Consider the following 54,737-nt stretch of genomic DNA (forward strand, 5'->3'; position numbering starts at 1 on the left):
TACAACTCTTTGCCGCAAATCCAAAGAATGAGTCGGCATTCCTTTCTCTCCTTCCTCTTGAATACCTGTACCCTATTTTAAATTAAAAGGCTGTACCTAATTTATGGTGAAAAACCCGACGGGTGGAAACCCTCTGGAAAGCGTGTCAAGCGGGGCCTGTACCAAACGGCAAAGGGGTGGTTGGTTAACGCTGAGGCAAATGCTGTCGCCAACCTGCTTAAGAAAGTCAGCAGAACCTTGGAGCTTTGCGTGAAGGAACTTTCTAGAGGCGCTTTGACAACGCCGTTACGGGTTCTTTTGTGGACTGCGTAAGAATCCCCCGCCTTCAGGCGGTGGGAGTGTTAAATCCAGCTACAATTGCTGTGTAAAGCCCCGCTTTAGGATCAACGCCGCTGGCAATGGCAAAGGCAAGCGCTAGCGGCAAAGCCACCACTGCTGTGGTCAAGCCGCCCATAAGGTCGCCGTGCCAGCGCGCCAAAAGCTTTTTCCACCCTTGGCCTGCGTCATCCGTAGCCACAGTTGGCTGACTCACCACAGCTACTCGAACACTCCTCAGTTGCCGATAAGTCCTTTCAAAGGGTAACATAGTGTTTACAAATGTGTATACGGACTCAATGGCACCGGGGAAGGTGTAGCGTCGCTGAGTGCCTCAGCGGCAGTTGACGGATAAAGCCAGAGTGTGAGCAGCCGATCGTAGGCCCAACGATGGTTTAGAATATTTTTAGAATCTGGTCTGAGGTTGCGGGGATCCTAAAGACGCCCAGCTCGGCGGTTTTATTCCGTCGTTTCTTCTCCCCTTTCCCTTCAGCTCCCTCTGTAACTTAGGAGATTGCTATGGCCGTTCCTAGTGGTCTTTCCAGCCCGCTGCCGGAGCAAGAAACCTCTACGGGACAAGGAAACGGTCTGAACTTGGCTCCTCGGCCTGCCGACCCGATCCTGCCGGCTGCTCTAGGGTCAGGAGAGAGGTCCGGCCCGCCGGTGTTTCCTAGCCCTGTCAAGTTCAGCAAGATCGAGATCGACAACCGCCCGGTGGGAGCTTCCACCCTGAAGGTAGTGGATTACTTTGCCGATGGCCGTCCGGTTGCTGCTGCCACTCTGAAAGTTGTGGATACCTGGGGCGAGGGGCGCCCAACGGTGGCTTCCGGCGTCAAATTTGTCCATGACCCAACCCTCAACCGGCCGGTGATGGCGGACGGCCTGAAAATTGCCAAAACTTTCCTGGGAAATCGCCCTATTGAGGCTAGTCCCCTTAAGGTGTTGCGTTAGCCGGCATCCCTGACGAGGGCCAGGGATCCCCCTGCTAACCTGAGTGGGGGAGACGTGACAGCGGCAAATATGGAGATCCTGGCGGCTTTGGTGGGGTTGCTGGCGGGCTTGGGAGGAGGGGCAGGCTACCTGGCAGATCAGGCGGCTCGGCAGCTTTTGCTCGCTCAGCTCGATGGGGTAGAGGTTTTGGAGGTGCGCATCCAAAGCCGCCCTAACTATCGTTTTTTGAGCGGCCAGGCGGATCGGTTGTTGGTTGCCGGGCGGGGGCTGTACAGGGCTCCGTTTCCGCGCATAGAGCTGCTGGAGCTGGAAACAGATCCGGTGGCCATTGACCCCTCTTTTTTCCGCGGGGCTCCTCTGCGGCTGGAGCGTCCTCTGCAGGCGGCGGTGCGGGTGGTGGTGCGGGAAGAAGACTTGAATGCTGCCCTCAACTCGCCAGAGGTGCTGAGACAGTTTCAGGATATCCGAGCAGATCTGCCCTTTGGCGGGCTTAGGGACGAACCCCGCCGCTTCGATCTGCGCAAACCCCGGGTCGAGTTTTTGGCTCCTGACCGCCTTCGACTTTCTGCCCTCTTGGTGGAGCAGGAAGGCGGCAGCGAGCAAAAAGACTCCGTCCCGCTGACGCGAGCAGTTGATGTAGTGTTCAACGCCGGGATCCAGGTGGAGGAGGGGCGCCGCTTGCAGCTTCAGGATCCGGAGTTTGTCATCGGCTCTGTGCGGGTTCCCGATGAGATCTCGGCAGCGTTTTTGGGCGGCCTTAACGAGGTGTTTGATCTGCAAGAGCTAGAAGATCTGGGGCTCCTGGTGCGGGTGCTCAGCCTGGAGATAGGGTCTGATCAGGTGCAGGTGATCGGCTTTGTGCGGGTCGAGAGCTTGGAGACCCTGATGGGATCCCGGCGAGCCGCCCTTCCCTAGCAGGGATCCCCGCCCATTGGGGCTAAATCTTCTCGTCGATAGGGTCGTCTTCTGCCAGGAGCTTCTCGATGCGGGCCTCGTCCAGGCGGGAGAGCAGCCGCGCCGCCTCTTGGTTGTCGCGAATGGCTGTGGCCAGCGTGAAGCCAGTTCAAGCTGGCTTGCGCCTGTGCCGGTTTGGGGATCCCCGGCAGGGTGGGCCTTTCTTCGCTACCCTAGAGCTAAGCAAGACAGGGGAATGGCAGCGATGGATCACTACGGAGGGCGTACCGCACAGCTTGGCTCTGGCAAATTGGGGGGGCGACGTTCCCGCCCACGGCGCGACCAGGCCCTGCCCCTGGGGATCCTGGGCTTTTTGCTGGGGGTGGGGGTGATGGGGGGAGCCTGGTGGTACAGCATTGGGCCGCGGCAAACCCTTTCTTTGTACTGGCTGACCACGGCTAACAACTCGATCTACTACGTGCAGCAGGAGCGCTCCGTGCGCGCCTTCGACGCCCAAGAGGCCATCCGTGTGGCTTTGGAAGAGCTGATCGCCGGGCCCCGGGATCCCCACCTCACCACCGCCATCCCTCCCCAGACACGGCTGCTGGATGTGCGGGTGGAAGGCAACGATATTTTCCTCAATTTCTCTTCTGAATTCACGCAAGGGGGGGGATCCACGGCGATGATGAGCCGGATCGCGCAGGTGCTCTACACGGCCACCAGCCAGAACCCCGGCGCGCGGGTGTGGATCTCCGTCGAGGGGCGTGCCCTCGAGGTATTGGGGGGGGAAGGGCTGATGATCGACCAACCCTTGACGCGGGCCTCGTTTGTCCCCAGCTTCCAGCTTCCGGCAGAACCTGAGGCGGAGCCGTCAGCCGTATCGGCCTCTTGAGAGATCATGAACTGGTTCCAACGGGTGGGCAGCAGTTTTCTCCTGGCCGGGCAGGTGACCTTGCACCTGCTGCGGGGCCGCATTCACCGTCGCAACACGCTGGAGCAACTGGCAGCGGTGGGGCTGGAGTCGCTGCTGATTGTTTTGATCACAGCGGTGGTGATCAGCGGCGTTTTCACGATTCAGTTGGCGCGCGAGTTCATCAACTTTGGAGCTTCTTCCCTCATCGGCGGGGTTTTGGCCATTGCCCTGGCCCGCGAGCTGACGCCGGTGGTGACGGCGGTGATCCTGGCTGGACGGGTGGGATCCGCCTTTGCCGCCGAGCTGGGCACCATGAAAGTCACGGAGCAGATCGACGCCCTTTACCTGTTGCGCACCGATCCGGTGGACTATCTGGTGATCCCACGGGTAGTGGCCGCGGGGCTGATGCTGCCGGTGCTCACCATCCTCTCCCTGTTGACGGGGTTGGTGGGGGGGATGATCATCTGCGCGTCGGTTTACAACATTCCTTCCACGGTGTTTCTCACCTCGGCTCAGAATCTCCTGGCCCCTTGGGACTTGATCGTCTGTTGTTTGAAGGCGATGGTGTTTGGGTCTCTGATCGCCATTGTCGGCTCCAACTGGGGCCTTTCCACCAGCGGGGGCGCCAAGGGAGTGGGGCGCTCCACCACCGATGCTGTGGTGACGGCGTTGCTGGGGGTGTTTGTTACCAACTTTCTGATCTCTTGGCTGGCGTTTCAGGGCCCGGGAACTGCCCTCAGCCGCGCCTTCTAGCCACTCAAAAGGGCAAAGGTAGGAGATAGTGATGCAAAATCCCTACGCCCCATTCCTGAGATTTTCTTGGCCTGAGATCAGCCGGGCGCTCAGGATCTGATCCCCCAGCTTGATCTTGCGCAGCACCTCGGTGCCCTCGGTAACATAGCCGAACACGGCGTAGCGGCCATCCATGAGGTTGAGGCCGGCGGGAGTGAGATCCGGCTCGGCCATAAAGATAAAGAACTGAGAAGAGGCGCTGTTGGGATCCTCGGGATAGCGGGCCATGGCCACCGTCCCTTCGGCAGCAAAGGGCAGGGCCGGCTCCACATCCCACAGGCCCAGTTGATCGAAGGTTTGGCCGTAGCGGGGCATTACCTCACCCTTGACCCGGATCTCCATGGGGATGGTGCGGACTCTGCCGGTGGCCGGATCCACATAGCCGTCGGCAGGGCCAGGGGGATCTCCAGCTTGCACTAGGAAGAATTTCTCCACTCGGTCAAAGGTCAGGCCATCGTAGAAGCCCCGCTGCACCAAGTCAGCGAAGTTGCCAGCAGTTATTGGAGCACTATAGCCATCCAGGGTGATCACCATGCGCCCGGCGGTGGTGTTCAGCTCCACTTCTGCCCGGCCCAGGAGCTGCGGCTTGTCGGCGTACTCATCAGGTACCTCGTAGGGGAAGGCCCCCACCCAGTTGTTCTCCAGGGATCCCAAGTCGTCTATGAGGCGGTCGTAGGCGGCGCGGGCTTCCTCCTTGCCCTTGGATTTGCGCTCCGTGGCCTGGCTGATGAGCTGCAACTCCTGGCGTAGGGCGGCTATTGCTTCAGAGGCGGCGGCAGCCTGCTCGGGGGGCAACTCCGCCAGCAGGGGATCCGCATAGCGATCCAGGAGCCGCTCCACCTGGCGCACATCCCCCCGCACCGCCGACCAGCGGTTGTACTTCAGGTCGGCCTCGATTTTGGTGATGGCCTCGTCAATTTCCCAGATCCGACTGTCTTGGATGGGCAGCGCCCGCCGCAAGAGGGTTCGCGGATCCGTAATGGCATCCCCTTGCGGCAGCGCCAGGGCCGGGATCCCCCAGAGCGCCACCACGCAGAATAGAGCAGCTACGTAGAGGCCAATCCGGCAAAGGGATCCCCATTGCCAAAATCCTTGGGCACGCTGCGTCATGGTTCCTACCGACTGCAAAACCACTCCTGTCTCAGCCTGACATCCCACCGTCACAGGCGGCAAGCGCTGTCAAACCTCGATTGAGATTTCAACGACTGGCGTGCTCCACCTGGGGGAAAGCCGTTATCGCTACGCAACGCTTTTGCAACCGCGATAGCAAAGACGGAGTTCTCCAAGGGCATGGCTACACGGCTCTCCTACCTAGGAACGGCGACCTCGAAACGGACGACACCGGCTGATCCAGAACTGCCTCCCCCCACATTCACCACCACCACACCGTTGGGGTTGCTGATGCCCCCACAAGCAGGCGGCACGGCCCCACCCGGCGGAATGAAGGCTCCCCCTCCCCCTGTGCTCACCGACAGGCTGCCCGGCACATACTGCAAGCCAGGCGCCAGGGGATCGCACACCACAAAGGTGGAAGCGGGCGAGTCCAGCAGGAAGTAGATGGCAAACTGCACCCGCGCTCCTGGGCGCACCGGCAGGTTGATGGCCCCCTGCAGGAAGGTGCTGGCTCCGCCTGGCCAAGGGATCCCTGGGTTGTCGTTGGGGTCGGTGGGCTCGTCGAAGAATTCGGGGATAGGAGTTCCGTTGAGAGCGGTAATCCGCTTGACCAGTCGGATCCCTTCTTCTCGGGGTGCTGGTGTTGGGGTTGGCATTGGTGTCGGCGTTGGCGTCGGTGTTGGCGTGGGTGTCGGCGTGGGTGTCGGTGTCGGCGTTGGCGTTGAGGTTGGCGTTGGCGTCGGTGTCGGGGTTGATGCTGGAGTAACTGTGACGGTAATGGTGGCTTCGTTGGAAATTAGATTGTTTGCGTCTTTTACGGTGTACTTAATCGGGGTAGTGGTACCTATGAAGCTAGGCTCCGGCGTAAAAGTGACTTCCCCAGTAGCTAGGTTGACGACATATGTGCCTTCTCCGGAAACTGTCAGAGTAGTTTCCGGATCAGGAGTGGTCGGATCTAGGTCAATGGTACTCGGATCCAAGCTAGAGACATACCCTACATCATTAGACAGAATCGTGATGGTGACCGGTGTATTTTGGGAAGTGGTTGCAGTGTCGTCATTGGCAAGAGGGTTGTAAGCCACAATTCCCCCTCCTGCCGTCATGTCCCAGCCGCCGTTGGTTTGATTCGTATTCTTTGGGAAGGTGTTGAAGTTTTGAATTGAGCCGGTTACATCATTGCCAACCACCGAGTATCCGTAGAATGTTTGATTAGGCGATATACCTAGATCTTGGAAGCTTACAAAAACGCCCGATAGCTTTTGATTGAATACTTTGGACGTAATATTCGTATCTAGGGGCTCGCTTTCACACAGATCGTTATGCACATTTGTTCGAACAAGCTTCGTTCCCTGTGACCAAGTACCTGCTCCAACCGCAACAACTGATCCGTAAGTATAATTTACAGGGTTAGGGTCAAGACTAGTGATAGCGGCTATCTTAAAAGAGTCATTGCCGCCTCTATCCAAAAGGAGAAACCCGATTTTATTTAGATTGGCACTGGGAGCAGTTATGCCGCTTGGAGTAATAAAGTCAACTCTTTCTATGTTATTGTATGTTATTGATATTACGAGTGCCAGAGTCGAGGTTTGTAAAAATATTATCTGTCCCTGCCTTGATAACCGGATTTATAGGATCGATTAAGAGAGCCTGCTCCATAGCTGTAATTCCAAGACTGCCAGGAGTGTCAGGATGAACGACCCAGACAATGTTGCAAGTTCCTGATGCCTGTGGGTTGTTGACTCTTCTTAAAACAACTTGCTCGGTTACACCAATGAGAGAAAGCTTGTTAGTGCCTACTTGGATGTTTGTTAAAACAAAGTTAGCATCCAGGGTGGGCGTGGCGCCAACCTGTAAGGTATGGCGGTAACGATGCTCTACTGATCCTTCGACAAAAATTGTGGGAGTGGCAACAGAGCCGGTCGTAGCCTCTAGAATCCAATCTGCGTTGTATCCAGCATAACCTGTAAGGTTGGTAGAAGCGGCAATGTCAGCTCCTGTTAGATGGGCTAGCTCCTTGATGAAAAGACGACCCTCTGAACCGGATGCCACTTCGCAACCGTAGATCAAGATCTCTGCATCGTCGGTCAGGCTAGATTTCCACTGCGAGAGCAAGCTTGCATATTCTGATAGGTTTTCTAGGTTGAGAATGCTTTTGCCCAACTGTATTGAGCCGGATTGGCCATGAGATAGGATGTGTAAGGCTCTAACCCCTTTTCGACCTCGCAGCACCTCGGCGATCTGCTGGATCCCGTCTTTGTTAGGATCCAAAAGAATAACTTCTGTTCCAGGTCGGATCCCTGCTAGCAAGATCGATAGATCGGGCAAAGCTGGGTCGATAAAGACCAGCTCATCTTGAACAGTATGTTGCAGAGGTATATTGCCCGATGTGGCAGGATTGGCACTCTCCGCCCTCAAAAGAAGAACGAGCAAAGCTGTGGAAACGGATCCCAGAGTGCGGCTGAGAATTCGGAATAGCCCAGCAGATTGCTTAAAGTTGGGCGTAGAAAGTCTTGAGGCCAACATCTAACACTCCTCGCTTTTTCAAGAAATGTCCTCAGAAAAGAAAAAACAGAACTCGATTCCAAACGAGACAGCTACAAATTGTCCACTCTCACCGTGACTGGATTGCTAAATACTAAAGTTCCAGACGACAGACGAACTAAAGCCCTATTGGTGATGACGATGGGAAGGGCAGGAGCCTCGGGAGAAGGTGTTGCTGCTGGCGAAGGAGTTATGGGAACCAGAGGAGAAGCCGGTGGCCGAGTTGCCGGCGGCTCAGGGGGCAGTGGCGGCAGGGTCGGTATCGGGATCCGCAGCCGACAGGGTTGATCGGATTGGTTGCCTTCCGGGGCATAGCAAACTCGAATCAGATCCTCGACAAACCGCAGTTCACTAAAGCTCAGCCGATCCGCTTGCTGGATGATATCGGCAATAATTTCCTCTAGGTTGCGGGCTGTCCTGGAAAGAGGTACGCTGACAAACAAAATGTTCTCCAAATCCCTAAGCTCAGAGGGGGCTAAGTTCGAAAAAGGCACTCGCTCCCGTTGCCGTAACAAGATGCGATAGAGAGCCTCGCTCCAAGGAGAAACATCGACGGCTGCGCTGAAAACAAATCCCCGCAGCGGTGTCGATTGGCCGACCTGCTGTCCCTGCCTGACGAGGTTCGATTGCACCGAAACCAATTTCCCCGGCGGCTGCGTAATTAAGCCGGAAAAGGGGATCGTAAACCGCAAGTTGCTATCCAGGGTGGCAGTGGCTAAGGGGGGAGACAGAATATCTCCGCGGGAGCTTAAGCCGACTAGCTGAACGGGGTTGCCCACTGAAAAGATCGGCCCGCCTGCACAAAGGGCAGCCGTGGATCCCGGGCCACAAAGCTGAGCAAAGGGATCAACGACCAACCCCAGGATGGCAGCCGCAGAGCCTGCAGCGGGATCCCTTGTCGGCAGCCCCGCCCCAGAAGGATTGCTGGGGCCGCTACTACCACAACCTTTCAGAAAAACAGTTAAGTAGCCTGTAAGCGCGGCAGCCAGGCCAAGGGCAGCCGGTCGCCAAAATCTTCTGGATATGCCCAGTCGTCGCAACATATGCTTATGCCTCGCTCTTGATTGCGAATGTTGTCGGCCTGCAGAATGGCCCTAGGGGGATCCCACGGCGAGAACGGCGTCGTTGAAGGGTGTTACCAAGCGGATCCCGTCTCGCTCAACCCTCAGCTCGCCGCTGAGAAGATAAAAACCAACCGGCAGAGGAAGATTGCCCTGTGCCCGCACCTGTAGGCGGTGCTCCCCAATCGCAGCAGGGAATAAATTGGCAAAGGGAGCTTCCAAAGCTTCGGCAAACCGCGCCAACACAAAAGTGCCTTCTGTGGCCGCCGCCAGCCGCTGGAGCTCCAAGAGGTTTAAGTCAACGCCCAGCCCGACCACATACACAGTTAGCTTCTGCCCCCGCTCTCGGGCCAGCGTTGTGAGCTCCCGAGTGGTTTGCTCAATGGAGCGGGTGCTCTCGTTATCGATGCCGTCGGTGAACACCACCAGGCGCCGGTTGAAGGGCTCATTGGGGCGAAAGTCGCTTAAGAAACGCGCGGCTTCCACCGTGGCATCATAAAGGGCGGTGTTCCCACCAGGATTTGCCCGCAGTACCCCCCGCCTCAGCAGTTGCTTGTCGCTGGTGAAGTCTTGCAGCAGTTGGGCCGTGCGCAAGGGCTGGCCGAGAGCGGTAGCGCCAAAACCAGCTCCTCGATTATCGAAGCGGAGCACCGCCCCCAGATCCAGGGGTGTGGCGCGAAATTGATCCAAAAGCCCAAAAACAGCCAAAAAGCGCCGGGACTGGGGATCCAAAACCAGCAGGCTGCCGGAGCCGTCCATGAGAATGGCCATCAGCAAAGGCTGACGGGCCAGCTCCGCTCGAGGATTCTCGATGCGAGTGGGGCTCAGGGTTACTGTGGCTGACTGCGGGATGCCCTGCAGATCGGTTACCCGGTTAACCTGTAGGCTGACCTAGGCAGGGGAAAGCTGGGTGACCGGCTGAGGCGGATCCCCGCTTTGCAAAAGGGCAATGTTGAACTCCATCTCCCCCTGGGTGCCGCTGAAATTGCGCGTCAGAGCCCCATTGAACGTCAGGCGAGTTGGGGATCCCAAAGAAGCAGGGTCGATCCCCGTGCTACTGGAAGAGCCACAGCCGGCTATAGAGATCCCTAGCAGGATCAGGGCAATCACCCAGCTAGTTTCTCGGTTTTCTGGTCTGTTAAGTCGCATTGTCAAGACCTGGCGGGAATTGACTGGAAGCACAGACAAGGTCGAGAGAAAAGGCAAAATCGCGATGTAACGCTACCATAGGGAGAGCCGAAAGAGTATCGTAGAAAGAAACACTTGCAAGTAAAAAAAAGATACTAAAAACTTGTCGATCCTCAGGCGATGGCTTTCAGAGGTGACAGTTTTTTTAAAATAAGCGTCCTTGTTTAACTTTGGCTTTAGAAGCATGGCCCGTGGGGTTGGGGAGCTTCAAGAGGCTTGCCGGCCAGCCTAGAAAAAGCTTGGCAGTCCAGTTTTGCCCCCATCTCCTCTCCCGAAGGCGGGCAGACGCCGCCTGAGGTGCATGGGAACCCGTCCACAGGTGTAAGCTCTAATAGGGATCCCTCTGGGTAGGGATCCCTCTGGGTGAGGAGGACGGTCAAACATGGCGGCCAAGCAACTGAAGTTCTACTGGAGCCCTCAGTACCAGATCTTTAGCTGTGACGGGGCCAAGCTGGAGGGGCACGGCTCCATCCAAACCAATCCCTCGCATGACCTGGTTCACTTGTTCATTGCCGCCAACGGCAAGATGCCTTGGCAGCCGGTAGAAAGCCGCGAGCAAACCTGCTTTGCCGAGTACAACGCTGTGCTGCTGGAGCACCTTTTGGTCAACTGCTTCAACGCGGCAGCGCTGGGATCCATGGCCCCAGAGCAGATCGTTCCGGAGGCGCGAAAGTTTTTGCAGTGGTTTGTTTCCGAGCATTATGCGCCTTTTCCGGTTTCCGAAGAAGAAGCCTTTCGGCGCTTTGCCGAACACTTGGATATCGAGCGCATGGTGCGGCTATTCCCCTACTTCTACAGCCTGCGCGCCTGGGAGTGCTTCAGCCCCACTTACCGCAACGAGGTTTACGATTTGGAATTCACTTCCGAAGACGATCCGGTCAAAGAAGCCCCGGAATGGGCGGCGGATCCCAATATTTTGGAGACCCAAGAGCTGGTGCGGCAAAAGCTCGCCGAAGCTGTGGCGGAGGCAAGATCGATCCGGCCCCGGCCAGAGCCCGTGTTAGCTTCGCCGCTGTTTAACCCCTCAGCCAAGACCAAGCAGAAGAAAGCCGGGCTCGGCTTTAAGCCCATCCCCACCTGTTGAATAGTTGTGGAACCATCGAGCTCCCCTCGTAGAGGGGTTGGGGGTGAGGGGAGAAAACCAAAGCTGACTAGTTTGTGCCGACCACCAAGCGGCAGAAGGCCTTCTTGCCCACCTGCAAAACCCGCCCGTCCAGCTCAGAGGCTTGGGCAAACTCCAGGTCGGGATCCTCCACCTTTTGCCCGTCCAGCCGCACGGCGCCCCCTTGGATTTGCCGACGGGCCTCGGCAGCGCTCTTGCAGAGGCCGGATTCGCGCAGGATGTAGCTCAGTTTTACCGGGTAAGACAAGCACTGGATGGCAAAAGTGGGGATGGATCCCGTTTCAACGAGATTGCCTTGTAACACCAGCGCTTGGGCGGTGCGCTGCGCCTCTTCTGCGGCTTCAGAAGAGTGAAATTGGGCCACGAGGGTCTTGGCCAAGAGGATCTGGCGCTGGCGGGGATCCGCCGGCAGCTCCGAAAGAGGCACTGAGGTGAGCAACTCGAAGTAGCGCTCCACCAGCTGATCCGGCACCTTCTCTAGCTTGGAGTACATGGTGAGGGGATCCTCGGTCAGGCCCACGTAGTTGTTTTTGGACTTGGACATTTTCTGGTAGCCATCTAAGCCCTCCAACAGGGGCACCGTCAGGCAAAATTGAGGGGTTTGGCCCTTCCACAGTTGCAGCTCCCGGCCAACCAGGAGGTTAAAGCGCTGGTCAGTCCCCCCTAGTTCCACGTCGGCTGCCAGGGCCACCGAATCATAGCCCTGCAGGAGGGGGTAGAGAAATTCGTGGAGATAAATTGGCGTCCCCGAGCGGTAGCGCTGGGCAAAGTCCTCTTTGGCCAACATCTGCCCCACCGTCATCTGAGCCTGCAGCTCGATTAGCTCGCTCAAGGTAAGGCGGGCCAGCCACTCGCTGTTGCGGCGCACCTCCAGCCGGCCAGGGGTGGCAAAGTCCAAAATCTTGGCAGCCTGATCCAGATAGGTGCGGGCATTTTCCTCCACTTCTGCCGGCGTCAGACGGGGACGCGCCTCCGATTGGCCAGTGGGATCCCCGACCAGGGCTGTAAAATCCCCGATGAGGAGGATGGCCACATGGCCAGCATCCTGGAATTGGCGCAACTTGCGCAAGACCACTGCATGGCCCAGGTGCAGATCTGGCCGCGTGGGATCGATGCCCAGCTTCACCCGCAAGGGGCGATCGGTGGTGGCCAGGCGCTCCGCCAAGGCTGCCGCTCCCCCTGGGAAGACCTCGGCCACTCCCCGCTGCGTGATCTCGGCGATGCGGGGATCTCCCTGGGCTGACGAGACAGCAGTTGGAAATGTTCTCGAAGTTGGCTCCATCCACTTGGCTCGATGAGCACCATGGGCTATTTTAAGCCCATCAAAACCTTCGGGGTACTCTGGCGACGGGGGATAGAGACTGAGGAGGGCAGCTCCCCTTGGGTCTCACAACTAGCGGGGGAATTCCCAAGGCCATTGGGGAACTACTGGGCCCCCCTTTCATCCCCCCGTGTACGAGGGGACAGAGGGGGGTTCGGGAACGCTTGGGGAGATCTGGCGTAGTGACAAGTAGGTGAAGAAGTTAGTGGCCCGTCACTAATTACTAACCACTAGCCACTAGTTAGTAAGTGCTGTCGTGGAACCAAGAACAAGAATCCCCGCCCTTTAGGGATGGGGGGTATGTCGACGCAGGCTTCATAAAAGCTGCAGAGAAGCAGAAAGCTTTCTCCCCTGCAGACCCTGCCAGGATCAGCCGTAGTATCCCTGGTTGATCCGGTTTTCCAGTTGGTTGGCTCCCTCTTGGTACTCCCCAAACACGAAGTTCTCCGCGTTCGCCTTGATCAAGGCCTTCTGTTGCTCCGTCAATTCTGGGATCTGCAGCATGTCCTCCAGGCTGTTGTAGGGAGCATTTTTTACTAGGATGCGGGCCAGGGTGGGATAGAAGCCGGGCAACTGGCGGTAGTTGCGCAGGATGGTGTTGTTCACGTCGATGGGAGTGTCAAGATGTTTCACCGGCGGCAGCTCCGCCGCCACCGCCGGGATCCCCAAGGGGACCAAGCACAGACAGAGCAGCAACAGGATAGACACCAAGGCGGACAGGAGCCGACGCATAGCACCACCTCTCCAGACAGAGTTGAAAGCAGTCATGACAACGCTCAGGGGATAGGTCGCTAACATTCTCCGACCATTTAGTGTCTCATCCCCGCTCCCCCGAATCGAGACCCAGATTCAAATTTGGATCCCGACAGAAACAATTTTTAACAACTATGATCGGGGAATAGCCTTTTGGCGGCTGACCGACTTTCCATCGCTTTTGTTTTGCCCCATGTCCGACTCCACCATCCTCCATCCCCTCAGCCCCTCTGGACGGGAGACGCCTCAACCCCTCTCTGCCGTCGATGCCGAGCTGGAGCTGCTAGAGCAGCGAGAACTCTTCCTCTGGCGGCACATCGGGCCGGACGCCCAGCAAATCCGTCAGATGTTGCACGCCTTAGGGCTGAGCTCTCTACGGGAATTAGTGGATAAGGCGGTACCGGCGGCCATCCGCAGCAGCCGACCCCTGGGCCTGGGATCCCCCTGCAGCGAGCAACAAGTATTGGCGGAGCTGAGGGCGATGGCGGCCCAGAACCAGGTGTGGCGCTCCTTTTTGGGTATGGGCTATTCCAACTGCCTGACGCCGCCGGTGATTCAGCGCAACATTCTGGAGAACCCCGGCTGGTACACCCAGTACACCCCCTACCAGGCGGAGATCGCCCAGGGGCGGCTAGAGGCCCTGCTCAATTTCCAGACGATGGTGATCGATCTAACAGGCATGGAGATCGCCAATGCCTCCCTGCTGGACGAAGCCACTGCCGCCGCCGAAGCGATGAGCCTGGCCTACACCTTAGCGGGCAAGCAATCCCCAGTTTTTTGGGTGGATCGCGGCTGCCATCCCCAGACCATTGCCGTCGTGCAGACGCGGGCAGAGCCCTTGGGGATCCAGGTGCGTGTGGCCGATCCTTCGCAGTTGGAGCTGGAGAACGGCTTTGGATTGCTCTTGCAGTATCCCAACACCTATGGAGAGATCCGGGATTACCGCGAGCTGGTGGAGCGGGCCCACCAAAGGGGGATGGTGGTGGCCGTAGCTGCCGACTTGCTCAGCCTGACTCTCCTGCAGCCGCCGGGAGAATGGGGGGCGGACATCGTGGTGGGATCCACCCAGCGCTTTGGGGTGCCCCTGGGCTACGGCGGCCCCCATGCCGCCTACTTTGCCACTCGCGAGGCCCACAAACGGCTGCTGCCGGGGCGCCTGGTGGGGATCTCTCAGGATGCTCAGGGCAGGCCGGCCCTGCGCCTGGCTCTGCAAACCCGGGAGCAGCACATCCGCCGCGACAAGGCCACCAGCAACATCTGCACCGCCCAGGTGCTCTTGGCCGTGGTGGCCTCCATGTATGCCGTCTATCACGGCCCCCGAGGCCTGCGGCAAATCGCCGAACGCATCCACCGCCAGGCCCATCACCTAGCGGCCGCGATTCGCCAGCTGGGCTACAGGGTGGGGCCAGAGTATTTCTTCGACACCTTCTGGGTAAGGGCAGCCTCCCCAGAGCAGGTGCAGCAGCTCCAAGAGCGGGCCGCCCAGCGGCGCATCAACCTGCGCCGGATCGACGAGATGACCCTGGGGATTAGCTTGGACGAGGCCACCACCGCTCAGGATCTGCGCGATCTCTGGCAGATCTTTGCCGGCTCTGAAGAGCCAGCCTGGGATGTCGAGGGCCTGGGTTTGGATGCCAACCAAAGCCTGCCCCCCCAGCTCTTGCGCACCACTCCCTACCTCACCCATCCGGTGTTCAACCGCCACCACTCGGAAACGGAGCTGCTGCGCTACATCCACCGCCTGCAGAGCCGGGATCTCTCCCTTGTCCACTCCATGATCCCCTTGGGCTCCTGCACCATGAAGCTGAACGCCACAGCCGAGATGCTGCCGATGACCTGGCCGGAGTTTGCCCAGCTCCATCCTTTTGTGCCCCTGGAACAAGCTCGCGGCTATCAAACCCTCTTTGCCCAGTTGGAGCAGATGCTGGCGGAGATCACGGGCTTTGCCGGCGTCTCCCTGCAGCCCAACGCCGGATCTCAGGGGGAATACGCCGGCTTGCTGGCCATTCGCCGCTACCACCAGGCGCGAGGGGAAAGCCAGCGGCAGGTGTGCCTGATCCCCACCTCTGCCCATGGCACCAACCCCGCCAGCGCCGTCATGGCTGGGATGCAGGTGGTGAGCGTGGCCTGCGACAGGGCCGGCAACATCGACCTCGAAGACCTGCGGGCCAAGGTGGAGCAGCATCGGGAACGCCTGGCTGCCCTGATGATTACCTACCCCTCCACCCATGGGGTGTTTGAGGAAGGGATCCGCCAGATTTGCCAGATGATCCACGAGGCCGGGGGGCAGGTGTACATGGATGGGGCCAACCTCAACGCCCAGGTGGGCCTCTGCCGCCCTGCGGAGCTGGGGGCCGATGTCTGCCACCTCAACCTGCACAAGACCTTCTGCATCCCCCACGGCGGCGGCGGGCCGGGGGTGGGGCCCATTGCCGTTGCCCGTCATCTGCTGCCGCATTTGCCCGGCCACCCCTTTTTGCCCGGCTGCAACGGCCCGGTCAGCGCCGCCCCCTGGGGCAGTGCCAGCATCCTGCCCATTGCCTGGGCCTACATCCGCCTCATGGGATCCGCCGGCCTTACCCTAGCTACCCAAGTGGCCCTCCTCAATGCCAATTACATCGCCAAGCGGCTGGATCCCTACTACCCGGTGCTCTACAAAGGGCCGGGGGGATGGGTGGCCCACGAGTGCATCCTGGACCTGCGCCCCCTCAAGAAAAGCGCCGGCATTGAGGTGGAGGATGTAGCCAAGCGGCTAATGGACTACGGCTTCCACGCCCCCACCATCTCCTGGCCGGTGCCGGGGACAATGATGGTGGAGCCCACCGAGAGCGAATCCCTAGAAGAGCTGGATCGCTTCTGTGAGGCAATGATCGCCATTCGCCAGGAGATTGCTGCCATCGAGCGGGGCGAGATGGATCCCGTGCGCAATCCCCTTAAACTTGCCCCCCACACCGCCGAGGTAGTGGCCGCCGACCACTGGGATCGCCCCTACCCTCGCTCCCTAGCCGCCTATCCCCTCCCGTGGGTCAAGGAGCGCAAGTTCTGGCCCAGCGTCAGCCGCATTGACAACGCCTACGGGGATCGTCACCTGGTGTGCAGTTGTCAGCCCTGGCTGGAAGGCTAACCCTCAGATCAAGCCGCTTGTGGTTTCACTTGGACCAGCTCTGAGCAAGAGGAGAGGAGTTGCTCGGCCTCTTGCATAAGGCGCTCAGTCTCTGGCAGCGAGGCCAGCACCAGGGGCAGCACCTCCTCATCGGCCTTGACGGCATTCTCGGTTTCTTGCAGGAGATTGATCGAGTCCTCGGTAAGCAGGTCAGCCACCTGCGACAGTTGCGCCTTCAGCGAGGCGTTCTCTCGCTCCAATTGCGCCAGCCGCGCTTGCAGGCTATCCACTTGCCGATCTCGCTCTCCCAGGGCTGCTTCCAGCTCACGGTTGCGGGCCTCCAACGCTTGGCGGGCTGCCTCTGCTTGGTTCAGCCGTTCTGTCAAGCTGGCCAATTCCTCCTCCAAACTGGTGAGGCGACTCAACTGTTGCAAAAGTTGGGCATTCTCTGCTTCCAGTTTTTCAATCAACGCCTGACCGCTCAACAGATCTGCTTTGGTGGACTCCAGCTCGTGACAGACTTGGTCATAGTTGGCAATCAGCTCGCCCAGCCGAGCTTCTCTCTCCCGAAGTTCTTCTCGCAGGGAACGGACCAAGCGATCCCTTTGTTCGACGCCCTGTTGTAACTGTTCGACGTCCTGCCGCAGGATAGGCAGTTCATCCAAAGCTTTCCGGGCCGTGACCAGAAGCCTCCTGAAGCTCTTCTGCAGGCGGCTGTGGGAGTGATCTAATTTGGCGAAGGCTTCGTTGAGCGAGAGATAAGCCTCGCACAGTTTCGTGTAGCGCTGGGCCAGAAAAGTAGGGTGATCCATAATGCAGAGTCCAGGTGGGGGTGCCATGTCCATTTTATGCCGCTCATTCTATCGACCCAAGCCGGAAAAGAGGTTATTCGCTACAACAACCGTGGGATTAATTTTACTTTAAGATTTTCCTCTCTCTGGGCAAACAGCTCACGTCCTGCCCCGACAAGATTCAAACTCTCTGGCAAAAACAAAGGGGCAAAAGCGGCCCTCAAGAGTGGCACATTTTTACCCCTATCGAGGAGATTATAAATTTAGCGTCTGGAGCAAAGGATTCAAAATTAAAACACTAGATATGGTTCAAACGCGCCTAGAGGGAGCATCTCCTGGCTCAGGCAGGCCGCGCATCCGGGATCCCCAGCGCTTCCAGATGGGCGGCGGCCCGCAACAGGTTGGCCTCTTGGTAGGGGGCAGCCACCAGTTGTACGCCAAAGGGCAGGGATGTTGGCAGGCCGACAAAGGAGAGGGGCTGGGTTAGAGGCTCATCTTCTCAACCGTCGGCAGCAACGGAAACTCCAGCAGCTGTTGAGCAAGGGGCAAGAAGCGGGCGAAGTTTTCGATCACCTCCGCTCGATGGTCGGGATGCAGGAGTTGGGCCCTCTGATCGATGTAGGTTTCGGGATCCCAAGGTTGCATCGATGCAAGGGGTCGGCTGGGGAAAAAGTACCACAAGCCAGCTTGCCAAAACCAGCAGAAAGTTACCCAAGGCAAAATCCAAAGACAAGACCGTCCTTGGCTAAGGGGTGGCCATCGACGCCGTGCTACCTTGCGGAGGCCAAAGGCGTTCGTGGGGAAAGACAGGGCGAGTCACTGCCTGCCGCTCCCATTCCTCCAAGCTGGGGCGACGACCGGCAGCAGAACTGGAGGCGCTGGCCTGCAGGCGCTTGCGGAACAGGCGCAACTGCTGCTGCTCTGCAGCGGGGGAAACATGCTGGGCAAAGAGGGGATGCAAGAGCTTCTCTTCCTGCTCGAACTGGGCCCGCAACTGCCGATAGAAGTGAAGAGCAGAAGTGGGATCCAACTGCTGCGGGTCGCGCTCCGCCTGGTGCAAAAAGCGCGTCAGCTCCGGGATCTGATCCCGCAACTGCTGCTCCAGCCGGTCAATTTGGGCGCTGCGGTGGGGATCCGCCGCCAGAGCCGTCCTGAGCAGCGGGTAAAGGACATGGCGCTCCAGTTGAATGTGGCGGGAGAGGCGCTGCCGCAACCTTTGCACACAGAGACGCCGCTGCTCCAGATCTAACTCCGGAGCTCGAGAGAGGCGAGCCAAGAACTGCAGGGTAACACGGTGCTGTTCAGCACAAAGGACAACCAGTGTACCGGCAGAGGCCGAAGGAGACATAGCAGCTCACCGGAGAGAGGGCTTCACTTTAGCTTAACTTTGTCAAGACACGGCAGCTTGCGTAAGGGTACGGGACTGGTGCAGGTGTCTTGGATACACTCAGACAGCAATTCCGGCAAAAGCTGCCCAGATCTGCACTCCGGTCGCTAGGCTTGCACAGGCCAGCGGCGTTTCCAGGCGGAAGTGGGCTCAAGGGGTGAAGTTTGCTGTTCTCGCTGGCGTTGCAGCCGAATCTGGGCTCTATCCCCTTGCAAGGTAGGATCCCGGTAGGGCACCGCGGCGCGGGTTCGCAGGTGCTCCCACTCCATGGGCGAGAGGGGCGGCAGGTGATGCGGTTGGGGCGAGGCCACCGTGCCCGGCCAGGGGCGGCCCACCGGCGGCGTCGAGCCAATGAATAGCCCCGCCTCCAGCAAGGCCGCCCGCACCGCCGCCGCACAGGAATAGGTGGCCAGGATCCCGCTGGGGCGCATTCGCTCGGCCACTGCCCGCAAGAAGTCCACCGTCCACAGCTCCGGGCAAACCGAAGGGGAGAAGGGATCCAAAAACACCGCATCCGCCCATCCCGGCGGCACCTGGAGCAGGGTTTGCCGGGCATCTCCCCACAGCAGGGTTCCCCGCCAGCGCGGCGATTGCCAGGATCCCTGCTCGATCAAGTGTTGCCACTCCTGGCCAAAGCTCCAGGTGGATCCCACCCCCACCTGCCAGGCCTGGCGGGGCACCTCTGGGGATCGCTCCAGGCCAATGACTTCCACAGGGCAATCGGGCCGCACCTGCCAAATCGTCTCCAAGGCCAGGCCGGAGTTGTAGCCGAGGCCAAAGCAAATATCCAAGAGGCGAATGGGATCGTCCGGATCCCGCTCCAACGGCAGGCGATCCAGCCGGCAAGGGCGGACAAACTTCTCCAGCGCTTCCTGGGCAGCGCCGCTGGTGTTATGGAAAGCCTGCCCGAACTCTTGGGAGAAAAAGGTCAGGGATCCATCCCCTGTGGTCAACACCTGCCACTGGGTTTCTGCGGTCATGGGCTATTGCAAGTCTCTATTTCCAGCTTGGCGATTCTTTGATAGCTTGAGAACGTTAAGATGAGTTTCGCAGCTCACCGGCAGGGCTTACAGATTCAGCTCTGGCCATCCCTAGCTAGGGGGGTACCTCAGCGGCTATGTCTTTACTGGATTGGTTTGCCGAGCGGCGCAAGCAGACTTCCCTTAACTTGACCGGCAGCAGCCCCTTCGACAAAGAGCGGCAAGTGCGGGAGATCGCCGACGGCCTGTGGCAGAAGTGTCCGGCTTGCGACGCCCTCACCTACACCAAGGATCTGCAGCAGAACTGGCAGGTTTGCCCGAGCTGCGGCTATCACCATCGCATCACGGCCCCGCAGCGGCTGCAGCAGCTTTTGGATCCCGGCTCCTGGCAGCCCCTTGACGAGCACCTGGCCCCCACCGATCCGCTGCACTTTTTCGACCAAAAGCCCTACGCCGAGCGACTGGCCTCTTATCAGGAGCGCACCCAACTTAAAGATGCCGTCTTGACCGGGCTGGGCAGCTTGGAAGGGATCCCAGTGGCGATGGGCGTGATGGACTTCCGCTTTATGGGCGGCAGCATGGGCTCGGTGGTGGGCGAGAAGATCACCCGTCTTACCGAACGAGCTACCCGCGATCACCTGCCCCTAGTCATCTTCTCCGCCTCGGGGGGAGCCCGCATGCAGGAAGGGATCCTCAGCTTGATGCAAATGGCCAAAACGGCAGCCGCTCTGCAAAGGCACCGCGAGGCCGGGCAATTGTTCATCTCTGTGCTCACCCATCCCACCTATGGGGGGGTGACTGCCAGCTTTGCCATGTTGGGGGATTTGATCCTGGCCGAACCCGGCGCCCAGGTGGGGTTTGCCGGGCCCAATGTTATTGAGCAAACCATCGGCAAGGGCAAGCTGCCGGAGGGCTTCCAGACGGCCGAATATCTGCTGGCCCACGGGCTCATCGACGCAATTGTGCCGCGAACCGAGCTGCGCAGGCGCCTGGCCCAGTTGCTGGCCATGCACCGTCCTCGCCTGCGTATGTCCCTTCCCGCCCTCGAGCCGACTTATGCGCTCGATCCGGCCACGATCTGAGATGGGGAGCCAGGGTTGGATCCCTCTGCCTGCAGGCGGAGCGGCTAGCTCCCCTCTCCCAAAGGGAGAGGGGTAGGGGGTGAGGGATTGCTCCCCGTCTGAAGAGGAAGTGAGGGTAGCTGCCTCAACGCTGGGCCCCGCAGACAATCTCAACCAGTTGGAAATTGCCATGGCAAAGAGGGATACCCTCTCTTTCTGCATAAGAGGGATTTCCTGCCGAGGGGGTAATAGCAGCAACCGATGGTGCTAAGGTGGGGCATGAGGTCTTGACTGGAAACGATGGATTTTAAGCTGCGCATCCGTACTGCCGAAACCCCCCAGGGGCAAAAGCTGGCAATCGTGCCCTTAGAGGGTCGCTTTGACGCCAAAGCCGCTTCTGAAGTCCGGCAGTTGCTGCAGCAGGTTTTGGATTTTGGCTACCACAACCTGTTGATCGACATGTCGGCGGTTACCTTTATGGATAGCTCCGGCCTGGGAGTGCTGATCTCGGCCTTGCGCAAGTGCCGGGCTGCCGGCGGCAACCTCAGCCTCTGTTGCGTTCCCGAAAGTGTCTCCCTTGTCCTCAGCCTCACCTCCATGGAAAAGGTCTTGACCTGTTTTGACGACCTAGAGACGGGCATCGCCAACTTCTCCACCGCTTCTTCCGCTCGCTAGGCCGACATTCCTTTTTGATTTGCTTCGATGCCCTTCCTGCGCTGCTGACCTGGTTCCCAGGATTCGTTGAGAATGCTCAGCCATGCCCCAAACCGGCCTCGATACCTTTCAGCTTCTTTACCAGCACCACCGTGGCCCCAGCTTTTGCGAGCGCATGCTGGCCACGGCTCCTGGGCGCTTCAACGAGGCCTTTTGGCGGTTTTGGCAGCAGCACGTTGAGCCTTGCTTGCCTGCTGCGCCCTGCCTGCTGGATCTGGGAACGGGGCCGGGGTATGTCCTCCGGCAGTGGGCCCAGCGCTACCCCGGCGGACAGTTGATCGGCGTAGATCTGATGCCCTACATGTTGGAGCGGGCTAAAGCCGACCTCAAAGACATCCCCGGCATCCAACTGCTGCAAGCGGACCTCCACGATCCCCATTTGCCCCTGCCCGATAGCAGCGTTGACGCGGCCCAGGCGGTGGTGGTGATCCACGAGATGGTGCAGCCGGTGCGCCTGTTGCAAGCGGTGCGGCGTCTACTCAAGCCAGGGGGACGATTTTTGCTAGTGGACTGGGTGCGCGCCCCCCTCAGCCTCTACTTCGATGCCGCCACCGAGGCCCAACTGTTTCAGCCGGACACCCCCCTAGATACCTTGGTGGATCAATTTACCCACTTCTACGAGCACAACCGCTTCAGCGCCGAGGACTTGGCCTGGATGTTGGAGAAGGTTGGTTTAAGAGTCGTGGCCCAGGAGCTCTACGGGCAAAATCGCTTTGTGCGTCTTGTGGCCGAAAAGCCCTAGAGGACTTCAAGGATCCGCCGCTCGCCGGACTGCACCTGGGCAAACACCTGCACCTCGGTGCTCATTTTGCGCAGTTGGCGGGCCAACTTAATCGCCTTGTCGCGGGGGAGAGGGGGGCTCACCACCGCCGGCAGACAGCGCAACAGCGGCTTCAGGGCCGTCTTGGGCAGCCGCGCATAAAACGCCAAGGTGGAGAGGATCTCGTCTTCAAAGTAGGGGTTGCGACATTCCAAAAGGCGCACTTGATACAGCTCCGGCGGCAGAGGGCGTCCCTGGGCCAGGCGAATCAGGGATCCCACCGTCCCCATCACATACAGGCGATCCCCCCGCTTCAACACCGTCTCGCCCTCTTTCTGCCAGATCTTGGGGAAAACACAGGGCCGGCCCGGTCGGGAGTGATGCAGCAAAATTGCCAGGTCGTAATCCTGGGCCAGTTGCCGCAGGGACAGCCCCAGGTAAGGGCTGGAAGGCGAGACCTCCAGCAGCGTCACCAGCAGCGTTTCCCCCTCCCAAGTTAAGGTGCCGTAAACGGATCCCACCAGCGCTGCCGTGGCAAAAGCGCGCGCCCCCAGGGCGGTGGTGCTGTAGCTGGTTCCCAGCGTCTGCAGATGCCGCTGCATCCGCGCCGCCACCTGGGGATCGGTAACCCGCAAGATGGTGCGGATCCCCGGTTGCAGGCTGTGGGCGGTCAGGGCGGTCTCGAGGTTGGTGAGATCGTCAGGCGTCGTGCAGATCAGGCAGCGGCTGCTTTGGATGCGAGCCTGTTGCAGCGTGCTGGCCAGAGCGTAGTTGCCCCGAATCACCACCGCCCCCTCCCGTTCCGCCGCTTCCACCAGAGGGTTGTCGCTGTCGGGCTCCACCACCACCACCTCATAGCCCATCTGCCGCAACAACTGCAGCACCAAGTAGCTTAGCCGCCCCAAACCGGCAATCACCACATGATCCGCTTTGGGCATACGGGCGGCTCGGCCCAAGCCAAAGCGGCTGCTCACCAACTTGTCGGTCACCAACCCGTAGATCAACCCCACCAGGGCAGCTCCCACCAAGGTCATGACCACCGCCACCACCTTCACCCCCAGCGGCGTCTCCGCCTGCTGAAAAGCCTCGATGTCGCCATACCCCCCTGTCAACACCACGATGGTCAGCAGCAGCCCGTCAACCACAGATTTGCCGATAATTCTGAAATTAATGACCCCCAGCACCAACATCGCCCCCAAGGTGAAGGTGAGGGTATGCACGATGGGCTTGACCTGCAGCAGTCCCTGCAGGCTTCTGCGCAGCCAAGATAGGAGGCCCCGCCCGAACGACTTGCCTCGCCGTTGTTGTCGCCTGTCTTGCGCCTGTCCGCTGGCCCAGCGTTGGGCCCGCGAAGAGCCGCGCCGCCCGTTGCGCTCCAACAGTTGCAGATAGGATCTGGGGTCGCAGATCACCAAAATGCGATCCCCCTCCAGCAGCTCTGCCTCGTGGTCGAAATCGTCGAAAACCCGAGACTCGGAAAAGTCGGACAGCCCGTCCACCGGGTAGTGGAACAGCACCCGCGCCCCAAAGGTTTCCTCCAGTTCCGCGAGGGGCATGTGCAGCAGACGGGAGTTGTAGCCGATGGTCAGCTCCACCACGTTCCAGAGGGTGGTCTCTTGGGGGGCGCCCAAATAAAGCGGATCGGCCAGCTCCGGCGGCAGCGTGGCCGGCTGAGCCTCCAACTGGGGCAGCTCGAAGTAGCCGACAAATTCGTCCGAGACAGCCTTGAGGGCAAAGGCCGGAGCCGCTAAGCCGGCAACCGATAGGGAAAAATGCTGCGGCAAAATCGAGTCCAGGTAGCGGGCAAGGCCGGTGTTAAACAGACGAGAGACAATGCGCGCCTGCGGGTTGAGATCTCGAATCAAGAGGGCCAGCTCGAAGTTGGCCTGGTCGTTGTCCTCCAGCAGCAGCGCCACCTTGATCCGCTCGATCCCAGCCCGGCGCAGCACCTCCGGCTGATGGGGATCCCCCTCTACGTATTGCCACGGTTCCTTTAACAAAGAAGGCCGCGGGCCAGGAGCCACCACCACCGCGCGCTGTCCAAAGTCTTCCAGAATCTGCAGCGTCAACGCTGCCAAGTCGTTGTAGCCACAGACTAGGAGGAAAGCACCTGGATCCCGGCCATTGTCTTGCAGTTGCTCATCCGGCCCTTGAGAAGGGGAGCCCACCATACTCCACCATCCACCCTGCTCCCTTTATACCCAAGGCAGCTCTAAAACCCCAACCTACCCAAAATATTCCAGTAAGGGATCCCCTTGCCCGGCCAGCCGCATGAGGAGCGACCTTGGCTCTTGTTTCCAGCGAGAGTTGGCGGATCTGAGGCCAAACGGTTCAAAGATGAGAACAACTCCCAACAGCTTGACTCGGTACTTAGGATCCTCTATCATTGCCCCAGAGCAAAGTTCTTGAATAAAAATCTCAATAAGCTTGGCCTAGACAAAGATCAAAAGGCCGGCATTTGGGAAAACTCCCCTGCTTTCAGGGGAGGGACTTTCAAGTGCTTTCTCGGGTAAAGGCATTGCTGACTGGGTCAATGCAGCAGCCTTTCTTGAAATGTTTTTGAGTTTAGGAGTTGGGTATGCGCTTATCGCGACGGCAATTTGTCAGCTGGGCCGCTCTGGGCTCTGTAGCCTTGGCGGCAGGCTCGTTGGGGCGTCCGGCCCGCGGCGCCAACCGGGAGGTGAACCTCTACACCTCGCGGCACTACGGCACAGACGAGAAATTGTACGAACTTTTCCAGCAGAAAACGGGCATTACCGTGAATTGGGTGCAGGGCAACGCCGATGAGATCGTCCAGCGCATCCGCAGCGAGGGATCCAACAGCCCCGCCGACATCTTCATGACGGTGGATGTTGCCCGGTTGTGGCGCGCTCAGAACGAGGGCTTGTTTCAACCCATCCAGTCGGAGACGCTCTCCAAAAATATTCCCGAGTTTCTGCGGGATCCAGAGGGGTACTGGTTTGGCCTCACCAAGCGGGCGCGGGTGATCATGTACAACAAAGACAAGGTGGATCCCAAGGAGTTGTCCACCTATGAGGACTTGGCAAACCCCAAATGGCGGGGCAAGGTGCTCACCCGCTCCTCCAGCAATGTGTACAGCCAATCTCTGACGGCCTCGATCATCTTGGCGCATGGGATCCCGGAAACCGAAAAGTGGGCCCGCGGCCTAGTGGCCAACTTTGCCCGCCCGCCGGAAGGGGGAGACATCGATCAGATCAAAGCCGTAGCTGCTGGCGTGGGGGATGTAGCCTTAGCCAACACCTACTACCTGGCGCGCTTGATCAAATCCGACAATCCTGAAGATCGGGCCGTAGCGGAAAAGGTGGGCGTCTTCTTCCCCAACCAAGAAGATCGCGGCACGCACGTCAACATCAGCGGCGCCGGCATTCTGAAAACAGCTCCCAACAAAGACGCGGCCATCCAATTTTTGGAGTTTCTCTCCGGGCCAGAGGCGCAGGCCATTTTTGCCCAGAGCAACAATGAGTACCCGGTACTGCCCGGGGCTGAGATCGACTCGGTGGTGGCCAGCTTTGGCACCTTTAAGGAAGATACGATCAACGCCGCCAGCATTGGCCGCGTCACCCCTGATGCCCTAAAGGTAATGGATCGGGCCGGTTGGAAGTAGATCAGGCCTCCAGGACAGGCCCTGAGTGCAGCCTTTCATTGCTTGACGCCGTGAACGTTAAGCAGCTTGACGGTTCTTGGCCAAGCGTCGATACTCTAGGACGGCGTTGCTTCCGTTCGAGGCCGCTCAGGCGTCCTGTCTTTCTTTTTCAAAAGCTTCTGGAGGTTTGCCAAATGAAACAACTGCGAACAGCAGGCTTGTTCTTGCTCCTCCCTTTTTTAACTTCTTCCTACAGCAGTAGCCCGGCAGAGGCCATTGAAAGCCTCCCCGAAAAGGCTCCCGTTCCCAAGCGGGATCTGCTTTTAACCACGGAAAACGGCGTCAAAATCTATAATGGCGAGTTTGGCTCTGGCCTTGCCTTTGATGGCCAGTACTTCTATGCTCTCACCGATCGCGGCCCCAATATCGACGGAGCTGAATCCAACGACAAGATCTTTCCTAAGCCCGACTTTACCCCTCAAGTTGCCAGATTATCCCTGGAGGGCGAGGGCTTCAAGTTAGACAAAGTCATCCTGCTGCAAGACGAAACCGGCAAAAATCTCACGGGGATCCCCAATCCATCTGATTTGGGGGGAACAGGAGAAAAAGCTTACGATCTCAGTGGCAAACAGATAGCGCCGGATCTCAAGGGCATCGATCCAGAAGGCATTGCGGTGGCCAAAGATGGCAGTTTTTGGGTTGCCGACGAATATGGACCTCACTTGATCCACTTCGACGCCAACGGCAAGGCCATCGAGTGGCTAAATCCTTTTGGGAGCGGAGTCGGTGGCAAAAAGCTGCCAGAAGTCTACAAACATCGGCGCCCCAATCGCGGCATGGAGGGGCTGACGCTGACGCCCAATCAGAACTATCTGGTTGGCATCATGCAGTCGCCGCTTTTGAACCCAAACAAAGACGTTCAAAAGACTGCGACCGTTTGCAGAATACTCTTCTATGACCTGACCACGGGCAAGTTTAGGGAATACCTCTACCCTCTGGAGGGAACAGGCACGGCCGTTAGCGAAATTGCCGCCATCACAGACACGACTTTCCTAGTCCTCGAGCGGGACGGCAAAACTCCGGGAGCCGACAAAGACGTAACCAAGAAAATCTACAAAATTGACATCTCTGGCGCTACCGATGTCTTTGATCCTGGCCCAAACGGCAGGTTGGTCGACGGCAAAACGCTGGAGCAGTTGACCCAAGAGGAAAAGGCCGCAGCAGGGATCAAGCCTGTTGCCAAAGAAGAAGTCTTTGACATCACGTCGATCCCCAATTATCTCCACGATAAGCCAGAGGGATTGGTCATTCTCGACGCAAATACTCTGGCGATAGTGAACGATGACGACTTCGGCATTGTCTCGGAAAAAGGCGTGGTTCAGGAGAAAAAGATGCCCTACCTAGACAACAAGCTAGACGAGAACATTGTCTATTTTGTTAAGTTGCCAAAGGGTTTGTTTTGAAAGAGAACCTAGCTGTCAAAAGGGGGAAATTCCCTACGGATTTCCCTTTTTTCTCAGAGCTTGCCGGAGCAGGTGTCCCTGAAAAATTGAGATGCACACAGGAACTGGGCTAAAGTTGTTGAGCAAATCTCTGCAAAAAGTTGGCTTCCCCCCTCTCAGCGGATGGGCACTCCTGACTTTAACCCTCAGCGGCCTCATCCTCCTTCCCGTCCTGACGGTGCTGCTCAGCCTCTTTGCCGATGAGCGGCAGGTTTGGCAGCACCTGGCCGACACGGTCTTGGGGCTATATGTGCGCAATACCCTGGTGATGATGGTGGGTGTGGCAGTGGGCGTTATCCTGGTCGGCAGCGGCACCGCCTGGCTGGTGACGATGTGCGAGTTTTGGGGGCGGGCCTGGCTGGAGTGGATGCTGGTGTTGCCCCTGGCAGCTCCTACTTATGTGTTGGCCTACGCCTACACGGACTTTTTGCAAGTAACCGGCGGCTTCCAGATCTGGCTGCGGCGGGTCACCGGCTGGGGCATCGGCGACTACTGGTTCCCTAACATTCGCTCCTTGTGGGGGGCGATCCTGCTGCTCGTCCTCACTCTTTACCCCTATGTGTATCTCTCGGCGCGGCTGGCCTTCCAGGAACAGTCGGTGGCCTGTTTGGAGGTGAGCCGCTCCTTGGGCTATGGGCCGTGGGCCAGCTTTTTCCGAGTGGCCTTGCCGCTGGCGCGGCCGGGGATCGTGGCCGGCTGTCTGCTGGCTTTGATGGAGACCTTGAACGACTTTGGGACGGTCAGCTACTTTGGGGTCGATACCTTTACCACCGGCATCTACCGCACTTGGACGGCCTTGGGCAATCCGGTGGCTGCCGCCCAGCTCTCGGCGCTGCTGCTGCTGTTGGTACTGCTGCTGATGGCCCTGGAGCAATTTTCCCGCCGGCGGGCGCGCTACTATCGCCAAGGGTTCAAGCCGTCCCTCACCCGCTACCGTCTGCAGGGGATGCGGGCGGTGGGGGCGTGGCTGGCCTGTGGGATCCCGATTGGGCTGGGCTTTGTCGTGCCGGCCCTGATCCTGCTCAACATGACTCTGCGCCAGGGAGAGTTGGGCCGCCGCTTTTGGAGCTACGCCCAGAACAGTTTTCTCCTCTCGACGATCACGGCGGTGATTGCCGTCTTGGTGGCGGTGGTGGTGCTGTACGGTTTGCGGCTGCAAGGGTTCGAGCAGGCGAGATCTGTCCGGGGCCTGCGGCTGGCGGTGCGGCTGTCTTCTCTGGGCTACGCGCTGCCCGGGGTGGTGATCGCGGTGGGGGTTCTGATTCCCCTAGGGCGGCTGGATCAACTGCTGAGCGACTTGCGGCAGGTGGTACTGCAACAGCCGCCCGGCTTGGTGATCAGCGGCACCATTGTGGCGTTGGTGTTTGGCTACCTGGTGCGCTTTTTGGCCGTTGCCCTGGCCACGGTCGAGGCGACGCTAGCGCGCATTCCTCCCAGCCTGGATGAAGCAGCCCGCAGCTTGGGGCAGGGATCCCTGGGCACCTTGCTACGGGTGCACCTGCCCCTGATGGGAGGCGGGATCCTGGCGGCGATGCTGCTGGTGTTTGTGGATGTAATGAAGGAGCTGCCGGCAACGATGGTGCTACGCCCCTTCAACTTCGATACCTTGGCCGTCCACACCTACCGCATGGCTGCCGACGAACGGCTGGCCGAGGCCGGCGCTCCTGCCTTGGCGATTGTCCTGGTGGGGATTTTGCCGGTGATCCTGCTCAACGCCCAGATAGCCCAGCGACGCAATCTAGGCTCCTCAAATGAAATGAAACGTCTCCCTACTCCCCTCTCCTAGAGGGAGAGGGGTTGGGGGTGAGGGTCGCGGCGCGAGGCGCTTGGCTTTTCTGGGCTAGAGAAGGCTGCCCTCTATGCGTCAGCTTGAGTGCAGGAGTGGGTCACTGGAGGGAAGTTTACAGGGCCTCAGCCCCGGCAACTACCTCCAGGATCTCCTGAGTGATGGACGCCTGCCGAGCTTTGTTGTAGGCAAGGCCCAGTGTGCGGATAAGCTCGGTGGCGTTGTCGCTGGCGTTGCTCATGGCCGTCATGCGGGCCGCCAACTCGCTGGCCGCTGCTTCCTGCAAAGCCCGCAACAACTGGTTATTCAAGTACAGCGGCAGCAGCGCGTCCAAAATCTGCACCGGATCCTGCTCGAAGATCATGTCCGGCGGCGGAGCGGAAACAGCAGCCACGATCTTGCTGCGCTCGACGGTGAACTCTCCCCCGCGCACCAGAAGGTTAAAAATCTCGTCGTCGCGGGCAGCCAGGCGCGTGGGATCCAGAGGAAGCAGCGACTGCACCACTGGCCGCGAGCTAATCAGCGAGACAAAGCGAGTGTAGATGAGCTCCACCTTATCCACCTTCTCGGAGAGGAAAGCGGAGAGCAGCTCATCCCCAATTTGAGCAGCTTCAGCGGCAGTGGGGATCTGGGACAGATTCACGTAGGTCTTGGCGATGGGGGCAGAGCGGCGCTGAAAATACTGCACCGCCTTGCGGCCCACCAGGTAAAGCCGCACCTGCTGCCCCGTCTCCTGCAGCTCGCGCACCCGCTCCTCGGTGCGCTTGATAACGTTGGCATTGTAAGCGCCGCACAGGCCCCGATCCCCGGCCACCACCAATAGGCCCACGGTCTCAATAGGCCGCTGCTTCAGCAGGGGCAGGTCGACATCCTCCAGCCGCAACCGCGTCTGCAGGCGGTAGAAAACCTGGGCCAGGCGATCGGCAAAGGGACGGGTGGCCATCACCTGCTCCTGAGCCCGTCGCACCCGCGCCGCGGCCACCAGGCGCATGGCCTCTGTAATCTTGCGGGTGTTCTTCACCGCCTTGATGCGGTCGCGAATCCGCTTTAGGTTTGCCATAACCGATCCTCTCTGCTGTGGTCACTGGATGGGGATCCCCGGCAACTAGGCCGCCTTGGCCAGGAAGCTTTGCTTGAACTCCGCGATGGCGGTTTTCAAGATCTCTTCCGCCTCGTCGGTAAGCTGCTTGGTGGAGAGGACGATCTCGCCATACTTGGGATGGGCGGTGCCCAAGTAGGACAGCAGGCCCTGCTTAAAGCTGGAGACTTTCTCCACCGGAATGTCGTCCAAATACCCCCGCGTCCCGGCGTAGATGATGGCCACCTGCTGATCCAAAGACAGGGGCGAGTACTGCGGCTGCTTGAGGATCTCCTGCAGCCGTTGGCCGCGGGCCAGTTGCTTCTGGGTAGCTTCGTCCAGGTCGGAGGCAAATTGGGCAAAGGCTTCCAGGTCGCGATATTGCGCCAGTTCCACCTTGATCGAGCCGGCCACTTTCTTCATCGCCTTGGTCTGGGCTGCCGAGCCGACGCGGCTGACAGAGATGCCGACGTTGATGGCCGGGCGAATGCCGGCGTTGAACAGATCCGACTCCAGGAAGATCTGCCCATCGGTAATGGAGATAACGTTGGTGGGAATATAGGCCGACACGTCGTTGGCCTGGGTTTCCACAATCGGCAGCGCCGTCATGGATCCCTCGCCCAGCCGGCTGTTCAGCTTGGCGGCCCGCTCCAGCAGGCGCGAGTGCAGATAGAACACATCTCCTGGGTAGGCTTCCCGTCCAGGTGGGCGCCGCAACAGCAGCGACATCTGCCGGTAGGCCACCGCCTGCTTGGACAGATCGTCATAGACCACCAGGGTATGCTTGCCCTGGTACATGAAGTACTCGGCGATGGTGGCGCCGCAATAGGGGGCCAGCCACTGCAGCGGGGCCGGGCTGTCGGCGCCGGCAGCCACCACAATGCTGTAGTCCATCGCCCCTCGCTCGCTCAGGATGTTCACCACCTGGGCGATATTGCTCTGCTTCTGGCCGATGGCCACATAGATGCAAATGACATCCTGTCCTTTTTGGTTGAGGATGGTGTCGACAGCAAGGGTGGTCTTGCCGGTTTGGCGGTCGCCGATGATCAGCTCCCGCTGGCCCCGCCCGATGGGGATCAGGGCATCGATGGCGGTGATGCCAGTCTGCAGGGGCTCGTAGACGGAGCGGCGATCGACGATGCCAGGGGCCGGCGACTCAATGAGGCGCGTCTCGGTGCAGTGAATCGGCCCTTTGCCATCGATGGGATTGCAGAGGGGATCCACCACGCGGCCCAGCAGGGCTTCTCCCACCGGGATGCTGGCAATTCTGCCCGTGGCTTTGACGATAGATCCTTCTTGGATGTTGCGCCCGGAGCCGATCAGCACCGCGCCGACGTTGTCTTCCTCCAGGTTGAGGGCAATGCCCACCGTGCCATCCTCGAACTCCAGTAGCTCGCTGGCCATCACCTTCTCCAAGCCGTAGATGCGGGCAATGCCGTCCCCCACCTGCAGGACGGTGCCGACATTGGAGATCTGCATCTCCTGGCTGTACTGTTCGATCTGTTGCTTGATGATGGTGCTGATCTCGTCTGGGCGAATTGTAGGCATGGCAGTCCTCTCGAGGGAATGGGAAGGGATCCAAAATTAAGGAAAAACGCTCGGCCAATCTAGGCTAACTGCAGCGCCAGCCGGCGCAACTGGCCGCGCAGGCTAAGGTCGATCACCTGGGATCCAATCTTAATGATCACTCCACCCAGCAACGTGGGATCTTGGCTGGTCTGGAGCTCCACGCCGCTGGCTTGTGTGAAGTCCCTCACCCGCTCGCGGATCGACTGCTGTTGCGCCTCGGTCAAAGGTACCGCTGTGGTCACCTCGGCCAGGACGATATTTTTGAGCTTCCGCTGCAGCTCCAAGAACCGCTGGCAGACGGCCCCGAGGAACATAATACGGCGACGGTCGCTCAACAGCTTGAGCGCGTTCAGCAGCAGCGGGTGGATCTGGTCGGCAAACACCTGCTGCAACAGGTTTTTCTTGGCTTCCGCCTTGACCAGGGGACTGGCGAGGAATTGGCCCAGCTCCGGCGTGGCCTGCACAACCGCGGCAATGAAACGGATGTCGGCCTCAAAGGTATCCAATAATCCCTGCGCAGAGGCCAGCGAAACAAGGGCTTCGGCGTAGGGATTCACCACTCTGGCGGCCATGGTGCTGCTGATCATAACTTCCCCTTTCCTCCTAGCGGGCAATCATCTGGATCCCCCGTTCAATCAGGCGCTGGTGCACCTGCTCGTTGAGGTGTTGCGGCAGCTCCTGCTCCACCTTGCTCAGGGCTTGGCGCACGATCTGGCGGCGCAGCTCCTGGAGAATTTGCTCTTGTTCGGCAGAGAGATCCCTTTCGGCGTTGGCGCGCAGCCGCTCGATCTCCCGCTCCGCCTGCTGCAACAGCTCCTGCCGGCGGGCTTCCGCATTGGCCTCCGCCTGTTTGCGAATGCGCTCCGCCTCCTGCTGAGCCTGCGCCAGCTTTTGCTGCTCCTCCGCCAGCCTCTCGATCGCCTCCTGCTTGCGCTGCTCCGCCTGGCGCAGCTCCTCGAGGATGCCTTCTCGCCGTTTGGCCAGAGCTTCCCCCACCACCCGGCGGCCCAAAATGTACAGCAGGCTGAGGATGATGGCGATGTTGATTAAGTTGCTTTCCAGAATCGCATCCAGGATCCCCTTTTCTGCAGAACCCTCAGTGGCTTCCGTCACCGGCTGGGCAACGGCCAAAAGCCAAGCGGGCACAAGGCTCCACACCAGCATCACGCGCTACTCCAAAGGAATGTTCAACTGGCCACTTAACGGGCGCTGCCCAACAGCTTCTCGGTGATCTGGGCGGCAATGGCATCCACTTGCTGCTGCAGTTGTTCGAGCGCCGTCTGCTTTTCCTGCTCGATTTGCCGCCGCGCCGCCTCCAGCTTAGCTTGGATCTCCGCCTGGGCCGCCGCCAGCTTCTCCGAACGGATACGGGCCGCAGCCGCTTCCGCCTCGGCGATCACCTGCTGCGCCTGGAGGCGGGCCTGGCCGATCTCAGCCTCGTACTGGCGGGTCAGGGCCATCGCCTTGTCCAGCCGCTCCTGGGCCTCCGCCTGGGTGGTGCGGATGTAGTCGTTGCGGCTGTCGATAACCCGAGTAACCGGCTCGTAGAAGAGGGAGTTGAGCACGGCCACCAGCAACAGAAATTGGACGGCAATGATGGGCAAGGTGGCGTCGAGATCGAAGAGGCCATTTTTCTCGGCAGCTTCAACGGCCAACAGGGTTGAACAGATCATGGGGCCGCACCAACAGAAACGGGATCCAACATCGAACAAGGCAGGGGGCGAACCGGCGCAACAGAGCTATTGATCCGGGCCGCCCCCAGAGACATCAGGCGAAGGGGTTGGCGAACAAGAGCACCAGCGCCACCACCAGGCCATAGATGGTCAGGGCTTCCATGAAGGCCAGGCTAACCAACAGGTTGCCGCGGATTTTGTCTTCTGCTTCCGGCTGACGGGCCAGCCCCTCCATGGCAGCGGCAGCAGCATTCCCCTGGCCCAGACCCGGGCCCAGGGATCCCAGGCCAATTGCCAGAGCGGCAGACAACACAGAAGCAGCAGAGGTTAACGGATCCATAGCAAGATGCTCCTTGTCGTTACAAAACAGATGTTGACACGAACGCAACAGCGTCTTGAGCTTGAGGTGATCTGACCGGAGTAGTCGAGCCGATCGCCTCTTTGTCGGCGGCCTCCAGGCTCAAGCCCTCGGCCCCAACAAACCTTACCAGAGAAGGGATCCCTTGCGACGACCTTTGAAGGAGAGGGGGCGTTGAACTGGGTAGAAGTCCCCACCTTCCCTCCGCAGGTCAATCGTGGTGATCCCCACCCCCATGACCTTCCAGCGCCTCTCCAATGTAAGCGGCCGAGAGGGTGGAGAAGATCAAAGCCTGAATGGCCCCCGTAAACAGAAATAGGATCATCACCGGCACCGGGATCAACAACGGCACCAGCAACACCAACACCGCAATCACCAGCTCTTCTGCCAAGATGTTGCCGAACAGACGGAAACTCAGGGAGAGGGGCTTGGTGAAGTCTTCCAGGACGTTGATGGGCAACAGAACTGGCGTGGGCTCGATGTACTTCTTAAAGTAAGACAGCCCTCGCTTGCTGATACCGGCCACGAAATACATGACGCTGGTGAGCAGCGCCAAGCCGGCGGTGGTGTTGATGTCGTTGGTGGGAGAGGCCAGCTCTCCTTCCGGCAGGGGAATCAACTTCCAGGGGAAGAGATTGCCCATCCAGTTGGAGACAAAAATAAACAGGAACAAGGTGCCAACGTAGGGCACCCAGGGCCGGAAGTTTTTCTCACCAATCTGGGCACGGGCAATGCTTTGGACAAACTCCAGGGTGTACTCGATAAAGTTTTGCAGACCAGCGGGCTCCCGCTGCAGTTGACGAGTCCCCAACAGCACCACGGTCAAGATCAGGGCGATGGCAATCCAACTGGCAATCAAAACTTGCCCGTGAACCGTAAATTTGCCCAGGTGCCAGTAAAGGTGATGACCAACCTCAAGTTCTGCTACCAGAGGAGGAGCGGAGAAGAACAGGTTCATGAGCATCACGCAGAAGAAGATAAACGGGTCAAGGTCTGAACAAGATAAATCAGCAGGGTGACCTTGTAGGTCATGAACCCCAAGAAAATGGGCAAAATCTGCAAAGACTTCACCTGGGTGGCCAGGACGATTAGCCCGACAAACAAAGCCAAACGCGTTACCCCCAGTCGGCTGCGACTTTTGCCCAGTTCCGCGACGCCGCGGCCCAGCATGCGCAGATAGACTACGCCGACGATTGCCCCCAGCAAATAATTGGCAGCCACCGCCGGCGAGTAAACCAAAGCCACCCCCACCGCAATGGCCAGGCTCACCCCCAAGGTGACCAGCACCAACCATAGCTGCAGTGCTTCATAGCTCCTGCCAGCCGTTGTCGCCTTCTCCCGCAAATCCGCTTTGCCCGGGGCAAGCGACGGCTGCAACGCACTCTGGCAGCCCAGACCCGCCTCCTGCTGTGGCAGAGGCGCCGCCTCCTCCAGGGGCGGCAAAGGCTTAGGCTTCCACGGGGTCGCCTTCCAACGGGCAGGACTGTGGGAGAGGAGTCGGGAAGAACGTGCCATGGGAATGAGGTCACCACCTCTGAGGATCTGGCCTTAACCCAAAATAACACGACTAAGTAACAATACTTAACGAGTTGGGCGAGGCCAGGGCGGGATGGAACCTTGCAACTATCGCCTCGAAAGACGACTAGCCCTTCGACAGACGGAGATGTTCCTCTAAGAATTTACCACCTTCGTGGATCGGCAACGGCAAAAATGGAAAACTTTCTGAAAGACCGCGGATGTAAAGTTTTGCCTGGGGTGGCTGAGAAGCTGCAATCTTCTGTTACCTCCTGTTGTTTTGAGGTGGATCCCGCCGATTCTGTTGCTCTATATACTATGGGGCAGTGAGAAGAAAGGGCGAGGATGATCCCAGTGAGTTGGCTGGTCAAGGCGATCTGGGTGGACTACAGCTTGGCTGTAGCGCTGACGGTGGTGCTGCCGTTGGCTCTCCTAATTTGGGCCTTTGCGGTGGGGTTGCGTCCTCTGATTCAGCTCTTGATCGTCTACTGGCGGGTATCCAGCCTATTGGCGGTGACGGTGTATTTGATGATCGGCGGTCTGCCCATCAGTTTCTTGAGCGGGGCAATAGCACGGCTTTTGATCCCGCTCAGCCTTTGGTTCTGGCGGGATTGGAGCACCGCCCTCGAGCAGTCGAGAAGCTGGGCAGCGCGGGCTTTCTTGCTCTGGCGGTGGATCCTGACTGGCTATATGGGGGTCGGGTTCTTCTTTTCAGGAGCCTTTGTGCCCTGCGCCTTCCAGGCTTCTTTGTCGCTGCAGTGTCGAGCCTGGTTTGAGCCGCCGCTGGGCTTTCGGGAGATCTTCCATCCCAATGTACCCCCCGAGCTGCTCGGGAGCCTAGGGGCCTGGGGCTTGGTAGTTTACCTACTCTACAGCGTCTATTTCGTTTGGCGGCTGCGGCCCCCTACCGAGAAAAGGGAGTTGGCAGCATGAGCGCCCTGCCCTGGCCGCTGGCTCTAGAGCGCTACAGCCAAGCCCACCCCCAGGAGGTGCTGCGGGTAGAGGTGGAAAGCGAGGGGGAAACGGATTTGGTGCTCATCTACCGCGGCTATAGCAGCTCCCTGCGCCGGCCCACTCCCCCCGATCCAGAGGTGCCGGTGATCCCTCCTCAGGCTCGCTTCTTACAGTTAGAGCGCCTTAGTGCCCCTTATCACCCTGAGCACTCCCAGGTTTTAGCTCTCTACCGCAGCTGGGAGGAGGTGAGGGCTTGGCTAATCCAAGAAGGGATCCCCGTGGCCGAGTGAGCAATTCCCGGTCTCAGCGCCCCACTGGACTGGGCTGGCGCTGCAGGATGGTGTATTCTGCCGGCTGCAGAAGAGATTGCCCTGTCATCTCGGGGGGCTGAGGCAGGCCTAGGATCTCGAGCAGGGTGGGGCCGACATCGGCCAGGGTGCCGCCAGAGCGCAGCTTGACATCGCCACCGCGACCAGGGATCTTGCGCCTTTCCCCCTCCACCAGGATGCAGGGCACGGGGTTGGTGGTGTGGGCCGTCCAAGGGTTGCCCTGCTCGTCCCACATCTGCTCGGCGTTGCCGTGATCCGCCACGATTAAGGTGGTTCCCCCCACGTCCACCACCGCCGCCAGCAGACGGCCCAGGCAGCGATCCACCGTCTCCAGCGCCCGCACCGTGGCCTTGAAGTTGCCGGTGTGGCCCACCATGTCGGGGTTGGCGTAGTTGAGCACCACCAGGCTGTATTCGCGGCGGGCGATAGCTTCGATGGCTTTGTCGGTCACCTCCACCGCTGACATCTCCGGCATTTGGTCGTAGGTGGCCACCAGCGGGCTTTGCACCAAGATGCGATCTTCGCCGGGAAAGGGCTGCTCAATGCCGCCGTTAAAAAAGTAGGTGACGTGGGCGTACTTTTCCGTCTCGGCAATGCGCAATTGCTTGAGGCCGGCCTCGCTCACCACTTGGCCCAGCAGGTGATCCAGGTTCTGCGGCTTAAAAAGCACCTGCACCGGCAAGGTCGGATCGTACTGGGTCATGGTGATGAAGGTGAGATCCGGAATCAGACGGCGCTGAAAACCGGAAAAGTCGGGACAGACAAAAGCTTGGGTAAGCTGGCGGGCGCGATCCGGGCGGAAATTGAAGAAGATGACCGCATCTCCCGACTGCACCGCCCCCGGAGCCAAGCGAGTGGGGGGAATAAACTCGTCGGTAATATCCTGGGCGTAAAAGTCTTCCATCACCTCGGCGGCGCTGCGGCCACAGCCAGGGCCGTCTTCCGTCAGGATCTCGTAGGCCTTCTGGGTGCGCTCCCAACGGCGATCCCGATCCATGGCGTAGTAGCGGCCGCTCAGGGTGGCGATGACGCCGCTGCCCAGCCATTGCAGCTCTTTTTCCAGAGCGGCCAGAACCCTGGCTCCATCGCGGGGCAAGGTATCGCGGCCATCGGTGATGGCGTGGACATAGGCAGGGATCCCCGCCTGGGCTGCCAGCTTCAGCAAGCCGTAGAGATGGTCGATGTGGGAGTGAACCCCCCCCTCAGAGCAGAGGCCAATGAAATGAAAACGGCCCCCCTGCTCCTTGAGCCGATGACAAACCTCCACCAAGAGGGGCTCGTGAAAAAGGGATCCCGTCTCGATGGCGTCGCTGATACGCACCAACTCCTGCGGCACCACCCGCCCCGCCCCCAGGGTCAGGTGGCCCACTTCTGAGTTGCCCATTTGCCCTGACGGCAGGCCCACGGCTCGCCCCGAAGCTTGCAGCAGGGTATGGGGGTAGGTAGCCCATAGGCTGTCCACGACAGGGGTTCGGGCGACCAGCACCGCATTGCCCTCAGGAGCTTCGCGATAACCCCAGCCATCCAGGATTACCAGAACCACAGGTGCCACCGATTGTGCATCCATGAAATGGCCTCTCGTTTTTTAAGACATAATACCAGCCCAGGCAATACGATACCGAATCCTCCATTCCCTCTCAAGATTTCACCTTTCTTGTGAGGGGAAAAGAAGCAACTCCAATAGTCGGGATTGAGCAGCTACCGCCAATCGATAGGCGAGCTGCCATAAGTATTTATACATATCTGCGCAGACATCTACCCAGATAAAACACGGTCAGCCGCGGGGGCTGGGCCGCAAACGTTTGCGCAGGGACTCGGCGCGGCGCTTGGCAATGGCATTCTTCGGATCCAGTTGCAGCACCGTCTCGTAGGCCTCGAGGCCAGGGCCGTAGAGATTTTTCTTCTCGTAGGCATGGGCCAGATTGTTCCAAGCGGTTACATAGCCGGGATCCGCTGCCACCGCGTCTTTGTAGTAGCGGATGGCCAAGTCGTATTGCCCCTGGCTGAAGTAGGCAAAGCCGAGGGCGTTGCAGACGGGGGGAATGTTCTCCCCAGCCACCTCTAGAGCTTTTTTAAGCTGGACGATGGCCTGGTCGTAGAGGCGCTTTTGCAGATAGACGCTGCCCAACTCGTAGTGCTCCTGCGGGGATCCCTTGCCTTTGCTCAGGCGGGGCTGGAGCTGCCGGATGACTCTTTCCTGGGCCCGTATCCGCAGCACCTCGCGCAGGACGAAGTAGCCCACCACGCTGAGGATACCGGCCAAAGCCACCAGGTACAGGAGGGGAGCGTTGACGCCCATTTTGCCTATCCCGCTTGCCTCTTCAGATTTGCCTTGCCAGCGTTACGCCTGCAGGTGAGCCTCGATCAACCAAAGATCTTTGTCGATCTGGCGCGAGATCTCGGTAAACAGGTCGGCGGTATCGGCGTCCCCCAGTTCGGTACTGCGGTCGATGTTGCGGCGCACCGAAGCGGCATACTGGCCGTAGCGGGCCGCCAAAGCCTGCAGGTGAGCCCGGCCGTCTTCAGCCGTCAGGTCGTACTCCGGCAAGGCTGAGGTTTGGGCGACGATGCGGGCCGTGCCGCGGGCAATGCCCCCCAAAGCTGTAACCCGCTCCGCCAGCATGTCCACGTAGTTCTCCAGAGTGCCGGCAAAGGTGTCGAACATCTCGTGCAGGGCGATGAAGTTCATGCCTTTGACGTTCCAGTGGGCCTGCTTCACCTGAGTTTTCAAATCCAGCGTGTCCGCCAAGGACTGGTTGAGCAGCTCCACCAGTTGCGCGCGGGCCTCCGCCGGCAAGTCGATCTGGGTGGGGTAGAGACGGGTTTTTGCGGCGGTAACCATAGCCAACCTCCTAAGTTGTGTTTCCATTATCTGGGATCCGCCTCGGCTCTGGGGCCTGCTGATTCCCGACTGAGTCCATACTAACACAAACTCGGAATGAGTATGAGTTAGCAAGCGCTTACTTGCCGATGCAGAAGCGGCTGAAGATCTGATCCAGCACCGCTTCGGAGATCTCCTCGCCGGTGATTTGGCCAAGGGCGTGCAGGGCGCCGCGCAGGTCGATGGTCCAAAAATCGAGGGGGAGCTGCGCCTGCATAGCCTGAACGACTTGTTCCAGGCTGGCTTGGGCCTGGCGGAGGGCGGCGGCCTGGCGTTGGTTGAGGCTCACCTCCAGGTTGGGCTGGGGCCGCCCCTGAGTCACAAGCTGCTCCAAGGCCTCTTCCAGCTCCGGGATCCCTTGGCCTTGGGCGGCGACGGCGGGGACGCGGTAGGCGATCTCGGGCGGGAGGCGGATCTTGTCGGCGGGGGCGAGGTCGGTTTTGTTGATCACCAGGATGAGGGGGCGGTGGCGGATGGACGCGTAGATGGCGGCGTCGGCATCCGTCCAGCCGGCCTGGGCGTCGATGACCAGCACCAGCACATCGGCAGCTTGAGCCAGCCGTTGGGAGCGCTCCACCCCTAGCCGTTCCACCGGATCGTCGGTGGCGCGAATGCCGGCGGTATCCAGGAGCTGGACGGGGATCCCTCTGACCACCAACTGGGATTCCACCACGTCGCGGGTGGTGCCGGGCAGGTCGGTGACGATGGCGCGATCCTGGCCTGACCAGGCGTTGAGCAGGCTGGACTTGCCCACATTGGGCCGCCCGACGATGGCCACCTTGACCCCGGTGCGCAGCAATTGCCCCCGCTCGGCGGTGGCCAGCAGGGCCTGCATCTGGGCCTGGATGGCTTGCAGCCGGGCCTGCCAAGCGGGGACGTCCAGGGGGGGCAGATCCTCTTCAAAGTCGAGGCGGGCTTCGATCTCGGCCAATAAACCCAGCAGCTCCTGGCGCAGGGCGCGGATGGACTGCCCCAACTTGCCCTGCAGCCCCGCCAGGGCCATTTGGGCCGCCTGCGGGGAGCGGGCCGCCACCAGATCGGCCACGCTTTCGGCCTGGGTGAGGTCGATGCGGCCGTTCAAGAAAGCGCGCAGGCTGAACTCCCCCGGCTGCGCCAGCCGTGCCCCCTGGCGCAGGCACTGCTGCAGCGTGGCCTGAACCACCATGATGCCGCCGTGGCAGTGCAGCTCCACTACGTCCTCGCGGGTGTAGGAGCGGGGAGCCTGCATCCAGACGGCCAGGGCCTCGTCCAACCGCCGGCCCTTCTCGTCGTGGATCCAGCCGTAGAGGAGGCGATGGCTTTCCCAGACTGCGTTGCGGCGGGCGGGAGTAAAGATAGCCTGGGCAATGGCCAAAGCCCGCGAACCGGAGAGGCGTACAATGCCAATGCTGCCCTGTTCGGGCACCACTGCCGTGGCAATGGCAGCAATGGTATCGGCCAGGGGCGCAGTCAGATCCATCCTCGACAAAGCCCGGCTTGAATTGTCGCAACTGTTGGATTCCCCATCGGCTTTCCCCGATCCCCTGCAGAGGTCTCTTGCGCCTATTGGCGCGCCTCCCCGAAGTCGGAAAAAGCTATAAAAAGCCGTGCGACCCGGTGAAGGCCGGGGTAGCCTGACAGTGGCAACTCACGCTCGTCCCGGATACTTATGAAGCCGTTACGCACGTTCAAGGTCACTCCCTACCTGCCGGCTGCTCTGGAAAGTCTGCGCTTGTTGGCCTATAACCTGCATTTTAGTTGGAACGTGGAAACCCGCAGCCTGTTTCGGCGCATGGATCCAGATCTGTGGGATGCCTGTGGCCACAATCCGGTGGCTTTGTTGGGGCAGATTCGGCAGGAGCGGCTGGACGAGCTGGCGGAGGATCCTGGTTTTTTGGCCCACCTGGAGCGGGCCAGCCAACAGCTCCAGAGCTACCTGCAGGAAGACACCTGGTATCGCAAGTATCGCTCGGCCCAAGCGGTGGAAGGGGAGTGCTACGCCTATTTTTCAGCCGAGTTTGGTCTGGCAGATTGTTTGCCCCTCTACTCAGGAGGCCTGGGGGTCTTGGCCGGGGATCACCTCAAGGCGGCCAGCGACCTGGGCCTGCCGCTGGTGGGGGTGGGCCTGCTCTACCAGAAGGGGTATTTTCGCCAGTACCTCAACCCCGACGGCTGGCAGCAGGAGCGCTATCCCGTTAACGATTTTTTCAATATGCCCCTGGAGCTGCAAAGAGATGCGGAGGGCCGCGAGATTCGCATCGAGGTGGACTACCCCAAACGCAAGGTGTTTGCCCGCATTTGGAAGGCGATGGTGGGGCGGGTGCCCCTCTACCTGCTGGACACCAACATCGAGCCCAACAGCCAGTACGACCAGGACATCACCGATGAGCTGTACGGCGGCGACCAGGATGTGCGCATCCACCAGGAGATCATGTTGGGGATCGGCGGCGTGCGGGCTTTGCGCGCCCTCGGCATCCATCCCACCGTCTACCACATGAACGAGGGGCACTCGGCTTTTTTGGCGGTGGAGCGCATCCGCCTGTTGATGGTGGAGCAGGGGTTGAGCTTTGAAGAAGCCTGGCAGGTGGCCAAGTCCAGCCAGATGTTTACCACCCACACGCCGGTACCTGCCGGGATCGACCTGTTCCCGCCCGACAAAATCGACTACTACCTCGGCTTCTACTACAGCCAGATGGGCCTGAGCCGGGAGCGCTTTTTGGCCCTGGGCCGCGAAAACACCGGCGACTTTCAATCCCCCTTCAGCATGGCAGTGCTGGCCATCAACATGGCCTCGTTTGTCAACGGCGTCAGCAAGCTGCACGGGTCGGTCTCGCGCAAGATGTTCAGCCGCCTCTGGCCCGAGATCCCGCTGGAGGAAGTGCCGATTACCTCCATCACCAACGGGGTGCATGCCCGCACCTGGGTGGGGGAAGAGAACCAGGCCCTCTACGATCGCTACCTGGGGCCGGATTGGGCGGAGGCTCCCCCCTCGGATCCCCTGTGGCAGAAAGTGGATCGGATCCCGGATGGGGAGCTGTGGCGGGCCCACGAGCGCAGCCGCTCGCGCCTGATCAACTTCGTTCGCGAGCGCCTGGTGGAGCAACTGCAAAAGCGGGCGGCCTCAGCGGTGGAAATTCAGTGGGCCTCTGAAGCCCTCAACCCGGAAGTGCTCACCATTGGCTTTGCCCGCCGCTTTGCCACCTACAAGCGGGCCACCCTCTTGTTTCACAACCTGGAACGGCTCAAAGCCTTGCTCAACCATCCCCGCTACCCGATGCAGTTTATCTTTGCCGGCAAAGCCCACCCTCGCGACAACCCCGGCAAGGAGCTGATCCGGCAAATTGTGCAAGTGTCGCGCCAGCCGGAGTTTCGCCAGCGGCTGGTGTTTATCGAAGACTACGACATGTACATCACCAGCCTGCTGGTAGCCGGGGTGGATGTGTGGCTAAACACCCCCCTGCGCCCCCGCGAGGCCAGCGGCACCAGTGGCATGAAGGCGGCGGCCAACGGCCGACAGAACCTGAGCATTTTGGATGGCTGGTGGGATGAGGCCGATTACTACCAGACCGGCTGGCCCATTGGCCGCGGCGAGGAATACGAGGATCGCGCCTACCAAGACGAGGTGGAGTCCAACGCCCTCTACGACCTGCTGGAACAGGAGGTTGCCCCTCTGTTTTACCAGCGCGGTAGCGATGGCCTGCCCCACGCCTGGATTCGGCGCATGAAGCAGGCCATTCAGCTCAACTGCCCCCGCTTTAGCACCCAGCGCATGGTACTGGAGTATGCCGAGCGGGCCTACATTCCCCTCAGCAACTACTTCGACCGCATGCGCCGCGATAACTTCGAGTCGGCTCGCCAGTTTACCCGCTGGCGCAGCCATCTGCAGGAGAACTGGTACAACATTCGGGTTGTCAATGTCCAGGTCGAACCCCCCAAGAAAGCTTCCGCCGCCGGCCTCCCCTCGGCGCAAAACGACCAAGTGGTGATGGCCCGCGATCCCCTCACGGTGACCGTTGAGGTGCGGCTGGGATCCCTGCAACCCCAGGATGTCATCGTCCAGGCCTACCAGGGGCCGGTGGACGACAACGGCCAGATCCGGAACGGCCAAGCAACCCCCCTGCGCTACGTGGAGACGGTGGAGGATCGGGCCATCTTCTCCGGCCAGATTCGCTACGAGGCCAGCGGCTTGCAGGGGCTGGCCATCCGCCTGCTGCCCTTTCATCCTGACATGCACGATCCCTATGAGCTGCGGCTGATGCTCTGGGCCTAGAATGTCCGTTCCACCCAAAAGGGAGAAGGAAGGGGAACAGCAGGGATCCCCTTCCTATGCGGATCCAGCCTGAACAAGAGAGACTCCCCAAATTCGTGCGGATGGGTGTTTCTCGCTGCCCAATCAGGCAGAATCAGAGAAACCAGCTCCGGGTTGATGCCATGCTCAAAGCCCACGACTCGGCCGGTTTGCGCCTGTTGCTCACGGCTGCCCTGCTGTTGGGGGGCTTGGCCAGTTGGCGGCAGGATCGCCTCTCGGCAGTGATGGGTCTGGCCAGTGCGGCAGCCATTTCAGCCTTCACCCGCCCCGCCATCTTGGCTTACAACCGGGGTCGCGAACGGTGGCTGAACCGGGATCTGATAGGGGCTGTCGAGCAGCTCAACCTGGCGCTGCAGCAGGATCCCTGTCTGACCAACGCCCACCTTCTGCGCGGCCAGGTTTACCTCGAACTCGGCCAACTTCCCCAGGCGCTGGCGGACTTCGACCAAGCCACCCGGTTGGCCCCGCGCCGGCCAGAGTCCTATCTCTACCGCGGCCTCCTTCTTCAGTTGCAGGGGGATTTGCAGGGGGCAATAGCCGAGCTTGCCGAGGTAGTACGCCGGCATCCCAGCGCCCCCCACCACCTCCGCTTGGCCAACCTGCTCAGGCAACAGGGATCCCTGCCTTCAGCTCTAGCTCACCTGGACGAGGCCATTTGTCGGGATCCCACCTCGGCGCCTGCCTATGCCTGCCGCGCTACGGTGTACGGCTACCTGGGAGAATGGGAGGCGGCTGTGGCCGATTGGTCCCAGGCCATCCGCTGGGATCCCTGTCCGGCCCACCACTATGGGCGGGGCGTTGCCTATGCTTGGGCCGATTGCTATAACGAGGCCATTGCCGACCTCAGCCGCAGCCTCGAGGCAGAACCCTGCCAACCCCACGTTCTCTACATCAGGGGCAATCTTCTCTACGAGCTGGGGGAGATCAAAGCTGCCCTCGACAATTACGACCAGGCCTTTCGCTTGGAAGCCGACGGCAACCTCGGGGATCCCACCGACGAGTACGGCTTGTACGGTCGGGGGCTGGCTTACGGAAATATGGGAGATAGGGCAACGGCTATTTCCAGTTGGCAAGCCGCTTTGCAGGTCAGCCGCCAACACCACAACCTAGTTTTGCAGGAACAGGCGCATCGATCTTTGCGGCAGCTCCAGGATTTGGACGGAGATCCCGGAGCCTTTGGCTAGCGAGGTCGAAGGGATCCCCTCAGAACATTGCCGCGAAACTGGCGTAAAATTTGCTTATCGCCATCTCAATTCCCCTGATCTGCAGTTGGATTTTTCCCACCTCCTTCTGTGGCTGCCGTGAAACACACCCTCAGCGCTCTTGTGCAGGATCAGCCCGGGGTCTTAACCCGCATCGCTGGCATGTTTGCCCGCCGGGGCTTCAACATCGACAGCCTCACCGTTGGCCCCACCGAGCGGCCTGGCATCTCCCGCATCACCATGGTGGTGCAGGGGGATGAGCACGATGTGGAGCAGATGACCAAGCAGCTCTACAAGCTGATCGACGTGCTGAAAGTAACCGACATTACCCATGTCCCCTGTGTAGAACGGGAGCTGATGCTCGTCAAGGTCAACGCCAGCATCGAAACTCGCTCGGCCATCATGGACGTGGCGCAGATGTTCCGTGCCCGGATTGTGGATGTGGCGGAAGAGTCTTTAACTTTGGAAGTGACAGGGGATCCGGGCAAAATGGTGGCCATCATCAAGATGTTAACCAGCTTCGGCATTCGGGAGATTGCCCGCACCGGCCTGGTAGCTCTCACCCGCGAGTCGGGAGTCAATACCGAGTACTTGAAGCAGCACCCCACCGTGGCAGTCGTCTGAGGGGCTTGGCCACGATGCCAACAGAGATTGCTTAGGGAGGAGGCCATGGCAAAACCGGAGAGAAGCCGGCGCCATAGGGGGCAGGCCCTGCGCAATAGCCTGCGTTGCCTGATGAGCCTCCTGGCCATTGGGCTGTTGGGGTTACTGGGGGGCTGTGGCCCCCGACCTCCCAAGTCGGTTGTGCAGCAGGCTCTGGCCTACCAGATCTCCCACCCGGCTGAGCCGGTTGCCTCGCTGGTGGGCAGCGACCGCTTAGCAGGCCGTTTGGAAGTGCAGGATGTCCAAATTCGTCAGGATCGCCGTGAACCCCTGCTGTTGGCCTCAGGAGAGAAACTGGAAGGCCACCACCTCAGCGGCACCTATACCGTAATTGTCAAGCCACCGGGATCCCGCCGCCCCTACCGCCGCAAGGGGGATCCCTTCCAGCTCACCCTGGCCCACCAGAAGGCGCAAAGTTCCCCTTCCCCTGGGGGAGCGCAGCCCAAAACCCTGCCCGAACGGTGGCTACTGGCCCATCCCTCTCCCGATGCCAAGAGCTGGGAGGTCATCGACTTTTTCCCCCAGCCGGCACCGCTGCCGGAGCTGCCTCCTGCCGAACAGGCGTACCGACACCCGACTGACCTTGACGCTCTCCCCGCCCCTATAGCTGGCTTTCGCCCAGGGGTAAGCCAGAGAACTCTTTCCTAGGCTGGAGGACTGCTCCCACCGGAGAAGTCAGCTACCTTCCCTGGGGAGGAAGAGATCCTTCGCGGCTACCTGGCCACAACAAAGCGCTACGTAGAAACTCCAAACAACGGTAGGCAGGCTCCTCTGCAGGCCTCAATGTTGTCCCTTGCGCCGCCATTTTCTGGGTCAGCACCGCAGAGGTGGTTGGCTCAGCGAAGCAAGGCCGCCCCCCACAGAAAGAGCCCATCCACCAACAGGGTATTCAGCACTGCTCCGGCAAAGGCCCAGTGGTGCAAGCGACGGGATCCCTGAATGACCCACAGGCCAACCCCAAGGAGCAGAAGGCTTAAGCCGATGCCCCAAGCTACCCCCCAAGGGGCGGCCATTTTGTCGAGCGCAGCCATAAACGGGACGGTTGCCTGATCCAGCCGGTCAAACCGCATCGCCTGCCGCCACTCCGGCAACAGCCCCACCGAGTAAATGTAAAGATCTGTAACCGCTGTGCCCCACAAGGAGCCGAGATAGAACCAGGTGCCGATGCGGGCAAAGCGTTGCCGTGCCCCCCACCAGACCATCGGGATCCCCAGAGCTTCCACCGGCATGTGCCAGAGGGGCTCCCAGCGCAGCCAGCCCCAGTAGAAGGATCCTGCCAGCCAAGTCAGCGTGAAGCCGTAGAGCAGATCCCCCCAGATGCGGGTGCGGGGCCGCGAGTAGAGCCGCCAGCTAAGGCCCAGCCAGCCTAGAGTCATCGCCAAGCTCAGCCAAGGGCTATAGCGCACCAGGGGCGCTGCCACAAAAACGGGTAGGCACACCAGCACAGCCGCCGCTCCCCCGATGGCGTGGTGAGAGGGAAACCGCCTTCGCAGAGAAGAACGGGGAATCTCCCGTCCGACTGGGCCCTGGGAGGCCAGGGAAGGCTCTTCTTGGAGAGGCGGCGAACAAGAGGTAGGAAACAAAACGCAATCTTAGAAACTTTTACATCAGTTAACATAGCATCTTCCCTGCCCTTTCCCGCCCCGGCCGAGAGGGGCCGGCGTTGCCAGGGTACTGCCGAAAATGTCAGGGTGAGAATAACGCGCTGCCCGGAAAACACTATGGAGTTGCTGTTGGCGGGAGATATCGGGGGCACCAAGACCAGCCTCAGCCTCTTCAATGCCCAAGATCCCGATCACAGCCTCTACCACTGCCGCTACGCCAGCCAGAGCTATCCCAACCTCACCCCGGTGGTGCTGGAGTTTCTGGCCCAGGCACGGCAGGAGCTGGGGCGAGATCCCCAACCGGTTGCCGCCTGCTTTGCTGTGGCCGGCCCCGTAGTGGAAGAAAAAAGCAGTCCAGGAGCCGGGGGACAGAGGGCCAAAATCACCAACCTGCCCTGGAGCCTGCACTCAAGCCAGTTGGCGGCGGAGCTGGGGATCCCCCGCCTAGCGTTGATCAACGACTTCAGCGCCGTAGGCTATGGGGTGCTGGCCCTGCGAGATCAGGATCTGGAAACGCTGCAGACAGGAGAGCGGCAGCCCCAGGCGCCCATCGGCGTCATCGGGGCGGGCACAGGGCTGGGGCAGGCCTACCTCACCTGGGGAGAAGGCGGCTACCAGGTTCATGCCAGCGAGGGGGGGCATGTGGATTTTTCTCCACGGACCCCTTTGGAATGGGAGCTGCTGCGGTATCTGCAACAACGACATGGGCGCGTCTCCACCGAGCGGGTGGTCTCGGGGCAGGGGATCGTGGCCATCTATCAATTTCTGCGGGATAGCCGCTGGGGCCAGGGAGAGGAGCAGTTGCTGGCCCAAATTGCCGCCTGGGAAAGGGGAGCCAGCCCCGTCGACCCAGCCGCCCAAATTGCCAATGCCGCCCTGGAGGGACGGGATCCCTTGGCGGTGGAGTGTTTGCGGCTGTTTACCAGCTTGTATGGGGCCGCTGTCGGCAATTTTGCCCTGCACCTGCTGCCCCGTGGGGGCCTGTTCATCGCCGGCGGGATCGCGCCCAAGCTCCTGCGCCTGTTGCGGGAGGGAGAGTTTTTGCCCTCCTTTTTGGATAAGGGACGGATGCGCACTCTGCTGGAGCAACTGTCAGTGCAGGTGGTGGTGAACGCCCAGGTGGGCTTGATAGGGGCTGCCCACTATGCCGCCACTTTGCTGTAGAGGTTAAGCCTGTTGGCGGCAGGGATCCCCCGCTCCCTTCTCCCAGGGGGAGAGGGGGGCTGGGCAAGGCGCAGGATGGCCATGCCTAGGGCTTGTTCCTGCTCGCAAAGGCCGCATTTTCCGCTGCCAAAAACAACTGGGCCCGCCAAAAGCAGGTGATGGATTTGCTGTCGAAATCCAGGCCAAAACGGGCCATTTCTGTCAGTTCGGCAGGCGAAAGCTCCACCACCGCAATGTCTTCATCTTCATCCTTGGCCGGTGGAGCATCCAGCACTTCCAGATCCCGCGCCAGGTAGGCGTACATGATCTCGCTGGAATAGCCGGGGCACAGATAAAATTGGCCGAGGGGATCCCAGCGGTGGGCGCGCAGGCCGGTTTCTTCTTCCAGCTCGCGGCGAATGGTTTCATCAGGATGTTCCCCTGGCTCGACGGTACCGGCGGGAAACTCGTAGAGGTAGGCGGCGACGGCAAAGCGATATTGGCGAATGCAGACGAACTTGCCTTCGGCAGTGACCGGCACGGCCACCACGCCGCCGGGGTGGAGGAGGTACTCCCGCTCCCCTTCGGTGCCGTTGGGAAAGCGCAAGCGCTGGCTGACAAAGGTGTACTTGTGGCCTTGAAAGCGCAGGCGCTCGCGAAGGATCTGCGATGGGGTGTGCATGGCAAGGTTGCTCAGAGAAAGGCCCCCCTCAGCTTAATCGGTGGCGGTGCTGTTGGAGCTCCCCCCTTAAGGTAAAGTCAGAGGGGCAAGCGAAGGTGCAGGCCATGATCTCCCCTTCTCTGAAGGAGTTCCTCGCCCTCAGCCAACAGGGCAATTTCATCCCGGTCTACCAAGAATGGGTGGCGGACTTGGAAACGCCTGTCTCTGCCTGGTACCGGGTCTGTGCCGGGCGGCCCTACAACTTTCTGCTGGAATCGGTGGAGGGAGGGGAACAGGTGGCCCGCTACAGCTTCCTCGGCTGCGACCCTTTGTGGGTTTTGCAGGTGCGCGGGGATCAGGCCTTGCAGATCCACCGCGATGGGCATCGAGAGCAGCACCAAGGGGATCCCTTTGCCGTTTTGGCCCGCTGCCTGCAGCCCTATGAGCCGGTGCACCTGCCGGAGTTGCCCAGCAGCATCGGCGGGCTCTTTGGCTACTGGGGCTATGAGCTGATTCGCTGGATCGAGCCCAAGGTGCCCATTCACCCCCTGCAGCCGGGGGATCCCCCCGACGCTATCCTCATGCAGGTGGACAGCATCCTGATCTTCGACCAGGTCAAGCGCAAGATCTGGGTGGTGGCCTTTGCCGACACACGCCAGCAGCCGGCGGAGCAGGCCTACGCCCAAGCCTGCCGGCGGGTGGAACAGTTGGTGCAACAGCTCAGCGCCCCCCTTTCTCTTGCCCACCTCAGCCTCGACTGGAAGCCGCAACTGCCCGATGCCATTCCCCCCAGCACCCTCAGCCGCGCCGCCTACTGCCAGGCGGTGGAGCAGGCCAAAGCCTACATCCGGGCTGGCGAGATCTTTCAGGTGGTGCTCTCGCAGCGCTTCACCACCCCTTTTGCTGGAGATCCTTTCCGGCTCTACCGCTCCCTGCGGCTGATTAACCCCTCCCCCTACATGGCGTTTTTCCAGTTTGGCGATCTCTGCCTTGTCGGCTCCAGCCCAGAAGTGATGGTCAAGCTCACTCGGATAGGGGAAGAGCGCATCGCCACCGTGCGTCCCATCGCCGGCACCCGCCCCCGCGGCGCCACCCCCGCCCAAGACCGCCAGTTGGAGCAGGAGCTGTTGGCGGATCCCAAGGAGCGGGCAGAGCATGTGATGCTGGTGGACTTGGCCCGCAACGACCTGGGGCGGGTCTGCCGCCTGGGATCCGTGCAGGTGGACGACCTGATGCAGATCGAGCGCTACAGCCACGTGATGCACATCGTCAGCAATGTGGTGGGGCAGTTGGATCCCCGCTACAGCGCCTGGGATCTGCTGCGGGCCACCTTTCCTGCCGGCACGGTTACTGGCGCTCCCAAGATCCGCGCCATGCAGATTATCCACGAGCTGGAAGGGTCTCGCCGCGGCCCCTACGCCGGCGCCTATGGCTACTACGACTTTGCCGGCCAACTGAACACCGCCATCACCATCCGCACCCTGCTGGTTCAGGGGGACCAGGTGAGCATCCAAGCCGGGGCGGGCATCGTGGCCGACTCGGATCCGGAGCGGGAGTACCAAGAATGCCTGAACAAAGCGCGGGGCATGCTCATGGCAGTGGCCAGCTTGCAGAAGGAGTAAAGGCTCGTGTTAGCCCAGGTGCACTTTAGCCATGCCGAGCGGGAGCGCCGGCAGCTGGATCCAGAGACCGTAGAGCAGGCGTTTCACCTGTTTTCCACCGAGGGCTACCTGGTGCTGCCGGAGATCTTCCCCACGGCGCTCATCGACAAGCTACACAGTAGCTTTCTGACCACCTACAGCCGCTACTGCACCCACGAAAACCACCCCGACGCCCTGTTGGTGGGCAATCGACGAGTGATGGTGACGGTGCGCCTGGAGGGGCCCTTTAACGATCCCCTGCTCTATGCCCATCCCTTAATCCTGCCTATCTTGCAGCGAATCTTGGGATCAAGCCTGATCCTGAGCGGGCTGGGGGTGGTAGTTTCTCTGCCGGGATCCGCCGACCAACAGGTTCACCGGGATCTCTCCCACCTCTTCGGCGACGCAATTCTAGATGCCATCGTCCCCTGCTATGCCCTGAATTTGCTTATCCCGCTGGTGGAGGTCAACGAAGAGAACGGCATGACCCGCCTCTGGCCTGGCAGCCACGCTGTTTTCGAGGCCCACTACACCGAGCTGGCCCGGCAGATGCCCTTTGTCGATCCGCCGCTGGCCAAGGGATCCTGCCTGCTGTTCGACTACCGCTTGATTCACCTGGGCCGGGCCAATCGTTCTGCTGCTCCCCGGCCCCTCCTCTACAACACTTACAGCCGACCTTGGTTCCGGGATCCCGTCAACTATACCCGACAGCCCCCCCTGGTGATCCCGGCAGCCGAGAAAGAGCGGATCCCGGCCCAGCACCACTCCCTATTCGTGGCAGCGCAGATTGTGTAGAGGAAAGTTTTGAGGAATGTGGGAAGATGCCTCAGAATGGGGGTGGGTATCCCCGTTGTTGAAGTTTGATTGCGCACCCCACCATGAGCGAAAGCACCTCTCAAGAGCCATCTTGGGCGCCGACGGCAGACGAAATGGCCCCTGCTGTGGGTCCTGGCGCAGAAACCGCCCCGGCTCCTGAAGCCGACAAGGGATCCGCCGCCCGGCGTGTCCGCCAACTCTTGGGCATGAAAGGGGCAGAGGTGGAGTCTCGCTCCGTTTGGCAAGTCCACCTGCAACTGATGAAGCCCGTGACCTGGATCCCGCTGGTGTGGGGCCTGATTCCGGGAGCGGCCTCCTCCGGCCACTTCACCTGGACTTGGGAAAACGTGGCCCTCATCTTGGTGGGCATGATCCTGGCCGGCCCCTTGATGACGGGCTACACCCAGACCCTGAACGAATACTACGACCGCGACATCGACGCCATCAACGAGCCCTATCGCCCCATCCCTTCCGGGGCCATCTCCCTGCGGCGGGTGGTCATCCAAATCTGGGTGCTGCTGATCCTGGGGCTGGCGTTGGCCTATGCCCTGGATTGGTACACCGGCCACGACTTTCCGGTGATCACCTGCATTGCCCTGGCGGGAGCCCTAATTGCCTACATCTACTCGGCGCCGCCCCTGAAACTAAAGCGCAACGGCTGGCTGGGGAACTACGCCCTGGGGGCCAGCTACATCGCCCTGCCCTGGTGGACGGGACATGCCCTCTTTGGCGAGCTGAACTGGACAATCTGCATTCTGACCCTGATCTACAGCTTGGCCGGCCTGGGGATCGCCGTGGTCAACGATTTCAAAAGCATGGAGGGGGATAGACAATTTGGCCTCGCCTCCTTGCCGGTGATGTTTGGGGCGATGGGGGCGGCCTGGATCGCGGCGCTGATGATCGACCTGTTTCAGTTCGGCATGGCCTCGTTTTTGCTGGGAGCTGGCCTAAAGCTCTACGCCGCAATTTTGGTGCTGCTGATTATCCCGCAGATCACCTTCCAAGACATGTACCTGCTGCGGGATCCCCTCAACAACGACGTCAAATACCAGGCCAGCGCTCAGCCTTTTCTGGTGTTGGGCATGCTGGTGGTGGGGCTGGCGCTGGGCCGCTTGGGGCTGGGGTAGTCGAGCCAAGGCCAAAGTGCCCATCCTGGCAACCGAGGTGACGGCTTCCGCCCTGGGGTGCTCCCTCTGCCTGGGCCAAGATCAAGTCAGGATCCCATCGGGGATGGCCGATGGATCCCAAAAAGTGGGATGGCCCTGGGCCAAAGGAGATATCCGATGAAGCTGTCTATTCCCCTCCAACTCAGCCTGAGCCTGGCTCTGCTCTTGGGGGCGGTCGTCCCTGCACAAGCCCAGCGGATCGTCATCGACGGGCGCGGGATCCTGGTCGAACCCAGCACCGGTGGCTCGGTCATCCTCAACCCCGACCAGCCGCTCTTGGCTCCGATCCCGCCTGGGGGAGTTCCTTTTTCCCTCGATGCAGAGGGCCAAGTGGTCTCTGCCCCTGGCTACCGCTGCAGCGCCGCCACCGCTGCCGACAACTCTCCCATCATCTGCCGCTCCCAGTTCAACCCCAACGACGTGGTGGTCTACGAGCGGGATGGCCGCTCCAACACCTTCTTCGTCAATACTGACAACCCTGTGATCCAGCCTTCCGGCAGCGGCCTGCGGATTCTGCCCAACTCCGAGCCGGTGCAGCCCTCCGGCAGTGGCTTGCGCATCATCCTCAACTGACAGACGGGAAGCGGCCCCCTGTCTAAGGGGATCCCTCAGGAGCAGCTCCCGCTCGTCTTGCCTCCAATTCCCTTAGGATCTGCCGGTGGCGCTGCCGGGTGATGGGGTACAGCCACACCAGCAGGATCCCACCGATTAAAGCCACTGCCGGCAGGGGGCCGATGGCGAGGCGGATGGCCAGCAAGGCCAATTCTGGCTGGAGGGGTGGGGCCTCTCCGGCCACCGAAGGGATAAAGCCGGCCCAATCCAGAGCTTGTCCCACGAAAAACAGCCCTAGCGCCAGGCCCACCTTTTGCAAGAACACCATGAAGGCATAGAAGATCCCTTCCCGCCGCTCCCCAGTGTGCAGCTCGTCCAGGTCGATGACATCCGGCAGCATTGACCAAGGGCCAAGATACACTGTGGCGGAAACCCCGATCCCTGCCAACAGGGCTAGTGCAATCATGAGCCGCTCCTGGCCGGCCTGCAGGAAAAATAGGCCCGCCTGCGAGATGAGCCAAAACCCCGCCCCGATCAGGTACATGGCGCGCTTGCCCAGCCGAGCGCTCAGGCATGTCCAGGCAAACAGGGTCAGCACGGCAACACTCTGAACCGCCAACACCACCAGAGAAATCCACACCTCGGGCAGGCCCATCCAGAAGACGATGAAATAGGGGATGATCGTGGCTGTGAACTGAAAGGCCAGCCAAGAACACAGGTAGATGCCGCTGACAAACAGGTAGGGGCGATTGCTGAAGGCCACCCGCAGTTGCTGCAGCAGAGGCAGCGGATCCCGTTGGGATTGAAAACGTTCTCGTACTCCCCAAAAGCAGAGCAGCAGGGGCACAGCCGAGATGGCCCCAAAACAAGCCCCCGCCAGCAGATGGCCGGCAGCCCGATCCGGCAGCAGGTTAAACAGCAGCGGAAAGGTAACCACGGCAACCATGCTGCCCCCCACCGAGAAGGCAAAGCGAAATTGGTTGAGCCGGGTGCGCTCGTCGTAATCCTGGGTTAGCTCCGCCGTCAGGGAGGCGTAGGGGATGTTGGCGGCAGAATAAAAGGTGTTGAACAGCAGGGACACCGCCAGGTAGTAGGCGAAAAGGGGGCCCATCTGACCGGGAAAAGGGATCCACCACTGAGCTGCAAAAGTCAGGCCAAAGGGGATGGCCGAAAACAGCAGCCAGGGGCGGCGACGGCCCCAACGGCTGCGGGTGCGGTCGCTGAGGATGCCGATGATGGGATCGTTGACGGCATCCCAAAAGCGGGTGATGGCGTAGATGCTGCCGGCCAAGCCTGCCGCCATGCCGACGGTATTGGTGAGAAAGGGCAGCAGGAAAAAGATGAGGATATTGGCCGTCATGCCCGTGCCCAGATCCCCCACCCCATAGGCCAGCTTCGTCCGCAAGCTCAGTCGTTCTCCGGTCATGGCCTGCCTTGGCAAAGGAGAGTCTTACTTAGTCTAGGGGGAAGGGGCAGGCGAGAGGGCTAATTGCCCTTTTCGCGGAGGGGCTAAGAGCGCATCTGGCTCATCGCCTCCAGATTCAACGCCTTGGCCACCTGTTCCGGGCTCATCAAGTTGCGCTCCAACACGATCTGGCGGATGGGCTTGCCGGTTTCCAGGGAGATCTTAGCCACCTCTGCCGCCTGCAGGTAGCCAATGTAGGGATTGAGGGCAGTCACCAAAGCCAGCGTCCCCTCAGCATAGCTGCGGCAGCGATCCGCCTGGGCGGTGATGCCGCGGACGCAGCGCTCGGTAAAGACGCGCAGGCTGTTGTTGAGGATCTGCAAGCTATGCAGGAGGTTATAGGCAATCAGCGGCATCATCGCGTTGAGCTCAAATTGGCCTGCCTGGGCGGCGAGGAGAATGGCGGTGTCCAGGCCGATCACCTGAAAGCAGACCATGTTCAGCATCTCGGCCATCACCGGGTTGTACTTGCCGGGCATGATGGAGGAGCCGGGCTGTACCGGCGGCAGTTGGATCTCTTTGAGGCC

The 54,737-nt window shown here is 60.3% G+C and carries 54 protein-coding genes and 1 pseudogene (1 of these 55 running past the window's edge); 24 read left to right on the forward strand and 31 right to left on the reverse strand.

From position 1 onward, the window contains the following. Window positions 1-346: 346 nt before the first annotated feature. A pseudogene (locus ACVW0R_RS05555) lies at window positions 347-517 on the reverse strand (SulP family inorganic anion transporter); the annotation flags it as partial. A 317-nt stretch (window positions 518-834) separates the two neighbouring features. Here ACVW0R_RS05555 and ACVW0R_RS05560 point away from each other — a divergent pair. The 4 genes from ACVW0R_RS05560 (at window position 835) to ACVW0R_RS05575 (ending at window position 3,826) form a co-directional block, all read left to right on the forward strand. After that, window positions 835-1,266 carry a hypothetical protein gene (locus tag ACVW0R_RS05560; RefSeq protein ID WP_011430898.1) on the forward strand — a complete coding sequence of 144 codons (432 nt, stop codon included), beginning with the start codon at window positions 835-837 and terminating at the stop codon, window positions 1,264-1,266. 54 nt (window positions 1,267-1,320) lie between these two features. Continuing rightward, complete coding sequence (locus tag ACVW0R_RS05565) at window positions 1,321-2,181, forward strand: LmeA family phospholipid-binding protein (RefSeq protein ID WP_228375271.1); 861 nt, start codon at window positions 1,321-1,323, stop codon at window positions 2,179-2,181. 244 nt (window positions 2,182-2,425) lie between these two features. Continuing rightward, on the forward strand, window positions 2,426-3,052 hold the full coding sequence (locus ACVW0R_RS05570; RefSeq protein ID WP_099813000.1) for a GerMN domain-containing protein: 627 nt from the start codon (window positions 2,426-2,428) through the stop codon (window positions 3,050-3,052). A 6-nt stretch (window positions 3,053-3,058) separates the two neighbouring features. Then, on the forward strand, window positions 3,059-3,826 hold the full coding sequence (locus tag ACVW0R_RS05575; protein ID WP_011430901.1) for an MlaE family lipid ABC transporter permease subunit: 768 nt from the start codon (window positions 3,059-3,061) through the stop codon (window positions 3,824-3,826). Window positions 3,827-3,868: 42 nt separating this feature from the next. Here ACVW0R_RS05575 and ACVW0R_RS05580 read toward each other — a convergent pair whose 3' ends face one another. The 7 genes from ACVW0R_RS05580 to ACVW0R_RS05610 form a co-directional block, all read right to left on the reverse strand. Beyond that, window positions 3,869-4,975: a peptidylprolyl isomerase gene (locus tag ACVW0R_RS05580; RefSeq protein ID WP_457391356.1), complete on the reverse strand. Its 1,107-nt coding sequence runs from the start codon at window positions 4,973-4,975 to the stop codon at window positions 3,869-3,871. A gap of 197 nt (window positions 4,976-5,172) precedes the next feature. Continuing rightward, window positions 5,173-6,165, reverse strand: coding sequence for an Ig-like domain-containing protein (locus ACVW0R_RS05585; protein ID WP_457501773.1), 993 nt, complete (start codon window positions 6,163-6,165; stop codon window positions 5,173-5,175). A gap of 358 nt (window positions 6,166-6,523) precedes the next feature. Then, the gene (locus ACVW0R_RS05590) at window positions 6,524-7,408 is read right to left on the reverse strand and encodes a DUF4347 domain-containing protein (protein WP_457501774.1); all 885 of its coding nucleotides are present in this window, start codon (window positions 7,406-7,408) and stop codon (window positions 6,524-6,526) included. A 164-nt stretch (window positions 7,409-7,572) separates the two neighbouring features. After that, on the reverse strand, window positions 7,573-8,211 hold the full coding sequence (locus ACVW0R_RS05595; protein WP_457501775.1) for a hypothetical protein: 639 nt from the start codon (window positions 8,209-8,211) through the stop codon (window positions 7,573-7,575). A 65-nt stretch (window positions 8,212-8,276) separates the two neighbouring features. Next, a complete protein-coding gene (locus ACVW0R_RS05600; protein ID WP_414402406.1) occupies window positions 8,277-8,462 on the reverse strand; it encodes a hypothetical protein in 186 nt (61 codons plus the stop codon). 151 nt (window positions 8,463-8,613) lie between these two features. After that, window positions 8,614-9,351, reverse strand: coding sequence for a vWA domain-containing protein (locus ACVW0R_RS05605; protein ID WP_457501776.1), 738 nt, complete (start codon window positions 9,349-9,351; stop codon window positions 8,614-8,616). Between the two features lie 120 nt (window positions 9,352-9,471). Next, the gene (locus tag ACVW0R_RS05610) at window positions 9,472-9,690 is read right to left on the reverse strand and encodes a hypothetical protein (protein ID WP_457501777.1); all 219 of its coding nucleotides are present in this window, start codon (window positions 9,688-9,690) and stop codon (window positions 9,472-9,474) included. A gap of 460 nt (window positions 9,691-10,150) precedes the next feature. Here ACVW0R_RS05610 and ACVW0R_RS05615 point away from each other — a divergent pair, with 460 nt between their 5' ends. Beyond that, entirely contained in the window at window positions 10,151-10,852 is a 702-nt protein-coding gene (locus ACVW0R_RS05615) for a hypothetical protein (protein WP_011430909.1), read from the forward strand. Between the two features lie 67 nt (window positions 10,853-10,919). Here the strand turns inward: ACVW0R_RS05615 and tyrS are convergent, their stop codons facing one another. Beyond that, window positions 10,920-12,173, reverse strand: coding sequence for a tyrosine--tRNA ligase (gene tyrS, locus ACVW0R_RS05620; RefSeq protein ID WP_457501778.1), 1,254 nt, complete (start codon window positions 12,171-12,173; stop codon window positions 10,920-10,922). A 408-nt stretch (window positions 12,174-12,581) separates the two neighbouring features. Continuing rightward, window positions 12,582-12,944 (reverse strand): photosystem II complex extrinsic protein PsbU, encoded by a 363-nt coding sequence (gene psbU, locus ACVW0R_RS05625; protein WP_041438474.1) that lies wholly within the window; start codon window positions 12,942-12,944, stop codon window positions 12,582-12,584. Window positions 12,945-13,158: 214 nt separating this feature from the next. Between psbU and gcvP the strand changes: the two genes are divergently transcribed. Beyond that, window positions 13,159-16,089, forward strand: coding sequence for an aminomethyl-transferring glycine dehydrogenase (gene gcvP / locus ACVW0R_RS05630; protein WP_457501779.1), 2,931 nt, complete (start codon window positions 13,159-13,161; stop codon window positions 16,087-16,089). A gap of 8 nt (window positions 16,090-16,097) precedes the next feature. Here gcvP and ACVW0R_RS05635 read toward each other — a convergent pair whose 3' ends face one another. Next, a complete protein-coding gene (locus tag ACVW0R_RS05635) occupies window positions 16,098-16,907 on the reverse strand; it encodes a coiled-coil domain-containing protein (RefSeq protein ID WP_240527840.1) in 810 nt (269 codons plus the stop codon). 256 nt (window positions 16,908-17,163) lie between these two features. Here ACVW0R_RS05635 and ACVW0R_RS05640 point away from each other — a divergent pair, with 256 nt between their 5' ends. Then, a complete protein-coding gene (locus ACVW0R_RS05640) occupies window positions 17,164-17,346 on the forward strand; it encodes a hypothetical protein (RefSeq protein ID WP_168174230.1) in 183 nt (60 codons plus the stop codon). Here the strand turns inward: ACVW0R_RS05640 and ACVW0R_RS05645 are convergent. The 3 genes from ACVW0R_RS05645 to ACVW0R_RS05655 all read right to left on the reverse strand — a co-directional run bounded on the left by ACVW0R_RS05645 (window position 17,343) and on the right by ACVW0R_RS05655 (window position 19,226). Beyond that, window positions 17,343-17,504, reverse strand: coding sequence for a DUF4089 domain-containing protein (locus ACVW0R_RS05645; protein WP_099883740.1), 162 nt, complete (start codon window positions 17,502-17,504; stop codon window positions 17,343-17,345). The two genes, ACVW0R_RS05640 and ACVW0R_RS05645, sit on opposite strands and share 4 nt — an antisense overlap. Before the next feature lie 100 nt (window positions 17,505-17,604). After that, window positions 17,605-18,207, reverse strand: coding sequence for a hemerythrin domain-containing protein (locus tag ACVW0R_RS05650; protein ID WP_099883738.1), 603 nt, complete (start codon window positions 18,205-18,207; stop codon window positions 17,605-17,607). A 146-nt stretch (window positions 18,208-18,353) separates the two neighbouring features. Next, window positions 18,354-19,226, reverse strand: a complete 873-nt coding sequence (locus ACVW0R_RS05655) for a tRNA (5-methylaminomethyl-2-thiouridine)(34)-methyltransferase MnmD (protein ID WP_041438476.1) — start codon at window positions 19,224-19,226, stop codon at window positions 18,354-18,356. Window positions 19,227-19,363: 137 nt separating this feature from the next. On the opposite strand from ACVW0R_RS05655, the gene accD reads away from it, so the two are divergent. The 3 genes from accD (at window position 19,364) to ACVW0R_RS05670 (ending at window position 21,743) form a co-directional block, all read left to right on the forward strand. Then, complete coding sequence (gene accD, locus ACVW0R_RS05660) at window positions 19,364-20,308, forward strand: acetyl-CoA carboxylase, carboxyltransferase subunit beta (RefSeq protein ID WP_457501780.1); 945 nt, start codon at window positions 19,364-19,366, stop codon at window positions 20,306-20,308. A 279-nt stretch (window positions 20,309-20,587) separates the two neighbouring features. Next, window positions 20,588-20,962, forward strand: a complete 375-nt coding sequence (locus ACVW0R_RS05665) for an STAS domain-containing protein (protein WP_011430919.1) — start codon at window positions 20,588-20,590, stop codon at window positions 20,960-20,962. Between the two features lie 82 nt (window positions 20,963-21,044). Next, window positions 21,045-21,743 carry a class I SAM-dependent methyltransferase gene (locus ACVW0R_RS05670; RefSeq protein WP_457501781.1) on the forward strand — a complete coding sequence of 233 codons (699 nt, stop codon included), beginning with the start codon at window positions 21,045-21,047 and terminating at the stop codon, window positions 21,741-21,743. Here the strand turns inward: ACVW0R_RS05670 and ACVW0R_RS05675 are convergent. After that, window positions 21,740-23,932, reverse strand: a complete 2,193-nt coding sequence (locus tag ACVW0R_RS05675; protein WP_011430921.1) for an NAD-binding protein — start codon at window positions 23,930-23,932, stop codon at window positions 21,740-21,742. The two genes, ACVW0R_RS05670 and ACVW0R_RS05675, sit on opposite strands and share 4 nt — an antisense overlap. Before the next feature lie 407 nt (window positions 23,933-24,339). On the opposite strand from ACVW0R_RS05675, the gene ACVW0R_RS05680 reads away from it, so the two are divergent. From ACVW0R_RS05680 to ACVW0R_RS05690, 3 genes are all read left to right on the forward strand, one after another. Then, on the forward strand, window positions 24,340-25,386 hold the full coding sequence (locus tag ACVW0R_RS05680; protein WP_457501782.1) for a Fe(3+) ABC transporter substrate-binding protein: 1,047 nt from the start codon (window positions 24,340-24,342) through the stop codon (window positions 25,384-25,386). A gap of 173 nt (window positions 25,387-25,559) precedes the next feature. Continuing rightward, the gene (locus ACVW0R_RS05685) at window positions 25,560-26,828 is read left to right on the forward strand and encodes an esterase-like activity of phytase family protein (protein WP_457501783.1); all 1,269 of its coding nucleotides are present in this window, start codon (window positions 25,560-25,562) and stop codon (window positions 26,826-26,828) included. A 91-nt stretch (window positions 26,829-26,919) separates the two neighbouring features. Further along, window positions 26,920-28,653: an ABC transporter permease gene (locus ACVW0R_RS05690; protein WP_099812977.1), complete on the forward strand. Its 1,734-nt coding sequence runs from the start codon at window positions 26,920-26,922 to the stop codon at window positions 28,651-28,653. Between the two features lie 115 nt (window positions 28,654-28,768). Here the strand turns inward: ACVW0R_RS05690 and ACVW0R_RS05695 are convergent, their stop codons facing one another. The 8 genes from ACVW0R_RS05695 to ACVW0R_RS05730 all read right to left on the reverse strand — a co-directional run bounded on the left by ACVW0R_RS05695 (window position 28,769) and on the right by ACVW0R_RS05730 (window position 34,846). Beyond that, window positions 28,769-29,713: a F0F1 ATP synthase subunit gamma gene (locus tag ACVW0R_RS05695; protein ID WP_457501784.1), complete on the reverse strand. Its 945-nt coding sequence runs from the start codon at window positions 29,711-29,713 to the stop codon at window positions 28,769-28,771. A 45-nt stretch (window positions 29,714-29,758) separates the two neighbouring features. Continuing rightward, the gene (atpA, locus tag ACVW0R_RS05700) at window positions 29,759-31,279 is read right to left on the reverse strand and encodes a F0F1 ATP synthase subunit alpha (RefSeq protein ID WP_457501785.1); all 1,521 of its coding nucleotides are present in this window, start codon (window positions 31,277-31,279) and stop codon (window positions 29,759-29,761) included. Window positions 31,280-31,338: 59 nt separating this feature from the next. Beyond that, entirely contained in the window at window positions 31,339-31,887 is a 549-nt protein-coding gene (atpH, locus tag ACVW0R_RS05705) for an ATP synthase F1 subunit delta (protein ID WP_457501786.1), read from the reverse strand. A gap of 16 nt (window positions 31,888-31,903) precedes the next feature. Then, on the reverse strand, window positions 31,904-32,464 hold the full coding sequence (locus tag ACVW0R_RS05710) for a F0F1 ATP synthase subunit B (RefSeq protein ID WP_457501803.1): 561 nt from the start codon (window positions 32,462-32,464) through the stop codon (window positions 31,904-31,906). Between the two features lie 35 nt (window positions 32,465-32,499). Next, window positions 32,500-32,973, reverse strand: coding sequence for a F0F1 ATP synthase subunit B' (locus ACVW0R_RS05715; RefSeq protein ID WP_011430930.1), 474 nt, complete (start codon window positions 32,971-32,973; stop codon window positions 32,500-32,502). Between the two features lie 94 nt (window positions 32,974-33,067). Continuing rightward, window positions 33,068-33,313, reverse strand: coding sequence for an ATP synthase F0 subunit C (atpE, locus tag ACVW0R_RS05720; protein WP_011430931.1), 246 nt, complete (start codon window positions 33,311-33,313; stop codon window positions 33,068-33,070). A gap of 229 nt (window positions 33,314-33,542) precedes the next feature. Then, window positions 33,543-34,289: a F0F1 ATP synthase subunit A gene (atpB, locus tag ACVW0R_RS05725; protein WP_011430933.1), complete on the reverse strand. Its 747-nt coding sequence runs from the start codon at window positions 34,287-34,289 to the stop codon at window positions 33,543-33,545. A gap of 5 nt (window positions 34,290-34,294) precedes the next feature. Further along, a complete protein-coding gene (locus ACVW0R_RS05730) occupies window positions 34,295-34,846 on the reverse strand; it encodes an ATP synthase subunit I (RefSeq protein ID WP_457501787.1) in 552 nt (183 codons plus the stop codon). 345 nt (window positions 34,847-35,191) lie between these two features. Between ACVW0R_RS05730 and ACVW0R_RS05735 the strand changes: the two genes are divergently transcribed. Together ACVW0R_RS05735 and ACVW0R_RS05740 are read left to right on the forward strand one after the other, a co-directional pair. Further along, window positions 35,192-35,779, forward strand: a complete 588-nt coding sequence (locus tag ACVW0R_RS05735) for a DUF3177 family protein (protein ID WP_457501788.1) — start codon at window positions 35,192-35,194, stop codon at window positions 35,777-35,779. Then, window positions 35,776-36,090, forward strand: coding sequence for a DUF7734 family protein (locus tag ACVW0R_RS05740; protein WP_011430936.1), 315 nt, complete (start codon window positions 35,776-35,778; stop codon window positions 36,088-36,090). Before ACVW0R_RS05735 ends, ACVW0R_RS05740 begins: the two co-directional genes overlap by 4 nt. Before the next feature lie 13 nt (window positions 36,091-36,103). Here the strand turns inward: ACVW0R_RS05740 and gpmI are convergent, their stop codons facing one another. The 4 genes from gpmI to mnmE all read right to left on the reverse strand — a co-directional run bounded on the left by gpmI (window position 36,104) and on the right by mnmE (window position 40,469). After that, entirely contained in the window at window positions 36,104-37,696 is a 1,593-nt protein-coding gene (gene gpmI / locus ACVW0R_RS05745; protein WP_457501789.1) for a 2,3-bisphosphoglycerate-independent phosphoglycerate mutase, read from the reverse strand. 207 nt (window positions 37,697-37,903) lie between these two features. Then, entirely contained in the window at window positions 37,904-38,428 is a 525-nt protein-coding gene (locus ACVW0R_RS05750) for a tetratricopeptide repeat protein (RefSeq protein WP_011430938.1), read from the reverse strand. Between the two features lie 42 nt (window positions 38,429-38,470). After that, on the reverse strand, window positions 38,471-38,971 hold the full coding sequence (dps, locus tag ACVW0R_RS05755; protein WP_011430939.1) for a DNA starvation/stationary phase protection protein Dps: 501 nt from the start codon (window positions 38,969-38,971) through the stop codon (window positions 38,471-38,473). Window positions 38,972-39,089: 118 nt separating this feature from the next. Next, window positions 39,090-40,469 carry a tRNA uridine-5-carboxymethylaminomethyl(34) synthesis GTPase MnmE gene (gene mnmE, locus ACVW0R_RS05760; protein WP_099812969.1) on the reverse strand — a complete coding sequence of 460 codons (1,380 nt, stop codon included), beginning with the start codon at window positions 40,467-40,469 and terminating at the stop codon, window positions 39,090-39,092. Between the two features lie 189 nt (window positions 40,470-40,658). On the opposite strand from mnmE, the gene glgP reads away from it, so the two are divergent. The 4 genes from glgP (at window position 40,659) to ACVW0R_RS05780 (ending at window position 45,811) form a co-directional block, all read left to right on the forward strand. Beyond that, window positions 40,659-43,259 carry an alpha-glucan family phosphorylase gene (gene glgP / locus ACVW0R_RS05765; protein WP_457501790.1) on the forward strand — a complete coding sequence of 867 codons (2,601 nt, stop codon included), beginning with the start codon at window positions 40,659-40,661 and terminating at the stop codon, window positions 43,257-43,259. 161 nt (window positions 43,260-43,420) lie between these two features. Further along, on the forward strand, window positions 43,421-44,482 hold the full coding sequence (locus ACVW0R_RS05770; protein WP_457501791.1) for a tetratricopeptide repeat protein: 1,062 nt from the start codon (window positions 43,421-43,423) through the stop codon (window positions 44,480-44,482). A gap of 117 nt (window positions 44,483-44,599) precedes the next feature. Next, window positions 44,600-45,124: an acetolactate synthase small subunit gene (ilvN, locus tag ACVW0R_RS05775; protein ID WP_011430944.1), complete on the forward strand. Its 525-nt coding sequence runs from the start codon at window positions 44,600-44,602 to the stop codon at window positions 45,122-45,124. 45 nt (window positions 45,125-45,169) lie between these two features. After that, window positions 45,170-45,811, forward strand: coding sequence for a hypothetical protein (locus tag ACVW0R_RS05780; protein WP_414348416.1), 642 nt, complete (start codon window positions 45,170-45,172; stop codon window positions 45,809-45,811). A gap of 188 nt (window positions 45,812-45,999) precedes the next feature. Here ACVW0R_RS05780 and ACVW0R_RS05785 read toward each other — a convergent pair whose 3' ends face one another. Beyond that, window positions 46,000-46,746 (reverse strand): DUF3120 domain-containing protein, encoded by a 747-nt coding sequence (locus ACVW0R_RS05785; RefSeq protein WP_099812964.1) that lies wholly within the window; start codon window positions 46,744-46,746, stop codon window positions 46,000-46,002. Window positions 46,747-46,884: 138 nt separating this feature from the next. Between ACVW0R_RS05785 and ACVW0R_RS05790 the strand changes: the two genes are divergently transcribed. Beyond that, window positions 46,885-47,931: a glucokinase gene (locus ACVW0R_RS05790; protein WP_011430947.1), complete on the forward strand. Its 1,047-nt coding sequence runs from the start codon at window positions 46,885-46,887 to the stop codon at window positions 47,929-47,931. Between the two features lie 85 nt (window positions 47,932-48,016). Here the strand turns inward: ACVW0R_RS05790 and ACVW0R_RS05795 are convergent, their stop codons facing one another. Continuing rightward, window positions 48,017-48,592, reverse strand: a complete 576-nt coding sequence (locus ACVW0R_RS05795) for an NUDIX hydrolase (protein ID WP_011430949.1) — start codon at window positions 48,590-48,592, stop codon at window positions 48,017-48,019. A gap of 104 nt (window positions 48,593-48,696) precedes the next feature. Here ACVW0R_RS05795 and trpE point away from each other — a divergent pair, with 104 nt between their 5' ends. The 4 genes from trpE to ACVW0R_RS05815 all read left to right on the forward strand — a co-directional run bounded on the left by trpE (window position 48,697) and on the right by ACVW0R_RS05815 (window position 52,766). After that, window positions 48,697-50,193, forward strand: a complete 1,497-nt coding sequence (gene trpE / locus ACVW0R_RS05800; protein WP_457501792.1) for an anthranilate synthase component I — start codon at window positions 48,697-48,699, stop codon at window positions 50,191-50,193. Window positions 50,194-50,199: 6 nt separating this feature from the next. Then, entirely contained in the window at window positions 50,200-51,006 is an 807-nt protein-coding gene (locus ACVW0R_RS05805) for a phytanoyl-CoA dioxygenase family protein (RefSeq protein WP_457501793.1), read from the forward strand. A gap of 83 nt (window positions 51,007-51,089) precedes the next feature. Then, entirely contained in the window at window positions 51,090-52,154 is a 1,065-nt protein-coding gene (gene chlG / locus ACVW0R_RS05810; protein ID WP_071813560.1) for a chlorophyll synthase ChlG, read from the forward strand. Window positions 52,155-52,310: 156 nt separating this feature from the next. Beyond that, window positions 52,311-52,766: a hypothetical protein gene (locus tag ACVW0R_RS05815; RefSeq protein ID WP_011430954.1), complete on the forward strand. Its 456-nt coding sequence runs from the start codon at window positions 52,311-52,313 to the stop codon at window positions 52,764-52,766. Between the two features lie 22 nt (window positions 52,767-52,788). Here the strand turns inward: ACVW0R_RS05815 and ACVW0R_RS05820 are convergent, their stop codons facing one another. Both ACVW0R_RS05820 and ACVW0R_RS05825 read right to left on the reverse strand, forming a co-directional pair. After that, a complete protein-coding gene (locus ACVW0R_RS05820) occupies window positions 52,789-54,171 on the reverse strand; it encodes an MFS transporter (protein WP_011430955.1) in 1,383 nt (460 codons plus the stop codon). Between the two features lie 83 nt (window positions 54,172-54,254). Continuing rightward, a protein-coding gene (locus ACVW0R_RS05825; RefSeq protein WP_041438484.1) for an aspartate ammonia-lyase crosses the window boundary here: on the reverse strand, window positions 54,255-54,737 show its final stretch. Its footprint extends 930 nt past the window's final position; only the last 483 of its 1,413 coding nucleotides appear in the window; its start codon lies off the right edge, out of view; it ends in the stop codon at window positions 54,255-54,257.

The sequence above is a fragment of the Thermostichus sp. MS-CIW-15 genome (assembly GCF_054060575.1).

What these genes read in the sequence shown, in the direction of transcription:
- ACVW0R_RS05560 (WP_011430898.1), top strand. Translation starts at nt 835, where the DNA reads ATGGCCGTTCCTAGTGGTCTTTCCAGCCCGCTGCCGGAGCAAGAAACC.
- ACVW0R_RS05570 (WP_099813000.1), top strand. Translation starts at nt 2,426, where the DNA reads ATGGATCACTACGGAGGGCGTACCGCACAGCTTGGCTCTGGCAAATTG.
- ACVW0R_RS05575 (WP_011430901.1), top strand. Translation starts at nt 3,059, where the DNA reads ATGAACTGGTTCCAACGGGTGGGCAGCAGTTTTCTCCTGGCCGGGCAG.
- ACVW0R_RS05580 (WP_457391356.1), bottom strand. Translation starts at nt 4,975, where the DNA reads ATGACGCAGCGTGCCCAAGGATTTTGGCAATGGGGATCCCTTTGCCGG.
- ACVW0R_RS05605 (WP_457501776.1), bottom strand. Translation starts at nt 9,351, where the DNA reads ATGGCCATTCTCATGGACGGCTCCGGCAGCCTGCTGGTTTTGGATCCC.
- ACVW0R_RS05615 (WP_011430909.1), top strand. Translation starts at nt 10,151, where the DNA reads ATGGCGGCCAAGCAACTGAAGTTCTACTGGAGCCCTCAGTACCAGATC.
- tyrS (WP_457501778.1), bottom strand. Translation starts at nt 12,173, where the DNA reads ATGGAGCCAACTTCGAGAACATTTCCAACTGCTGTCTCGTCAGCCCAG.
- psbU (WP_041438474.1), bottom strand. Translation starts at nt 12,944, where the DNA reads ATGCGTCGGCTCCTGTCCGCCTTGGTGTCTATCCTGTTGCTGCTCTGT.
- gcvP (WP_457501779.1), top strand. Translation starts at nt 13,159, where the DNA reads ATGTCCGACTCCACCATCCTCCATCCCCTCAGCCCCTCTGGACGGGAG.
- ACVW0R_RS05635 (WP_240527840.1), bottom strand. Translation starts at nt 16,907, where the DNA reads ATGGCACCCCCACCTGGACTCTGCATTATGGATCACCCTACTTTTCTG.
- ACVW0R_RS05640 (WP_168174230.1), top strand. Translation starts at nt 17,164, where the DNA reads ATGGTTCAAACGCGCCTAGAGGGAGCATCTCCTGGCTCAGGCAGGCCG.
- ACVW0R_RS05645 (WP_099883740.1), bottom strand. Translation starts at nt 17,504, where the DNA reads ATGCAACCTTGGGATCCCGAAACCTACATCGATCAGAGGGCCCAACTC.
- ACVW0R_RS05650 (WP_099883738.1), bottom strand. Translation starts at nt 18,207, where the DNA reads ATGTCTCCTTCGGCCTCTGCCGGTACACTGGTTGTCCTTTGTGCTGAA.
- ACVW0R_RS05655 (WP_041438476.1), bottom strand. Translation starts at nt 19,226, where the DNA reads ATGACCGCAGAAACCCAGTGGCAGGTGTTGACCACAGGGGATGGATCC.
- accD (WP_457501780.1), top strand. Translation starts at nt 19,364, where the DNA reads ATGTCTTTACTGGATTGGTTTGCCGAGCGGCGCAAGCAGACTTCCCTT.
- ACVW0R_RS05665 (WP_011430919.1), top strand. Translation starts at nt 20,588, where the DNA reads ATGGATTTTAAGCTGCGCATCCGTACTGCCGAAACCCCCCAGGGGCAA.
- ACVW0R_RS05670 (WP_457501781.1), top strand. Translation starts at nt 21,045, where the DNA reads ATGCCCCAAACCGGCCTCGATACCTTTCAGCTTCTTTACCAGCACCAC.
- ACVW0R_RS05675 (WP_011430921.1), bottom strand. Translation starts at nt 23,932, where the DNA reads ATGGTGGGCTCCCCTTCTCAAGGGCCGGATGAGCAACTGCAAGACAAT.
- ACVW0R_RS05680 (WP_457501782.1), top strand. Translation starts at nt 24,340, where the DNA reads ATGCGCTTATCGCGACGGCAATTTGTCAGCTGGGCCGCTCTGGGCTCT.
- ACVW0R_RS05685 (WP_457501783.1), top strand. Translation starts at nt 25,560, where the DNA reads ATGAAACAACTGCGAACAGCAGGCTTGTTCTTGCTCCTCCCTTTTTTA.
- ACVW0R_RS05690 (WP_099812977.1), top strand. Translation starts at nt 26,920, where the DNA reads ATGCACACAGGAACTGGGCTAAAGTTGTTGAGCAAATCTCTGCAAAAA.
- ACVW0R_RS05695 (WP_457501784.1), bottom strand. Translation starts at nt 29,713, where the DNA reads ATGGCAAACCTAAAGCGGATTCGCGACCGCATCAAGGCGGTGAAGAAC.
- atpA (WP_457501785.1), bottom strand. Translation starts at nt 31,279, where the DNA reads ATGCCTACAATTCGCCCAGACGAGATCAGCACCATCATCAAGCAACAG.
- atpH (WP_457501786.1), bottom strand. Translation starts at nt 31,887, where the DNA reads ATGATCAGCAGCACCATGGCCGCCAGAGTGGTGAATCCCTACGCCGAA.
- ACVW0R_RS05710 (WP_457501803.1), bottom strand. Translation starts at nt 32,464, where the DNA reads ATGCTGGTGTGGAGCCTTGTGCCCGCTTGGCTTTTGGCCGTTGCCCAG.
- ACVW0R_RS05715 (WP_011430930.1), bottom strand. Translation starts at nt 32,973, where the DNA reads ATGATCTGTTCAACCCTGTTGGCCGTTGAAGCTGCCGAGAAAAATGGC.
- atpE (WP_011430931.1), bottom strand. Translation starts at nt 33,313, where the DNA reads ATGGATCCGTTAACCTCTGCTGCTTCTGTGTTGTCTGCCGCTCTGGCA.
- atpB (WP_011430933.1), bottom strand. Translation starts at nt 34,289, where the DNA reads ATGAACCTGTTCTTCTCCGCTCCTCCTCTGGTAGCAGAACTTGAGGTT.
- ACVW0R_RS05730 (WP_457501787.1), bottom strand. Translation starts at nt 34,846, where the DNA reads ATGGCACGTTCTTCCCGACTCCTCTCCCACAGTCCTGCCCGTTGGAAG.
- ACVW0R_RS05735 (WP_457501788.1), top strand. Translation starts at nt 35,192, where the DNA reads ATGATCCCAGTGAGTTGGCTGGTCAAGGCGATCTGGGTGGACTACAGC.
- ACVW0R_RS05740 (WP_011430936.1), top strand. Translation starts at nt 35,776, where the DNA reads ATGAGCGCCCTGCCCTGGCCGCTGGCTCTAGAGCGCTACAGCCAAGCC.
- gpmI (WP_457501789.1), bottom strand. Translation starts at nt 37,696, where the DNA reads ATGGATGCACAATCGGTGGCACCTGTGGTTCTGGTAATCCTGGATGGC.
- ACVW0R_RS05750 (WP_011430938.1), bottom strand. Translation starts at nt 38,428, where the DNA reads ATGGGCGTCAACGCTCCCCTCCTGTACCTGGTGGCTTTGGCCGGTATC.
- dps (WP_011430939.1), bottom strand. Translation starts at nt 38,971, where the DNA reads ATGGTTACCGCCGCAAAAACCCGTCTCTACCCCACCCAGATCGACTTG.
- mnmE (WP_099812969.1), bottom strand. Translation starts at nt 40,469, where the DNA reads ATGGATCTGACTGCGCCCCTGGCCGATACCATTGCTGCCATTGCCACG.
- glgP (WP_457501790.1), top strand. Translation starts at nt 40,659, where the DNA reads ATGAAGCCGTTACGCACGTTCAAGGTCACTCCCTACCTGCCGGCTGCT.
- ACVW0R_RS05770 (WP_457501791.1), top strand. Translation starts at nt 43,421, where the DNA reads ATGCTCAAAGCCCACGACTCGGCCGGTTTGCGCCTGTTGCTCACGGCT.
- ACVW0R_RS05780 (WP_414348416.1), top strand. Translation starts at nt 45,170, where the DNA reads ATGGCAAAACCGGAGAGAAGCCGGCGCCATAGGGGGCAGGCCCTGCGC.
- ACVW0R_RS05790 (WP_011430947.1), top strand. Translation starts at nt 46,885, where the DNA reads ATGGAGTTGCTGTTGGCGGGAGATATCGGGGGCACCAAGACCAGCCTC.
- ACVW0R_RS05795 (WP_011430949.1), bottom strand. Translation starts at nt 48,592, where the DNA reads ATGCACACCCCATCGCAGATCCTTCGCGAGCGCCTGCGCTTTCAAGGC.
- trpE (WP_457501792.1), top strand. Translation starts at nt 48,697, where the DNA reads ATGATCTCCCCTTCTCTGAAGGAGTTCCTCGCCCTCAGCCAACAGGGC.
- chlG (WP_071813560.1), top strand. Translation starts at nt 51,090, where the DNA reads ATGAGCGAAAGCACCTCTCAAGAGCCATCTTGGGCGCCGACGGCAGAC.
- ACVW0R_RS05815 (WP_011430954.1), top strand. Translation starts at nt 52,311, where the DNA reads ATGAAGCTGTCTATTCCCCTCCAACTCAGCCTGAGCCTGGCTCTGCTC.
- ACVW0R_RS05820 (WP_011430955.1), bottom strand. Translation starts at nt 54,171, where the DNA reads ATGACCGGAGAACGACTGAGCTTGCGGACGAAGCTGGCCTATGGGGTG.